This window comes from Streptomyces sp. JN8, assembly GCF_055808075.1.
This window is the reverse complement of sequence record NZ_CM147852.1, coordinates 4824507-4881437: the sequence shown is the minus strand read 5'-3', so window position 1 is coordinate 4881437 and position 56931 is coordinate 4824507. Positions and strand designations below refer to the sequence as shown.

48 protein-coding genes and 1 tRNA gene (2 of these 49 running past the window's edge) are annotated in these 56931 nt (G+C 72.8%); 26 read left to right on the top strand and 23 right to left on the bottom strand.

From position 1 onward, the window contains the following. Together glp and galU are read right to left on the bottom strand one after the other, a co-directional pair. A protein-coding gene (gene glp, locus ACY0MR_RS21600; RefSeq protein ID WP_392866341.1) for a molybdotransferase-like divisome protein Glp crosses the window boundary here: on the bottom strand, positions 1-361 show its 5' portion. 899 nt of this gene lie to the left of the window's left edge; the window shows 361 of its 1260 coding nt (coding positions 1-361); it begins with the start codon at positions 359-361; the stop codon falls past the left edge of the window. Between the two features lie 199 nt (positions 362-560). Continuing rightward, positions 561-1472, bottom strand: coding sequence for a UTP--glucose-1-phosphate uridylyltransferase GalU (galU, locus tag ACY0MR_RS21595; protein WP_388806238.1), 912 nt, complete (start codon positions 1470-1472; stop codon positions 561-563). Between the two features lie 104 nt (positions 1473-1576). Between galU and ACY0MR_RS21590 the strand changes: the two genes are divergently transcribed. Continuing rightward, complete coding sequence (locus tag ACY0MR_RS21590) at positions 1577-2182, top strand: 5-formyltetrahydrofolate cyclo-ligase (protein WP_473554768.1); 606 nt, start codon at positions 1577-1579, stop codon at positions 2180-2182. Here ACY0MR_RS21590 and ACY0MR_RS21585 read toward each other — a convergent pair. Next, positions 2172-4919, bottom strand: a complete 2748-nt coding sequence (locus ACY0MR_RS21585) for a penicillin acylase family protein (protein WP_404085209.1) — start codon at positions 4917-4919, stop codon at positions 2172-2174. The two genes, ACY0MR_RS21590 and ACY0MR_RS21585, sit on opposite strands and share 11 nt — an antisense overlap. A gap of 292 nt (positions 4920-5211) precedes the next feature. On the opposite strand from ACY0MR_RS21585, the gene ACY0MR_RS21580 reads away from it, so the two are divergent. From ACY0MR_RS21580 to mscL, 6 genes are all read left to right on the top strand, one after another. Beyond that, positions 5212-6732 (top strand): potassium/proton antiporter, encoded by a 1521-nt coding sequence (locus tag ACY0MR_RS21580; RefSeq protein ID WP_361848616.1) that lies wholly within the window; start codon positions 5212-5214, stop codon positions 6730-6732. Between the two features lie 251 nt (positions 6733-6983). Next, complete coding sequence (locus tag ACY0MR_RS21575; RefSeq protein WP_388806243.1) at positions 6984-8255, top strand: MFS transporter; 1272 nt, start codon at positions 6984-6986, stop codon at positions 8253-8255. Between the two features lie 68 nt (positions 8256-8323). Continuing rightward, positions 8324-8653 (top strand): FmdB family zinc ribbon protein, encoded by a 330-nt coding sequence (locus tag ACY0MR_RS21570; RefSeq protein WP_388806245.1) that lies wholly within the window; start codon positions 8324-8326, stop codon positions 8651-8653. A 108-nt stretch (positions 8654-8761) separates the two neighbouring features. Further along, entirely contained in the window at positions 8762-9607 is an 846-nt protein-coding gene (locus ACY0MR_RS21565) for an S-methyl-5'-thioadenosine phosphorylase (protein WP_388806247.1), read from the top strand. 146 nt (positions 9608-9753) lie between these two features. Beyond that, positions 9754-10287 (top strand): hypothetical protein, encoded by a 534-nt coding sequence (locus tag ACY0MR_RS21560; protein ID WP_388806249.1) that lies wholly within the window; start codon positions 9754-9756, stop codon positions 10285-10287. Positions 10288-10401: 114 nt separating this feature from the next. Further along, the gene (mscL, locus tag ACY0MR_RS21555) at positions 10402-10932 is read left to right on the top strand and encodes a large conductance mechanosensitive channel protein MscL (RefSeq protein WP_361857172.1); all 531 of its coding nucleotides are present in this window, start codon (positions 10402-10404) and stop codon (positions 10930-10932) included. Positions 10933-10951: 19 nt separating this feature from the next. Here mscL and ACY0MR_RS21550 read toward each other — a convergent pair whose 3' ends face one another. From ACY0MR_RS21550 to nirB, 10 genes are all read right to left on the bottom strand, one after another. Further along, positions 10952-11170, bottom strand: a complete 219-nt coding sequence (locus ACY0MR_RS21550) for a hypothetical protein (protein WP_392866186.1) — start codon at positions 11168-11170, stop codon at positions 10952-10954. A 78-nt stretch (positions 11171-11248) separates the two neighbouring features. Continuing rightward, complete coding sequence (locus tag ACY0MR_RS21545) at positions 11249-11689, bottom strand: hypothetical protein (protein ID WP_388806255.1); 441 nt, start codon at positions 11687-11689, stop codon at positions 11249-11251. Then, positions 11686-12345, bottom strand: coding sequence for a QcrA and Rieske domain-containing protein (locus ACY0MR_RS21540; RefSeq protein WP_361857163.1), 660 nt, complete (start codon positions 12343-12345; stop codon positions 11686-11688). Before ACY0MR_RS21540 ends, ACY0MR_RS21545 begins: the two co-directional genes overlap by 4 nt. Next, a complete protein-coding gene (locus ACY0MR_RS21535) occupies positions 12342-12941 on the bottom strand; it encodes a 4Fe-4S dicluster domain-containing protein (RefSeq protein ID WP_361857161.1) in 600 nt (199 codons plus the stop codon). The genes ACY0MR_RS21540 and ACY0MR_RS21535 overlap by 4 nt, the downstream gene beginning before the upstream one ends. 7 nt (positions 12942-12948) lie before the next feature. Beyond that, positions 12949-15261, bottom strand: a complete 2313-nt coding sequence (locus ACY0MR_RS21530; protein WP_388806258.1) for a molybdopterin oxidoreductase family protein — start codon at positions 15259-15261, stop codon at positions 12949-12951. Then, positions 15258-16406 carry an MFS transporter gene (locus ACY0MR_RS21525; protein ID WP_392866183.1) on the bottom strand — a complete coding sequence of 383 codons (1149 nt, stop codon included), beginning with the start codon at positions 16404-16406 and terminating at the stop codon, positions 15258-15260. The genes ACY0MR_RS21530 and ACY0MR_RS21525 overlap by 4 nt, the downstream gene beginning before the upstream one ends. 100 nt (positions 16407-16506) lie before the next feature. Beyond that, positions 16507-17325 carry a pyruvate formate-lyase-activating protein gene (gene pflA / locus ACY0MR_RS21520; protein WP_473554761.1) on the bottom strand — a complete coding sequence of 273 codons (819 nt, stop codon included), beginning with the start codon at positions 17323-17325 and terminating at the stop codon, positions 16507-16509. Positions 17326-17424: 99 nt separating this feature from the next. After that, a complete protein-coding gene (pflB, locus tag ACY0MR_RS21515; protein WP_473554758.1) occupies positions 17425-19695 on the bottom strand; it encodes a formate C-acetyltransferase in 2271 nt (756 codons plus the stop codon). Positions 19696-19861: 166 nt separating this feature from the next. After that, positions 19862-21286, bottom strand: a complete 1425-nt coding sequence (locus tag ACY0MR_RS21510; RefSeq protein ID WP_392866179.1) for a NarK family nitrate/nitrite MFS transporter — start codon at positions 21284-21286, stop codon at positions 19862-19864. 149 nt (positions 21287-21435) lie between these two features. Next, positions 21436-24213, bottom strand: coding sequence for a nitrite reductase large subunit NirB (gene nirB, locus ACY0MR_RS21505; RefSeq protein ID WP_473554756.1), 2778 nt, complete (start codon positions 24211-24213; stop codon positions 21436-21438). Positions 24214-24833: 620 nt separating this feature from the next. On the opposite strand from nirB, the gene ACY0MR_RS21500 reads away from it, so the two are divergent. The 4 genes from ACY0MR_RS21500 to ACY0MR_RS21485 all read left to right on the top strand — a co-directional run bounded on the left by ACY0MR_RS21500 (position 24834) and on the right by ACY0MR_RS21485 (position 28809). Then, the gene (locus ACY0MR_RS21500; RefSeq protein ID WP_473554753.1) at positions 24834-25553 is read left to right on the top strand and encodes a sirohydrochlorin chelatase; all 720 of its coding nucleotides are present in this window, start codon (positions 24834-24836) and stop codon (positions 25551-25553) included. Positions 25554-25565: 12 nt separating this feature from the next. Beyond that, a complete protein-coding gene (locus tag ACY0MR_RS21495; protein WP_388806540.1) occupies positions 25566-26771 on the top strand; it encodes a low temperature requirement protein A in 1206 nt (401 codons plus the stop codon). A 26-nt stretch (positions 26772-26797) separates the two neighbouring features. Beyond that, positions 26798-27883, top strand: a complete 1086-nt coding sequence (locus ACY0MR_RS21490; protein ID WP_473554751.1) for a P1 family peptidase — start codon at positions 26798-26800, stop codon at positions 27881-27883. Between the two features lie 83 nt (positions 27884-27966). Continuing rightward, positions 27967-28809, top strand: coding sequence for a DUF6227 family protein (locus ACY0MR_RS21485; RefSeq protein WP_388806544.1), 843 nt, complete (start codon positions 27967-27969; stop codon positions 28807-28809). 89 nt (positions 28810-28898) lie between these two features. On the opposite strand, the gene ACY0MR_RS21480 is transcribed toward ACY0MR_RS21485, so the two are convergent. After that, on the bottom strand, positions 28899-30431 hold the full coding sequence (locus ACY0MR_RS21480) for an MFS transporter (RefSeq protein WP_403315903.1): 1533 nt from the start codon (positions 30429-30431) through the stop codon (positions 28899-28901). Between the two features lie 62 nt (positions 30432-30493). Between ACY0MR_RS21480 and ACY0MR_RS21475 the strand changes: the two genes are divergently transcribed. Beyond that, positions 30494-31453 carry a helix-turn-helix transcriptional regulator gene (locus tag ACY0MR_RS21475; protein ID WP_388806786.1) on the top strand — a complete coding sequence of 320 codons (960 nt, stop codon included), beginning with the start codon at positions 30494-30496 and terminating at the stop codon, positions 31451-31453. A 218-nt stretch (positions 31454-31671) separates the two neighbouring features. Here the strand turns inward: ACY0MR_RS21475 and ACY0MR_RS21470 are convergent, their stop codons facing one another. After that, the gene (locus tag ACY0MR_RS21470) at positions 31672-32673 is read right to left on the bottom strand and encodes a sigma-70 family RNA polymerase sigma factor (protein ID WP_148003791.1); all 1002 of its coding nucleotides are present in this window, start codon (positions 32671-32673) and stop codon (positions 31672-31674) included. A gap of 484 nt (positions 32674-33157) precedes the next feature. Between ACY0MR_RS21470 and ACY0MR_RS21465 the strand changes: the two genes are divergently transcribed. Next, positions 33158-34201, top strand: coding sequence for a questin oxidase family protein (locus ACY0MR_RS21465; RefSeq protein WP_473554747.1), 1044 nt, complete (start codon positions 33158-33160; stop codon positions 34199-34201). Positions 34202-34256: 55 nt separating this feature from the next. On the opposite strand, the gene ACY0MR_RS21460 is transcribed toward ACY0MR_RS21465, so the two are convergent. Continuing rightward, on the bottom strand, positions 34257-35063 hold the full coding sequence (locus tag ACY0MR_RS21460) for a dioxygenase family protein (protein WP_361854854.1): 807 nt from the start codon (positions 35061-35063) through the stop codon (positions 34257-34259). Between the two features lie 124 nt (positions 35064-35187). On the opposite strand from ACY0MR_RS21460, the gene ACY0MR_RS21455 reads away from it, so the two are divergent. Further along, complete coding sequence (locus tag ACY0MR_RS21455; RefSeq protein WP_388806553.1) at positions 35188-35676, top strand: MarR family winged helix-turn-helix transcriptional regulator; 489 nt, start codon at positions 35188-35190, stop codon at positions 35674-35676. Positions 35677-35902: 226 nt separating this feature from the next. Here the strand turns inward: ACY0MR_RS21455 and ACY0MR_RS21450 are convergent, their stop codons facing one another. Further along, a complete protein-coding gene (locus ACY0MR_RS21450; RefSeq protein ID WP_388806555.1) occupies positions 35903-37432 on the bottom strand; it encodes an MFS transporter in 1530 nt (509 codons plus the stop codon). A gap of 125 nt (positions 37433-37557) precedes the next feature. After that, the gene (locus ACY0MR_RS21445; RefSeq protein WP_388806557.1) at positions 37558-38220 is read right to left on the bottom strand and encodes a TetR/AcrR family transcriptional regulator; all 663 of its coding nucleotides are present in this window, start codon (positions 38218-38220) and stop codon (positions 37558-37560) included. Between the two features lie 267 nt (positions 38221-38487). On the opposite strand from ACY0MR_RS21445, the gene ACY0MR_RS21440 reads away from it, so the two are divergent. After that, the gene (locus ACY0MR_RS21440; protein WP_473554743.1) at positions 38488-39759 is read left to right on the top strand and encodes a M6 family metalloprotease domain-containing protein; all 1272 of its coding nucleotides are present in this window, start codon (positions 38488-38490) and stop codon (positions 39757-39759) included. A 262-nt stretch (positions 39760-40021) separates the two neighbouring features. Here the strand turns inward: ACY0MR_RS21440 and ACY0MR_RS21435 are convergent, their stop codons facing one another. Beyond that, complete coding sequence (locus ACY0MR_RS21435) at positions 40022-41848, bottom strand: class I adenylate-forming enzyme family protein (RefSeq protein WP_473554741.1); 1827 nt, start codon at positions 41846-41848, stop codon at positions 40022-40024. A gap of 211 nt (positions 41849-42059) precedes the next feature. Between ACY0MR_RS21435 and ACY0MR_RS21430 the strand changes: the two genes are divergently transcribed. From ACY0MR_RS21430 to ACY0MR_RS21400, 7 genes are all read left to right on the top strand, one after another. Further along, a complete protein-coding gene (locus ACY0MR_RS21430; protein ID WP_403315919.1) occupies positions 42060-42599 on the top strand; it encodes a hypothetical protein in 540 nt (179 codons plus the stop codon). 123 nt (positions 42600-42722) lie between these two features. Further along, the gene (locus ACY0MR_RS21425) at positions 42723-43559 is read left to right on the top strand and encodes a DUF4097 family beta strand repeat-containing protein (protein ID WP_473554739.1); all 837 of its coding nucleotides are present in this window, start codon (positions 42723-42725) and stop codon (positions 43557-43559) included. Between the two features lie 68 nt (positions 43560-43627). Then, complete coding sequence (locus ACY0MR_RS21420) at positions 43628-44419, top strand: GtrA domain-containing protein (protein WP_473554736.1); 792 nt, start codon at positions 43628-43630, stop codon at positions 44417-44419. Between the two features lie 348 nt (positions 44420-44767). Beyond that, complete coding sequence (locus ACY0MR_RS21415) at positions 44768-45799, top strand: ATP-binding cassette domain-containing protein (protein WP_404085236.1); 1032 nt, start codon at positions 44768-44770, stop codon at positions 45797-45799. After that, on the top strand, positions 45796-46611 hold the full coding sequence (locus ACY0MR_RS21410) for an ABC transporter permease (protein ID WP_473554734.1): 816 nt from the start codon (positions 45796-45798) through the stop codon (positions 46609-46611). Before ACY0MR_RS21415 ends, ACY0MR_RS21410 begins: the two co-directional genes overlap by 4 nt. 114 nt (positions 46612-46725) lie before the next feature. After that, a tRNA-Arg gene (locus ACY0MR_RS21405) sits at positions 46726-46801 on the top strand. 129 nt (positions 46802-46930) lie between these two features. Then, positions 46931-47368: a hypothetical protein gene (locus ACY0MR_RS21400; protein ID WP_388806606.1), complete on the top strand. Its 438-nt coding sequence runs from the start codon at positions 46931-46933 to the stop codon at positions 47366-47368. An 84-nt stretch (positions 47369-47452) separates the two neighbouring features. Here ACY0MR_RS21400 and ACY0MR_RS21395 read toward each other — a convergent pair whose 3' ends face one another. Both ACY0MR_RS21395 and ACY0MR_RS21390 read right to left on the bottom strand, forming a co-directional pair. Beyond that, entirely contained in the window at positions 47453-49216 is a 1764-nt protein-coding gene (locus ACY0MR_RS21395) for an MFS transporter (RefSeq protein ID WP_473554731.1), read from the bottom strand. A gap of 491 nt (positions 49217-49707) precedes the next feature. After that, entirely contained in the window at positions 49708-52125 is a 2418-nt protein-coding gene (locus tag ACY0MR_RS21390) for a D-alanyl-D-alanine carboxypeptidase family protein (RefSeq protein ID WP_473554729.1), read from the bottom strand. Positions 52126-52479: 354 nt separating this feature from the next. On the opposite strand from ACY0MR_RS21390, the gene ACY0MR_RS21385 reads away from it, so the two are divergent. The 3 genes from ACY0MR_RS21385 to ACY0MR_RS21375 all read left to right on the top strand — a co-directional run bounded on the left by ACY0MR_RS21385 (position 52480) and on the right by ACY0MR_RS21375 (position 54725). Beyond that, on the top strand, positions 52480-53178 hold the full coding sequence (locus tag ACY0MR_RS21385; protein ID WP_148003783.1) for a GOLPH3/VPS74 family protein: 699 nt from the start codon (positions 52480-52482) through the stop codon (positions 53176-53178). Positions 53179-53418: 240 nt separating this feature from the next. Then, positions 53419-54279, top strand: coding sequence for a helix-turn-helix domain-containing protein (locus tag ACY0MR_RS21380; RefSeq protein WP_073916242.1), 861 nt, complete (start codon positions 53419-53421; stop codon positions 54277-54279). A 245-nt stretch (positions 54280-54524) separates the two neighbouring features. Beyond that, complete coding sequence (locus ACY0MR_RS21375; RefSeq protein ID WP_015034281.1) at positions 54525-54725, top strand: DUF397 domain-containing protein; 201 nt, start codon at positions 54525-54527, stop codon at positions 54723-54725. 105 nt (positions 54726-54830) lie between these two features. On the opposite strand, the gene ACY0MR_RS21370 is transcribed toward ACY0MR_RS21375, so the two are convergent. Next, positions 54831-55664 carry a hypothetical protein gene (locus ACY0MR_RS21370; protein ID WP_392866147.1) on the bottom strand — a complete coding sequence of 278 codons (834 nt, stop codon included), beginning with the start codon at positions 55662-55664 and terminating at the stop codon, positions 54831-54833. 94 nt (positions 55665-55758) lie between these two features. On the opposite strand from ACY0MR_RS21370, the gene ACY0MR_RS21365 reads away from it, so the two are divergent. Then, positions 55759-56541, top strand: coding sequence for an SDR family oxidoreductase (locus ACY0MR_RS21365; RefSeq protein ID WP_388806615.1), 783 nt, complete (start codon positions 55759-55761; stop codon positions 56539-56541). A gap of 83 nt (positions 56542-56624) precedes the next feature. On the opposite strand, the gene ACY0MR_RS21360 is transcribed toward ACY0MR_RS21365, so the two are convergent. Next, positions 56625-56931, bottom strand: partial view of an ADP-ribosylglycohydrolase family protein gene (locus ACY0MR_RS21360; RefSeq protein ID WP_388806617.1) — the 3' portion only. Its footprint extends 812 nt past the window's final position; 307 of the gene's 1119 nt are visible here — the last part of the coding sequence; the start codon falls outside the window, past its right edge; the stop codon is at positions 56625-56627.

Below are 56931 nucleotides of genomic sequence, written 5' to 3'. Positions count from 1 at the left end.
CCGCGCCCCCGCCCGTACCGCCGTCGGTCCACTCGACCGGGACGACGGCCTCGGCGCCGGGCGGCAGCGGGGCGCCGGTCATGATCCGGGCGGCCTGGCCGGGGCCGACCTCGGGCAGTCCGCCGGCGCCCGCCGCGACGTCGCCGACGACGGTGAGGACGGCGGGGAACTCCTCGGTGGCGCCCGCGACATCGGCGACCCGGACCGCGTACCCGTCCATCGAGCTGTTGTCGAAGGGCGGCAGCGCGACGGGCACCGTCACGTCCTCGACGAGGACGCAGCCCTGCGCGTCCAGGAGCTGCAGCTCGATGGGTTCGAGCGGGCCGACCGTCGCGAGGATGTCGGCGAGGTGCTCGTCCACCGACCAGAGACCGCGCGCGGGCCCCGCGCAGGGGTCCGCGGCGCCCGTCTCCCCGCCGTGCTCGTGCCCGCCGTGCGCCTCGGCGCCGGACGCACGGCCGGAGGGCCCGTGGTCGCCGTGCTCGTGAGCGTGGTCTCCGCGATCGTGGTCGTCGTGGTCGTCGTGGGACGGCGACGGGGTCGCGCTGCTGCTCAAGGTGCTACATCTCCTCGCTGACGTATCTCCGGAGCCAGGCCCGGAAGTCCGGTCCCAGATCTTCACGTTCGCACGCGAGTCTGACAATGGCACGCAGATAGTCGCCGCGGTCGCCGGTGTCATAGCGGCGGCCCTTGAAGACGACTCCGTGCACCGGGCCGCCGATCTTCTCGTCCGAGGCGAGGGTCTGCAGGGCGTCCGTCAGCTGGATCTCCCCGCCGCGGCCCGGCTCGGTCTCCCGCAGGGTCCCGAAGACGGCCGGATCCAGCACGTACCGGCCGATGATCGCGTAGTTGCTGGGGGCCTCGTCCGGGTCCGGCTTCTCGACCAGGTCCGTCACCTTCACGACGTCCGCGTCGCCGGTGGCCTCGACCGCCGCGCAGCCGTACAGGTGGATCTGCGAGGGGTCGACCTCCATGAGGGCGATCACACTGCCGCCCTCCCGCTCCTGGACCTCCACCATCCGCGCCAGCAGCGGGTCGCGCGGATCGATCAAGTCGTCGCCGAGGAGCACCGCGAAGGGCTGGTCGCCGACGTGCGGGGCGGCGCAGAGCACCGCGTGGCCGAGGCCGCGCGGGGCGCCCTGGCGCACGTAGTGCATGGTGGCGAGGTCACTGGACTCCTGGACCTTGGAGAGGCGCTCGGCGTCGCCCTTGCGCGCCAGGGCCTCCTCCAGCTCGTAGTTCCGGTCGAAGTGGTCCTCCAGGGGACGCTTGTTCCGGCCGGTGATCATCAGCACGTCGGAGAGGCCGGCCGCGACGGCCTCCTCGACGACGTACTGGATGGCCGGCTTGTCGACGACCGGCAGCATCTCCTTCGGCGTCGCCTTGGTCGCCGGGAGGAAGCGGGTGCCGAGGCCGGCGGCCGGGATGACAGCCTTGCTGATCCGGCCCAACCTGGGGAGCGAGTGATTCATGCCGAGCACTTTAGTCGTTCGGAATGAGAGAAAGATGGTGCTCCGATTAACTTCCTCCACATAAAGCCAGTTTCGAGACTTTAGTGAATTCACCGGGAACCGCCATGACACCTGAGATGTCCGAAAAGACCGTGCTGCGCAGCCGACTTCTCGGCGCCCGCGCCGCGCTGGACGCCGACTCCCTGGCCCGCACGGCCGCGTCCCTCGCCCGCCGGGGACTCGAACTCCCCGAACTCGCGGAGGCGTCCACCGTCGCCGCGTACGTGTCCGTGGGCCGCGAACCGGGCACCCGCGCCCTGCTCGACGCGCTCCACGCGCGCGGGGTGCGGGTCCTGCTCCCGGTGCTGCTCCCGGACAACGACCTAGACTGGGCGGCGTACGAGGGCCCCGAGCGGCTCGTGAGGGCCGGGCGCGGTCTGCTCGAACCCGCGGGACCCCGGCTGGGCCCCGAGGCCGTGTGCGGCGCCGACGCCGTCCTGCTGCCGGGCCTCGCGGTCGACGGCCGCGGGATGCGGCTGGGACGGGGCGGCGGCTCGTACGACCGGGTGCTCGCCCGGCTGGGGCGCGCGGGCGCCGATCCGTCGCTGGTGGTGCTCCTCTACGCGGACGAGGTGGTCGCGCGGGTCCCGAAGGAACCGCACGACCACCCCGTGCACGCGGTGGTGACCCCTGAGGGGATCACCCGCTTCCCGGCAGGCGCTACGGCCTGAGCTTGAGCGTGTCCTTCGTCGCCGCGTCGACGGCCGCCCTGCCGTAGGCCCAGTCGTACAGGTCGCCCCTCGCCCACGCGTCCGTCTGGTCGGTGTAGTGCGAGTTGAAGGCGTGGCCGGAGGCGCCGGTGAGGTTGATCCACCGGGACTTGTCCCAGTCGCCGACGTTGACGACCATCCGCATCGACGGGACCCAGATGACCTCGTAGCCGCCCGCGGCGTTCCAGCCGGTGGCGTCGACGGCCGCCTCGCCGCCGCCCAGGTTCCACGGGCCGCGGTTGAGGAGCCGCTGGACGACGCCGGGACCGGCGGTGCCGAGGGTCTGGTTCTTCAGGGTCAGCTGGTGCAGCCGGCCCCAGCTCCAGGTGGAGACGTCCTTGCCGAGCTTCGCGGTCAGCTCCCAGCGCGCGTCCTTCATGGCGCGGGCGAGCAGCTGGTCACGGGTCTCGGTGGCCTGGTCGGTGCGGTTGCCCGGGGTGACCCACCACTCGCTCTTCTCCTGCTTGAGGAGCGGGCGGACCACCTCGTACCAGCGGTCGCCGCCGTCCGGCTGCGCGGAGTCGGGGTCGCGCTGGCCGCACTCGCGGACGAGCTTGTTCTGCTCGTCGACCGGGCCGTTGGCGTCGGCGGGGAGCACGTTGATGCAGTCGCCCTCGGCGCGGAGCTCCTTGGGGAGCTTGTTGCCGAAGGCCAGCTTGAGGACGTTGCGCCAGACCGCGTTGAAGTAGGCGGCGGCGGCCGAGTCGGGCTCCTGGGTGTAGTCCCAGCCCTCCAGCAGCTTCTGCGCCTCGCGGACGTGCGGGTCCGAGATGTCGATCTTCAGCAGGAGCGGGTTGAGCAGCGTGGCGATCTCGCTGCGGTTGTCCGTCTGCATGGTCCGCATGTCGTCCGGCGAGATCTTCCCGCCGTCCTTGGTCTTCGACTCGATGAGGTCGTTGATCCGCTGGCTGCGGGAGCCGTAGCCCCAGTCCTTGGTGAGCAGGTCGGGGTAGCCCTCGGGGTCGATCACGGCCTGGTTGGCGGTGACGATGTAGCCGCGCTCCGGGTCGTACTCGTAGGGCAGCTGCTCGAAGGGGATGTAGCCCTTCCAGCGGTACGAGGAGTCCCAGCCGGGCGCGGGCAGGGTGCCGTCGCCCTTGGCGCGCTGCGGGATCTTGCCCGGGGACTGGTAGCCGATGTGGCCCTCGGTGTCGGCGTAGACCAGGTTCTGCGAGGGGACCTCGAAGTTCTTCGCGGCGGCGCGGAACTGGTCGAAGTCCTTGGCGCGGTCGAGGGCGAAGATCGCGTCCATCGAGCGGCCCGGCTGGAGCGCGGTCCACTGGAGGGAGACGCCGTAGCCGGTGCCGCGGTCGGGGGCGGCGTTGCCGACGGGGGCCTTCTGGCCGACCTTCTCCAGTTCGGAGGAGCGGTCCGAGACGAGCGGGCCGCGGTCGGTGGAGCGGACGGTGATCGTCCGGTCGCTGCCGCCGGCGACCTTGATGGTCTCCTCGCGGACGGTGAAGGGCTTGACCTTGCCGTCGACGAGGTAGCCGTCGGGGCCGATCTTCTCCAGGTAGAGGTCGGTGACGTCGGCACCGAGGTTGGTGAGACCCCAGGCGATCTTGTCATTGTGTCCGATGATCACACCGGGCATGCCGGAGAAGGTGTAGCCGGACACGTCGTAGCGGCAGGTCGCCGAGACCGAGCGGCAGTGCAGGCCCATCTGGTACCAGAGGGACGGCAGCTGGGGCGCGAGGTGCGGGTCGTTGGCGAGCAGCGGCTTGCCGGAGGTCGTGTACTGCCCCGAGACGACCCAGGAGTTCGAGCCGATGCCGTTGCCGTTGGGGCCGAGGAGGGCGGGGATGCCGTCCAGGACCTCGGAGAGCGCGCCGAGCTGGGTGCCGATCCCCTGCGAGGAGCCGGAGGAGCCGGGAGAGTCGGAGGCCGGGGTCTCGCCGGTGGTCAGGTCGTCGTCCTCGCCGGCCTTCGCCTTCGGGTCGAACTTCCCGCTGGACCCGTCCACCGCGCCCTGCCCGACGATCGGCTGGTGGAGCGCGTACGGGTACTCCGGGTAGAGCTGCTTGATCTGGCTCGCGCTCATCCGGCTCGTCATCAGCGAGCGGTCGATCTCGTCCTGCATGTTGCCGCGCAGGTCCCAGGCCATCGCCTTGAGCCAGGCCACCGAGTCGACCGGCGTCCACGGCTCGATCGCGTAGTCGTTGGTGAGGGCCAGGGCCGCGTACTCGACGGAGACGTCGGCGGGGTCCCGGTCCTTCAGATAGGCGTTGACGCCCTCCGCGTACGCCTGGAGGTACTTCTTCGTCTCCGGCGACAGGACCTTGTCGTACTCCTGCTGCGCGACCCGGCGCCAGCCGAGGGTGCGCAGGAAGGAGTCCGTCTCGACCTGGCTCTCGCCGAACATCTCGGAGAGCCGTCCCGCGGTCACGTGCCGCCGGACGTCCATCTCGTAGAAGCGGTCCTGCGCCTGGACGTAGCCCTGGGCGCGGAAGAGGTCCGCCTCGTTGTCGGCGTAGATCTGCGGGACGCCGTTCGCGTCGCGCTTCACCTCGACCTCGCCGGACAGACTGTCGAGCCGGATCTCGCCCGTGGTCTGCGGGAACGAGGCCCGGACGGTGCTCACACCCCAGTACCCGCCGTATCCGACGCCCGCGACCAGGGCGAGGACCAGGACGAGGAGGATCAGGCGGGCGCGCCGCCCTTTCTTCTTGGCGGGAGGCGCGGTCGTGTTGGAGGGCATCGCTGTCCTTCGAGGGGCAGGGTGGTCCTGGAGTACGGGAGCAACCTTAGGCGCAGCGTCCGGAGGCCCCGGACGCGGTGTCCGGAACAGAACCGTACGGGCGAGCGAGGAGGTGCAAAGGAGGCGTCAAGAAAACGTTAAAGATTAGGTAAGGTAACGAAGTGTCGGCCGCTGGAGGAACGATCCAGCCGCACGCGACGGCCGCTGGAAGACCGCTCCAGCCGCCTGTGAGGGGAAGGAACGGCCACTGACTGTCCACGAGCTCAACGAACTCCTGCTCATCAGCTCCCTCGTGCTGCTGATCGCGGTCGCGGCCGTACGGATCTCGTCCCGGAGCGGGCTCCCCAGCCTGCTGCTCTACCTCGGCATCGGCATCGCCATCGGCCAGGACGGCATCGGCAACGTCGCCTTCGACAACGCGGAACTGACGCAGGTCATCGGCTACGCGGCCCTCGTCGTGATCCTCGCCGAGGGCGGCCTCGGCACGAAGTGGAAGGAGATCAAGCCGGCCCTGCCCGCCGCGGTCGTCCTCTCCACCGTCGGCGTCGCGGTGAGCGTGGGCATCACGGCCGCCGCCGCCCACTACCTCGTGGGCCTCGACTGGCGGCAGGCCCTGATCATCGGCGCCGTCGTCTCCTCGACCGACGCCGCCGCGGTCTTCTCCGTCCTGCGCAAGGTGCCCCTGCCGTCACGGGTCACCGGCGTCCTGGAGGCCGAGTCCGGCTTCAACGACGCCCCCGTCGTCATCCTCGTCGTCGCCTTCTCCACCGCGGGACCGGTCGACGACTGGTACGTCCTCGTCGGCACGATCATCCTCGAACTCGCCATCGGCGTCGCCGTGGGCCTCGCCGTCGGCTTCCTCGGCGCGTACGGGCTGCGGCACGTCGCCCTGCCCGCCTCCGGCCTCTACCCGATCGCCGTCATGGCCATCGCCGTCGTCGCGTACGCGGCCGGCGCCATGGCCCACGGCTCCGGCTTCCTCGCCGTCTACCTGGCCTCGATGGTCCTCGGCAACGCCAAGCTGCCCCACGCGCCCGCGAACCGCGGCTTCGCCGAGGGCCTCGGCTGGATCGCCCAGATCGGCATGTTCGTCCTGCTCGGCCTGCTCGTCACCCCGCACGAGCTCGTCCACGACTTCTGGCCCGCCGTCGTCATCGGCCTGGTCCTGACCGTGGTCGCCCGCCCCATGGAGGTGCTGGTCAGCCTGCTGCCCTTCCGCATCCCCTGGCAGGAGCAGGCCCTGATGTCCTGGGCGGGGCTGCGCGGAGCCGTCCCCATCATCCTGGCCACCATCCCGATGGTGTCCGACATCGCCGGCAGCGAGCGGATCTTCAACATCGTCTTCGTGCTCGTCGTCGTCTACACCCTCGTCCAGGGCCCGACCCTGCCCTGGCTGGCGAAGGCCCTCAAGCTCGGCGACTCCGGGGAGGCCGCCGACCTCGGCGTCGAGTCCGCACCCCTGGAGCGGCTCCGCGGCCACCTGCTCTCCGTCACCATCCCGGAGCACTCCCGGATGCACGGCGTCGAGGTCGCCGAACTGCGGCTGCCGGCCGGAGCGGCCGTCACCCTCGTCGTACGGGAGGAGTCCAGCTTCGTCCCGGGGCCGGCGACCGTCCTGCGGCGCGGCGACGAGCTCCTCGTCGTCGCGACCGACCCGGTGCGGGACGCCACCGAACGACGGCTGCGCGCCGTCGGCCAGGGCGGCAAGCTCGCCGGCTGGCTCGGCACCGGAGGCGCCACGGCGGTCAGCCGGCCGCACGGCACCGAGATGCGCTTCCACCGACCGGAGCACCACAAGCGAACATCCGGTTAATCCCAGGCATTATTTCGGGGTCGGGGGCGTTTTCCCAGGCGGGAGGACGCTCCTCCCTGTACCATGAAGGCACACCTGATCGAACCAACTCTGCCTGACGCAGAGCTGGCGCGACCGTATGGCGGCCGTGGCGCCCCTCCGCAGTGGGGCCGGCCCGGTATCTACCGCAGTGACGCGCATGAGGACAGCTCTCGGCGACACCCGCACCACCGTGCCGGGACGCGCTACCAGGCGGCAGAAAGGCCAGGACCGTGGCGTCCACGGTCATCTCGGACAAGCGGCCCGGCTACGGGCAGCTGCTGCGCACCCCCGGTGCGCTGTCCTTCCTGCTCCCCGGCTTCGCCGCCCGGCAGCCCTTCGCGATGCTGACCATCGGCATCGTCCTGCTCGTCCAGCACACCACCGGCTCCTTCGGCAGCGCCGGCGCGGTCGCCGCCGTCACCGGCGTCTCGATGGCGCTGTTCGCCCCGCAGAGCGGCAAGCTCGCCGACCGCTTCGGCCAGCGCGCCGTCCTGATCCCCGGCGTCCTCGTCCACACCGCGTCCGTCTCCCTGCTCGTGGTGCTCGCGCTGAGCGGCGCCCCGCTGTGGGCGCTGTTCCTGGCCGCCGTGCCCGCCGGCGCCTCCGTGCCGCAGGTCGGGCCGATGGTCCGGGCCCGCTGGGCCGCCAAGCTCGACGGCACCCCGCTGATGCCGACGGCCGCGGCCTTCGAGTCCGTCACCGACGAGTTCACCTTCGTCGTCGGCCCCGTCCTCGCGACCGCCCTCTGCACCGGCGTCCACCCCGCCGCCGGCCTGATCGCCGAGGCCGCCCTCACCCTCGTCGGCGGACTCTTCTTCGCCGCCCAGCGCGCCACCCAGCCCGCGTTCGGCATCTCCGCGGCCGCCGCCTCCGAGCCCCACCGCTCGGCACTCTCCATCCCCGGCGTCCGCGTCCTCGTCGTCGCCTTCCTCGGCATCGGCTCCGTCTTCGGCGGCATGCAGGTCTCGCTCACCGCCTTCACCGAGGAGATCGGCAACCCCGGCGCCAACGGCCTGCTGTACGGCGTCTTCGCCGCCGGCAACATGCTCGCGGGCATCGCCATGGGCGCCGTCGCCTGGAAGACCGGCCCGCGCCGCCGCATGATCCTGGGCTACGCCGGCCTCACCGTCGCCGCCTCCCTGCTGTGGACCACCCACTCGGTGCTGCTCCTCGGCGCCCTCGGCCTGGTCGTCGGTCTGTTCATCGCCCCGGCCCTGATCACCGGCTACACCATCGTCGAGACCCTGATCCCGGCCTCCGCCCGCACCGAGGCCTTCACCTGGCTCACCGGCGCCGTCGCGCTCGGCCAGGCCGCGGCCGTCACGGTCGCCGGCCGACTCGCCGACGCCCACGGCGCGAGCACCGGATTCCTGGTCCCGATGGTGGGCACCGCGCTCGCCCTGGCCACGCTCCTCGCCCTGCGCTCGCGCCTCAAGCCGCGCGAGGCGAGCCGCGTCGCGGCGCGTGGCATCGGTCACCGCGTCGCGGTGGCGGTGGACTGAACCGGCGGAATACGTCAGTATGGATTGTCGTTAGCACTCGATGAGTGTGAGTGCCAGGAGGAAGACAAGTGCCGACCTACCAGTACCAGTGCACCGAGTGCGGCGAAGGCCTCGAGGCGGTGCAGAAGTTCACCGATGACGCGCTGACCGAGTGCCCCCAGTGCAAGGGCCGCCTGAAGAAGGTGTTCTCGGCCGTCGGCATCGTCTTCAAGGGATCCGGCTTCTACCGGAACGACAGCCGCGGCTCGTCGTCCAGCAGCTCGCCGGCCGCGTCGAAGTCCTCGACCCCGTCGACCCCCGCCGCCTCCTCGTCGTCCTCGACGTCGGACGCCAAGCCGGCCGCGTCGACCTCCTCCGCCTCGACGTCCTCGTCGAGCACCGGAAGCTCGGCCGCCTGACCCCTGCGCCCGCCCCGTCTCCGGGCGCGGTCCGCACGTTCCTCGCCAGGGCCCCGTCGTACGACGGGGCCCTCGGCGTTCCCCGGAACCCCGCATAGGGTGACCGGCATGGCGAACCCACACGCGTACGCGGACATCGGCGTGATCGGCGGCTCCGGCTTCTACTCCTTCCTGGAGGACGTCACGGAGGTCACCGTCGACACCCCGTACGGCAGCCCCAGCGACTCCCTCTTCCTCGGCGAGATCGCCGGCCGGCAGGTCGCCTTCCTCCCCCGCCACGGCCGGAGCCACAGCGTCCCGCCGCACCGCATCAACTACCGCGCCAACCTCTGGGCCCTGCGCTCCGTCGGCGTCCGGCAGATCCTCGGACCCTGCGCCGTCGGCGGACTCCGCGAGGAGTACGGACCGGGCACCCTCGTCGTCCCCGACCAGCTCGTCGACCGTACGAAGGCCCGCGCGCAGACCTACTTCGACGGGGAGCGGCGGGCCGACGGAGCCGTGCCCCGCGTCGTCCACGTGACCTTCGCCGACCCGTACTGCCCCGACGGGCGGCGGGTCGCGGTCAAGGCCGCCCGCGGGCAGGGCTGGGAGCCGGTCGACGGCGGCACCATGGTCGTGATCGAGGGGCCCCGCTTCTCCACCCGGGCCGAGTCCCGCTGGCACGCCGCGGCCGGCTGGTCGGTCGTCGGCATGACGGGCCACCCCGAGGCCGTCCTCGCCCGGGAACTGGGCCTCTGCTACACCTCGCTCGCGCTCGTCACCGACCTCGACGCGGGCGCCGAGACCGGCGAGGGCGTCTCCCACACCGAGGTGCTGCGGGTGTTCGGCGAGAACGTCGGCCGCCTGCGGGAGGTGCTGTTCGACGCGGTGGCCGCGCTGCCCGCGACCGTCGACCGGGACTGCCTGTGCACCCACGCCCACGACGGCTGGAACCTGGGGATCGAACTGCCCTGACCCGGCCCTCGGAGGAACGCAACCCCCCGGGAGGGTGAGGGAGTCGTCCACAGGCGGTGGGCGGTCCCCAGGCCGGAGCGGGGAAGCGGAGCGGGCCGGAGAGTGGGAGCCGATCCCTTTCCCGACCAGGACGGCGGCACCCTCCCATGACCCGCACCCTCCCTTCCCCCGTTCCGGCTCCGTGCGCGGTGCCGCCCTTCGAGCCCCTGCGGGTGCACGGCCCCCGCCTCCGGCTGCGCAGGGCACTGCGCCGCGGCCGGTGGGCCCCCGCCACCGTCCTCGCCCTCGTGGCGGCCGCCCTCGCCGTGACGGGCGGCGGCCCGCCGTCCGGCGCCGCCGCGGCACCCCCGGGCGACCGGACCGCCTCCGGCACCGCGCCCGTGCGGCCGTCCGTCGCCGTCCGGCTGGTGTCCGCGCCGGTGCGGATCGCCGACGCCGCGACCGTACGGCTGCTCCGCCCCGGCGACCGGGTCGACGTGATCGCCGCGCCCGGCCCGCACCTCGGCGGCGACGGCCGGGCCCGGGTCGTGGCCGCGGGCGCCCGGGTCGCCGAGGTCCCCCGGCCGGACGCGACCGGCGCCGACGGAGGGGCGCTCGTCGTCCTATCCGTGCCGCGCGCCGCGGCCACCGCGCTGGCAGGTGCCGGTGTCACCTCGCAACTCGCGGTGGCATGGTGCTGATTCGCACTGACACCCTGTCACTTCACCGTTCCGTGTGTACGGATTGGACGATTCTGTTCCGTTCGCGGCCTAATGGCACGGCACACAGCAGCACGAGCGACGAAAGGCACCTTGGTGGCCGAGAAGAAGGAAAGTTTGCTGGCGGGCTTCAAGGCCTTCCTGATGCGTGGCAACGTGATCGACCTGGCCGTGGCCGTCGTGATCGGTGCCGCCTTCACCAACATCGTGAACTCGGTGGTCAAGGGCATCATCAACCCGATCGTCGGTGCCTTCGGCACCAAGGACCTGGAGAGCTACTCGACCTGCATCAAGGACACCTGCGCCGTCGTCAACGGCGAGGTGCAGGGCATCCAGCTCCAGTGGGGCCTGGTCCTCAGCGCGATCCTCAGCTTCCTGATCACCGCGGCCGTCGTCTACTTCCTCATGGTCCTGCCGATGGCGAAGATCCTCGCGAAGCGCGCGGCGCACGACAAGGCCAAGGAGGGCGTCGCCGAGACCATGGAGATCAGCGAGCTGGAGGTCCTCAAGGAGATCCGCGACCACCTGGTCGCCCAGCGCGGCCCCGTCGCGGGCCCCGGGACGGGCACGGGCACGGGTCCTGGCGGTGCGGGTTCCGGCGGTACGGGGACGCACCCCACCTCCTGACCGGCACCCCGTGCCGGAGTCAGAGGTGGTGCGGCGGCTTCTCGTCGAGGAAGCGCGCGAGGTCGGCGGCGCTGTCGCCGCCGGGAGGCCGCTCGCCCCATCCACGGTCCGTGTCGTCCGCGGACTGCTGGTCCAGCGGATCGTCGAAGACGAGTGCCGGCTTCGGACTGTTCTCGGGGCTGGGACGTACACCGGGCCGCTTCGCGTCTCGCGGTCCATGGGCGGGGGCGGTGCTCATACCCCCAGGGTACGCCCGGCCTCCCGCCCCGAACCCCGCTGATCCGCGGTCCCTCCGCCCCGCACGGCCCCGTCCCGCTCAGCGGTCCTTCGGGTCGAGCATCCAGAGCCCCAGCACCACCAGGAACGACAGGCAGAGGAAGCCCGCGCCCCACCACGCGGTCCCGGTGTCCCCCGCCATCCACTCGTCCACCACGATCGTCAGCCCCCAGAGCTGGCCGATGACGACCGTCAGCGCCAGCGTGAGGCGGGCCGTCAGCTTCGAGGAGCGCTCCGGCTCCTGCTCCGTGCCGGCTCCCGGCCCCGGCCCGGTGCGGGTGATCCGGGGATCTCCGTACCCGCTGGTGGGACGGATCTGCGGATACCGCTCGCGCACCGGGCGGTTCAGCCGCGGCTGCGCACTGCCCGGGGTGTACGCCGGCGGCCGCGGGCCGTCCGGCGCGGTCGGGGAGCCGGGGGCGGCGGGGCGCTTCGGCGGCTCCGGGGCCTCCGGGTCGCGGGGGAAGGCCTCCTCGGTCATGTGCGCTCACTCCTCTGCGGCGCCGTGCCCCGCGCCGAGGCGCCGGGACAGCCCAGCCGGTCGGCCAGTTCGGGACGGTCGTCGGCCAGCTGACGGCAGAGGCCCTCGCGGGCGCTCTCGCCCGAGCGGGCCGTGCCGATCGCCCAGACGCTCCCGTCGGTCTCCTCCACCAGCACCACCTTGGGCAGGCCCCGCGGCGGCGGACCGGCCGTGACCTCCCCCGTACGGGCGTCGAACACGCCCTCGTGGCAGGGGCAGTACAGCTCGCCCTCGCTCCCGCGCTCCTTGCGCCAGAGCACGGCGCAGGCCAGGTGGGTGCAGACCGCGGAGTAGCCGGCGAGCGTGCCGTCCTCCAGGCGGACAGCGACCGCGCGGTCCTCGGAGCCGGGGTAGCGGAAGGCGAGGGACTCCCCGGGCAGGAGCCCGTCCGCGATCTTCTTGGGCTCGGGGGCCCCGTCACCGTCGCCGTGCCGGTGCAGGATGCCGGCGGCGACGGCGACACCGCCGACGGCGAGGCCGCCGGAGACGGTGGCGACGATCCGCAGGTAGTCGCGGCGGGTGGTGAGGGAGTCGGCGGCGATCCGGTCGTGGAGCGCTTCCTGGGCCGCGTCGGAGTGGGGGTCCGACGCGGGCCGCTCGGGGTCGGTGACGCTCAACGGACATCCCTTCCATTGATCTCGACGACGGGGAGGCCGCCGGGGACCGGCCACTGGACCTTGTCCGCGGGAACGACCATCGCCACGCCGGTGGAGACGGTCGTGGAGCCGAAGGTGAAGGAGTCGGCGACCTGGACGCCGGGGCGCTCGGCCCGCAGCTCTTCGAGCGTTCCGTAGAAGAGGGCGCCGGTGGGGCAGACGGTGGCGCACATCGGGGCGAGGCCGTAGGCGGTGCGGTCGTAGCAGAGGTTGCACTTCATCTGGAGCTTCGCCTGGAGGTCGATCTTGGGGACGCCGAAGGGGCAGGCGTTGACGCAGTTGGCGCAGCCGATGCAGCGGGTGGTGTCGGCCTGCTGCACGACGCCGTCGGCGGTGACGAGGATCGCGTCGGCGGGGCACACCTCGGCGCAGGGGGCGACGGGGTCCTCGCAGTGCATGCAGACGGTGGGGAGGGAGGCGACGGAGTGGCCCTCGTCGGGGTAGTCGAGGTGGATCATCGACTTGCCGCGGTGGGAGTCGCATTCGCGGCAGGCGGAGACGCAGGCCTGGCAGCCGATGCAGCGGCCCGGGTCGATGAAGATCGTGCGGCCCATCATGTGCGGGTCAGCTCCTCTCCGCGGTGCCGCGCCCCTGGGGGGAGGTGGGGGGCAGCGGGTCGGTACGGGACACCTGGGTCTCGGGGTAGGCCTGGTGGCCGGGTGCGGTGGGGGGTGCGGGCACCTCGTCGATCCGCGGGGCGGCCTCGATGCGGGCGGCGCAGACCTTGTACTCCGGGATCTTGGAGCGGGGGTCGAGGGCGTCGATGGTGAGGGCGTTGGCCGCGGTGGGGACCGGCCAGTGGTACGGGACGAAGACGGTGTCGGGGCGGATGGCCTCGGTGACGAGGGCGGGGAAGACCTCGCTGCCGCGGCGGGTGACGACCCGGACGGGGTCTCCGTTGCGGAAGCCGTGGGAGGGGTGGACCTCGACCCAGGGGCGGGGGGTCTGCTCGACGAGGGCGCCCAGGCGGCGGGTCTGGTTGCCGGAGAGGAAGTGGGCGACGGTGCGGCCGGTGGTCAGCGAGAGCGGGAACTCCTCGCTGTACGGGTCCATGGGCGGGTGCCATTCGACGACCTGCAGGTGGATCTTGCCGTCGGGGTGGTAGGTGCGGCCGTTCTCGAAGAGGCGGGGGGTGCCGGGGTGGTCGGTGCCGGGGCAGGGCCAGGCGATGCCGCCGGTCTCCTCCAGGCGCTCGTAGGTGATGCCGTAGTAGTCGTTGACGGTGCCGGCGGAGGCGATGCGGAGTTCCTCGAAGACGGAGCGGGAGTCGGGGAAGTCGAACTTGTCCCCCGCGCCGAGCCGCCGGGCGAGTTCGCAGATCACCCAGGTGTCGGTGCGGACCCCGGCCGGGGGCTCCTGCGCCTTGTTGTGCTTGACGACCCGGGCCTCGGCGTTGGCCATGACGCCGTCGTCCTCGGCCCACACGGTGACGGGGAAGACCACGTGCGCGTTGGCGGCGGTCTCGGAGAGGAAGAAGTCGAACTGGGCGTGGAATTCGAGGGTGTCGTAGCCGTCCTTGACGGTGGCGTAGTTCGGGAGGGAGACGAAGGGGTTGTTGCAGATCCCGATCAGTCCGCGGATCTCCTTGCGCTGCATCTGCCAGACCATCTCCATCATGGAGGTGCCGGCGAGCGGGAGATCGGCCTCGTCGATGCCCCAGATCTCGCAGATCTGGCGGCGGTGCTCGGGGTTGGTGATCGAGCGGCCGCCGGGGAGGAGGTCGGACTTCTGGCCGTGCTCGCGGCCGCCCTGGCCGTTGCCCTGGCCGGTGATGGTGCCGTAGCCGGCGCCGGGCCGGCCGATGTGCCCGGCGGCGACGCACAGGTTGATGATGCTGAGGCAGTTCTCGACGCCCTGGGAGTGGTGCTCGACGCCGCGGGCGTGCCAGGCCATGGCCCGGTCCGCGCCGGCGAACATCCGGGCGACCTGGACGATCTGCTCCGCGGGGACGCCGCAGATCTCGGCGGACCGGGCCGGCGGGTACGCGGCGACGGTCTCCTTGACCGCCTCCCAGCCGGTGGCGTGGGCGGCGAGGTAGGCCTCGTCGGCGAGGCCCTCGGCGACGACGACGTGGAGGACCGCGTTGAAGAAGGCGGAGTCGGTGCCCGGCTTGAGGGCGACGTGGACGTCGGCGGTGCGGGCGATCGCGGTCTCGCGCGGGTCGACGACGATGAGGGTGGCGCCCCGGTCGCGGGCTCCCCACAGGTACTGGGTCATGACGGGGAAGCACTCGCCGACGTTGGACCCGGCGATGAGGAGGCACTCGGTGAGGAGGATGTCGGAGAAGGGGTTGCCGGCCCGGTCGATGCCGAAGGCGAGCTTGTTGGCACCGGCGGCGGAGACCATGCAGAGGCGGCCGTTGTAGTCGACGTGCCGGGTCCGGAGCGCGGTCCTGGCGAACTTGCCGACGAGATAGGTCTTCTCGGAGAAGAGGCTCGCGCCGCCGAGGAGCCCGAAGGCGTCGTTGCCGTACTCGCCCTGGATGCGGCGGATCTCGGCGACGGTGTGGTCGAGCGCCTCGTCCCAGCTGACCTCGCGGAACTCCTCGTCGCGGTTGCGGCGCATGAGGGGCGCGGTGAGCCGGTCGGGGTGGTTGACCTGCTGGTAGGCGTTGATGCCCTTGGGGCAGAGCCGCATCCGGTTGATGTCGTGGTTGCGGGGTTCGACGCCGAAGACCTTGCCGGCGTGATCGACGCGGAGGTACATGCCGCACTGGACGCCGCAGAAGCAGCAGTGCGTGGGGACGAGGGTCTCGCCGTTCTGGTCGGCGTGCCAGCGGTCTGCGGGGATGCCGCCGGCGTCACGGAAGTTACGGGTGCCGGGCGGGGCGAGGGAGGGATCGAGCGGCAGCTCCCGGCGGGGGTCGGTCGCGGTCACTTGAACCCCTTCTTCACGTGGTCGAGGTAGGCGTTGCCGCGCAGGACGCGCTTGCAGCGGGGGCAGTACTCGGCCCAGTCGTCGAAGCCGAGGTCGAGGTCGCGCATGGTGCCCTTGAGGTTCTCGACGTACGGGGCGGTGTCGATGGGCTCGTGGCAGCGGCGGCAGGCGAGCACCTCCTCGTCCTTGCGGCGGGCGGTGTACTTGAAGAGCTGCATGCCGACGGCGGCGGGCCGCTGGACGATGTGGAAGAACTTCCCGAAGGGGATGTAGATGAGGGTGAAGACGACCGACACCATGTGGAGGATCGCGAGGAACTCGTAGCCTCCGCCGTGCAGGAAGATCGACGAGAAGGTGAGCAGCAGCCCGGTCACCGAGATGACGATGAGGGCGAGCAGCGGGACGAGGTCGTAGGCGAAGCGCTGGCCGGTGATGGCGCCGCGGTCCTTCATGCGGCGCCAGAGGAAGTAGCCGGCGCCGGGGATGACCAGGACGGCGGCGATGTCGAGGCCGTGGAACATGAGCCAGCCGACGACGCTGAGGGCGTCGAAGCCGATGATCTTGAATCCCCAGATCCGCATCTCGTAGCCGGGGCCCGCGCCGGTGGCGGAGGTGAAGGTGAACCAGCCCCAGGTGAGGGGGAAGGTGATCGCGGCGGCGAGCAGGCAGCCCCAGAAGATGAGCTGGTGGGCGGCCCAGCGGGCGTGTGAGCGGGCGCCGAGGAACTTCTGGAAGCCGAGGTAGGTGGCGATCATCTTCGGCACCGCGGTGGGTGCCCGGCGGAAGTTGGCGACGGAGAAGAAGGAGCCCCAGCCCTTGTGGAAGAGGCGGCGGGCGCCGGGGGCCGAGATCCAGACGGTGTAGCGGTAGGCGACGCCGAAGGCGAGGAAGACGGTGGCGACGGCGTAGGGCAGCAGGGCCGAGTCGAAGTCGCGGAGCAGGCGGCTGCCGAAGACGATCGCGAGGATCAGCAGGACGGAGACGACGGCGCCCGCGAGGGAGGCCCGGCGGCGCACGGCGGCCGGGGTCTGCGGGGGGAGGCCGTCGGCCGGGTCTCCCGGTGCGGGGCCGCCGGGGACGGGGGCGCCCGGTGTGGGATCGCCCGGAGGTGGTGTCGGCTCGGCGGTCTGCGGTGGCTCGGTCACGCGGCCACGGTAAGGCCCTATGTGTCGTTCTGCCCTGTTTTGCACGGCCCTGGAGTGAGGGCGTCGCCCGGACGGGTCGGGCCGGTGGGGTCCGGTCGCCTCAGACGGCGTTCAGGCCGTGGGCGCGGAAGACCTCGCGCACCTCGGCGACCCGCTCGGGGGTCGGGGACGGCGTGTCGTGCAGGGTGAACGGCATGGCGAGTGCCTGCCATTTCGCTTCGCCGAGCTTGTGGAAGGGGAGGACGTCGACGCGGGAGACGTTGCCGAGACCCCCGGCGAAGGCGGCGACGCCCTCCACGTCGGCCGGGTCGTCGGTGAGGCCCGGGACGAGGACGAAGCGGACGTGGACGTCCTGGCCGAGGTCGGCGAGACGCCTGGCGAAGTCGAGGGTCGGCGCGAGCGGCCGGCCGGTGACCTTGCGGTACGTGTCGGGGTCCCAGGCCTTGATGTCGAGCAGCACCAGGTCGGTGTCGCGCAGCAGCGCGTCGGTGGCGCGGACGCCCAGGAAGCCCGAGGTGTCGAGGGCGGTGTGCAGGCCGAGCTCGTGCTTGAGCCGGTGCAGCAGCTCGCCGGTGAAGACGGGCTGGAGGAGGGGTTCGCCGCCGGAGACGGTGGCGCCGCCTCCGGAGGCGGAGATGAAGCGGACGTACTTGCCCGCCTCGGCGATCACGGCGTCGGCGGAGGTGCGCCGGCCGTTGCGCATCCGCCAGGTGTCGGGGTTGTGGCAGTAGAGGCAGGTGAGGGGGCAGCCCGAGAGGAAGGTGACGAAGCGGGTGCCGGGTCCGTCGACGCCGGTGGACAGGTCCCAGGAGTGGACCGAGCCCTCGGAGGGGCGCTGGGTCGCGGCGGCGGCCGGGGTGGCCGCCGGGGACCCCGGGGCGGCCGCCGGGGTCGTGGGGGCGAGGGCGAGGCTTGTCATGGCGGGGCCTCCTTCGGAGGGGCCTTCGGGCGGTGCGGAGGGGTGCGGCCCCGGGGCCGGCGGTGAGGGCCACCGGCCCCGGGCGCGGGGAGGGGCCGCCTACAGCGAGCCGTGGAAGGTGCGGTTCAGGACGTCGAGCTGCTGCTCGCGGGTGAGCCGTACGAAGTTGACCGCGTAGCCGGAGACCCGGATGGTCAGCTGCGGGTAGTCCTCCGGGTGCTCCATGGCGTCCATGAGCGTGTCCCGGTTGAGGACGTTCACGTTCATGTGGAAGCCGTCGCTGGCCATGTAGCCGTCGAGGATGCCCGCGAGGTTCCCGATCCGCTCCTCGGGGGTGCGGCCCAGGCCGTCGGGGGTGACGGTGTTGGTCAGCGAGATGCCGTCCTCGGCGTCCTCGTAGGGGAGCTTGGCGACCGACAGGGCCGAGGCCACGTAGCCGTGGGTGTCGCGGCCGTTCATCGGGTTGGCGCCCGGGGCGAAGGGCTCTCCGGCGCGGCGCCCGTCGGGGGTGTTGCCGGTCTTCCTGCCGTAGACGACGTTGGAGGTGATGGTCAGGACGGACTGGGTGTGCTCGGCGTCGCGGTAGGTGGGGTGCTTGCGCACCTTCCGCATGAACTCCTCGACCAGCCAGACCGCGATCTCGTCCGCCCGGTCGTCGTTGTTGCCGTAGGCCGGGTAGTCGCCCTCGACGGTGTAGTCGGTGGCGAGGCCGGTCTCGTCGCGGTGGACCGTGACCCTGGCGTACTTGATGGCGGCCAGCGAGTCGACGGCGACCGAGAGGCCGGCGATGCCGAAGGCCATGGTGCGGCGCACGTCGCGGTCGTGGAGCGCCATCTCGATGCGCTCGTAGGCGTACTTGTCGTGCATGAAGTGGATGACGTTCAGCGAGTGGACGTAGACCCGCGCGAGCCACTCCATCTGCTCGTCGAACCTGGCCATGACCTCGTCGTGGTCGAGGACGTCGGAGGTGAGGGCGCCGGTGTCGGGGCCGACCTGGGCGCCGGACTTCTCGTCCCGGCCGCCGTTGATCGCGTACAGGAGGGTCTTGGCGAGGTTCACACGGGCGCCGAAGAACTGCATCTGCTTGCCGACCGGCATCGCGGAGACGCAGCAGGCGATGGCGGTGTCGTCGCCGAAGCGGGGGCGCATCAGCTCGTCCGACTCGTACTGGACGGAGGAGGTGTCGATGGAGACCCTCGCGCAGAACTCCTTGAAGCCCCGCGGGAGGCGCGGCGACCAGAAGACGGTCATGTTCGGCTCGGGCGCCGGGCCGAGGTTGTAGAGGGTCTGGAGGTACCGGAAGGAGGTCCGGGTGACGAGCGGGCGGCCGTCCTCGCCCATGCCGGCGAGGGACTCGGTGACCCAGGTCGGGTCGCCGGAGAAGCCCTGGTCGTACTCCGGGGTCCGCAGGAAGCGGACGATGCGGAGCTTGACGATGAAGTCGTCGACGAGTTCCTGCGCCTGCTCCTCGGTGAGGAGGCCGGCCTCGATGTCGCGCTGGAGGTAGACGTCGAGGAAGGTGGAGGTGCGGCCGAGGGACATCGCGGCGCCGTTCTGCTCCTTCACGGCGGCGAGGTAGGCGAAGTAGAGCCACTGGACGGCCTCGTGGCCGGTGGTGGCGGGGCCGGAGACGTCGTGGCCGTAGGAGGCGGCCATCGCCTTGAGTTCGCCCAGGGCGCGGATCTGCTCGGCGAGTTCCTCGCGCAGCCGGATCGTCTCCTCGATCGAGCGGCGCCCGGCGGGGAGCGCGTCGAGTTCCGCCTTCTCCTCCCGCTTGACCTCGACGAGCCGGTCGACGCCGTAGAGGGCGACGCGACGGTAGTCGCCGATGATGCGGCCGCGTCCGTAGGCGTCGGGGAGTCCCGTGACGACGCCGGCCTTGCGGGCGGCGCGGATCTCCGGGGTGTAGGCGTCGAAGACGCCGGCGTTGTGGGTCTTGCGGTACTCGGTGAAGATCTTCTCGAGGTCCTCGGAGACCGGGTAGCCGTAGGTCTCCAGGGCTCCGGCGACCATGCGCCAGCCGCCGTAGGGCATGATCGCGCGCTTGAGCGGGGCGTCGGTCTGGAGGCCGACGATCAGCTCCCGGTCCCGGTCGATGTATCCGGGGGCGTGGGCGGTGATGGTCGAGGGGACGTCGTACGAGACGTCGTAGACGCCCTTGGCGCGCTCCTCGGGGAACCGGTCGGTGATGGCCTTCCACACGGCGGTGGTCCGCTCGGTGGGTCCGGCCAGGAAGGAGTCGTCGCCCTCGTACGGCGTGTAGTTCTGCTGGATGAAGTCGCGGACGTCGACGGCGTCGCGCCACAGTCCGCCCTTGAAGCCCTTCCAGGCCCGCTCGTTCACCGTTGCTTCAGCAGGGGTCGCAGTCACTGCCCGCACCGCCTTCTTCGATTCATTCGGTCGCGTTTCTGCCTGTCTCCATTGCACCTCTTCTGATCGATCATTTCGGTCGGCAATGGTCACCTCCGGACGGCCTTAGGTCCTGTTCCGGGTACGTAAAAAGACCCCGCCGGGCGGGGTCTTTCTGCGGGGTGCCTCAGCTGGGGGCCTCGGCGCTCTTCCGGGCGTAGAACCACCAGGTCACGACCATGCAGCTGATGTAGAAGGCGACGAATCCCCACATCGCGCTGGTCACGGCCACCGAGCCGAACAGGGCCGGGATGAAGAAGAAGCCGTAGGCCGCGATGGCCGAGGTGAATCCGGTGACGGCGCCGGACTCCATCTCCGCCTGCTTCAGCGCCCTGTCGTATTCCGGGGTGCCTTCCTCAAGGCCCTTGAGGTGGGTTCCCCGGAAGATGACCGGGATCTGGCGGAAGGTCGAGCCGTTGCCGATTCCGGAGAAGAAGAAGGCGGCGAGGAAGCAGAGGAAGAAGCCGTAGAACGAGCCGCCGTCACTGCCCGAGGGCAGGAACTCGATCACGCCGATGATCGCCGCGGCCATGCCCACGAAGGACAAGATGGTGACCCGGGCGCCGCCCCACCGGTCGGCGATCCAGCCGCCGCCCCAGCGGGCGAGCGCGCCCACGGCGGGGCCCATCCAGGCGTAGGTGGCGATCGAGTAGTCCGGGAAGGTGGTCTTGATCAGCATCGGCAGGGCGGCGGCGAAGCCGATGAAGGAGCCGAAGGTGCCGACGTACAGCCAGGTCATCAACCAGTTGTGCTTCCGCCTGAAGATGACCTTCTGCTGCTTGAACGGGGTCGAGGCGACCTTCAGGTCGTTCTGCCCGAACCAGGCGACGGCCGCGAGGACCAGCAGGACCGGGACCCAGAGGAAGGCGGCGTTCTGCAGGTACACGGGGGTGCCGTCGGCCTTGTGCTGGGCCGAGCCGATCGCGATGGTCGACCAGGTGATGACGATCGGGGTCAGCAGCTGCACCACGGAGACGCCGAGGTTGCCCAGGCCGCCGTTGATGCCGGTCGCGCTGCCCTTCTTCGCCTTGGGGAAGAAGAAGCCGATGTTGGCGAGGGAGGAGGCGAAGTTCGCGCCGCCGATGCCGCAGAGGGCGGCGATGGCGACCATCACGGAGTACGGGGTCGTCGGGTCCTGGATGGCGACGCCGAGCCAGATCAGCGGCACGATCAGCACGACCGTCGACAGGGCGGTGAAGCGGCGCTGCCCGACCATCGGGCCGAGGAAGGTGTAGAGGATCCGGGCCGTGCCGCCGGTCAGACCGGGGATGGCCGTCAGCCAGAACAGCTGGGAGGTGGAGAAGCCGAAGCCGACGTCCTTCAGGTTCGTCGCGGTGACCGACCAGACCTGCCAGACGACGAACGCCACCAGCAGCGCCGGCACGGCGATCCACAGGTTGCGGTTCGCGACCTTCCGTCCGATCGACTTCCAGAAGAGCTCGTTCTCCGGCTCCCAGTCCGTGATCGGCCTGCCGGGACGGTACTGCTCCGTGTCGTACGAGACGGCGGTGTCGCCGTCCGTCCTTCTGCTGTCCTGGACTACGGAACTCATGGCGCTTCCCTGACTTCCCTGGCGTTCGGGGACTTCCTTGCCCTTCCAGGCTGCGCCGCGCCCCCCGGGCCGGGTCAGTGCCGATGGTCGCCGGACCGGAGGGCCAAGGTCGGGCCGCGCACGGGCCCTACGACAGGGCCCGGGGCCCGTCAGGGCCGGGTCGTGGGCAGCGGAAGGACCGGGAGGGCCACCGCCGGATCGTCGAGGCAGGCACCGGTCCGCAGGTCGAACTCCTGCTTGTGCAGGGGCGACGCCACCACCGGCACCCCGTCCCGGCTGCCCATGATCCCGTCCGCGATGACGTCGGCACCCGAGAACGGGTCCCGGTTGCCCACCGCGTACACCGTCCCGTCCCCGTCCCGGAACAGCGCGGCCTCCGTGCCGTCCGCGAGGACCGCGGCCCGGCCGCGGCCGGGCTCCAGGAACTCCACCCCGGCCACGTGCGGCTCGAAGCGCGCCAGGGCCGCCGGGTCGTCGAGGACGGCCCGCCACTCGTCGCGATAGGCCGCCACGTGCCGGTCCATCTGCGCCTCCAGCTCCGCGCAGATCCCGAGCGAGTCCTCGACCAGGACCTCCCGGAGGTGCCCCGGACCGTCGCCCCCGCCGGCGATCCGCTCCAGCCACGCCGAGGTGCGCTCCAGGCGCTCCCCGGTCCGTACGTAGTACATGAGGAACCGGTCGACCAGCGTGAAGAGCGCGGCGGCCGTCAGGTCGGAGGCGAGGAGGTCGGCGTGCCGGGGGCGGGTGCCGCCGTTGCCGCAGACGTACAGGTTCCAGCCGCCGGCGGTGGCGATCACGCCGATGTCCTTGCCGCGCGCCTCCGCGCACTCGCGCAGGCAGCCGGAGACCCCGCCCTTGATCTTGTGCGGGGCCCGCAGGCCCCGGTAACGGAGCTCCAGGTCGATCGCGAGCTGCACCGAGTCGCCCTGCCCGAAGCGGCAGAACCGGGACCCGACACAGGACTTGACCGTGCGCAGGGACTTCCCGTAGGCCTGCCCGGACTCGAAGCCCGCCGCGAGCAGCCGGCGCCAGATGACGGGGAGCTCCTCCTTCCGGGCGCCGAAGAGGTCGATCCGCTGCCCTCCGGTGATCTTGCTGTAGAGGCCGTGGTCGCGGGCCACCTCGCCGATCGCGATGAGCTGGCCGGCGGTGATCTCGCCGCCCGGGACGCGCGGCACGACCGAATAGGTGCCGTCCTTCTGCAGGTTGGCGAGGAAGAGGTCGTTGGAGTCCTGGAGCGCGGCCTGCTCGCCGTCGAGGACGTGCCGCAGGCCCAGTTCGGGGGCGAGGGTGCCGAGGACGTTGGCGACGACGGGCTTGCAGACGGCGCAGCCCGCGCCTCCGGAGCCGTACCGCTCCGCCAGCTCGGTGTACGAGCGGATGTGCTCGGCGCGGATCAGTGCGTAGATCTCGGGGCGGGACAGCTCGGGGAAGTGCTCGCACAGGCCGCGGGACCGCGCCACGCCCGAGGCGTCGAGGACGGCCTGGAGGGTGTTCACGCAGCCGCCGCAGCCCGTGCCGGCCCTGGTGCAGCGCTTGACGCCGCCGACGTCGGTCAGCCCGTGCTCGGCGATCGCCTCGGCCACCGCTCCCTTGGTCACGTTGTGGCAGGAGCAGACGACGGCGTCGTCGGGCAGCGCCTCGGCGCCGGGCGGCTCCGCGCCCGCCGCGCCGGCGGGGAGCAGGAACGCCTCGGGCGGGCCGGGCAGTCGGCGGCCGGCGTGCGGCTTGAGGGAGCCGTACGCCTCGGCGTCGCCGACGAGGATGCCGCCGAGGAGCTGTCCGTCGGGGCCGAGCAGCAGCTTCTTGTAGACGCCCTCGCGCCCGTCCGAGAACACGATCTCGGTGGCCCGCGGCCCGCCGTCCCGGCCGTCGGCGAAGGGGTCGCCGAAGGAGGCCACGTCCGCGCCGAGCAGTTTCAGCTTGGTGGAGGTGTCGGCGCCGGTGAAGAGCGTCGCGCCGGAGCCCGCGAGCTGGTCGGCGACCGTCTCCGCCATCTGGTAGCCGGGGGCGACCAGGCCGTACACCCGGCCGTCGGAGGTCTGCGCGCACTCGCCGATCGCGTACACGTACGGGTCGGTGGTCCGGCAGCGTTCGTCCACGGCCACTCCCCCGCGGTCGCCGACCGCGAGTCCCGCCTCGCGGGCGAGCCGGTCGCGCGGCCGCACCCCGGCGGAGAAGACGACCACGTCGGCGGGGAGCCGTGCGCCGTCCGACAGCCTCAGCCGACGGGCCCGTCCGTCGGCGTCCGTCTCGACCTCGGCGGCTCCGACGCCGGTGTGCACGGACACCCCCAGGGACTCGATGGTCGCGCGCAGGGCCGCCGCGCCTCCGTCGTCGACCTGGAGCGGCATGAGCCGGGGGGCGAACTCGACGACGTGCGTGGCGAGTCCGAGGGTGCGCAGCGCCCCGGCGGCCTCCAGGCCGAGGAGGCCGCCGCCGATGACGACACCGGTCCGGGCCTGCTCGGCGTACCGGCTGAGGGCGTCGACGTCGTACAGCGTGCGGTACGTGAAGCAGCCGTGGGCGTCGGCGCCGGGGATCGGCGGCACGAAGGGGTACGAGCCGGTCGCCAGGACCAGGGCGTCGTAGGGGACGACCGCGCCGGAGGTGGTGGCGACCGTGCGGGCGGCCGGGTCGATGTGCTCGGCGGGGTCGCCGAGCCGCAGGTCGATGCCGTGGCCGGTGAGGAACTCGGGGGTGGAGAGGCCGAGTCGGCCGGGGTCGGTGCCGGTGAAGACGGAGGACAGGTGGACCCGGTCGTAGGCGGGCACGTCCTCCTCCGCGAGCACCGTGACCCGCCAACCGGGACCGCCGGGGGCGGCCGGGTCGGCGAGCGCGCCGCGCTCGGCCAGCGCCTCCAGGAGACGGTGGCCGACCATGCCGTGGCCGATGAGCACGAGGTTCTGCGTCCGCTGGGCGGCCATGGCGGTCTCCGGGGGGGGTTCGGGTGGGTGGGTGGGTGGGTGCGCGGGCGGGCGGGGCGGTACGGGGACGGGCGGGGGGGCGGCTGCCCGGGGGCGGGCGGTCGGCTCGCGTGCGGGCGGCTGCCCGGCGGGCCGACGGTCGGCTCGCGGGCGGCTGCCCGGGGGCGGGGCCGGGCGCGTCCGGGCGACCGGTGCGCGTACGGGTCCCTCCCGAGGCGGGCGACCGGTGCGCGTACGGGTCCCTCCCGAGACGGGCGACCGCCTCGCGTACGGGTCCCTCCCGAGGCGGGCGACCGCCTCGCTCACTGGTCTCCTTCCGGGCGCGACCGGCTCGCGACCGGCTCGTGACCGGGTGTGTTCTTCTCCGACCGTAGGGGCGGCGGGTGGGCATGTCGGGCCGTGAAGGGCCCGAGAATCCGGGACTTGGGACCCTGCGGCCGGGGCCGAACGGCGCGGCCGCAGGGCTGCGGCGCGGGCTTAGCGTGAACGGGTGGGGCCGCGCCGACGCACGACACCGTCGCGCGGCCCCCGACGGACACGGAACACCCCGAACCGTCGCACGGCCCCGACGGACACGGGAGACTCACCGACCGCACGACCGGGGGCGGGTGGAGGCACGTATGACGGCACGCGACCTGGTCCTCGCGGTGCACGGGAGCACCGTTCCGGCGGCGGGCGCGACGATCGCCCGGCTCGCCGAGGCCGTGCGCGGACTGACCGGCGGACCCGTCGCCGTCGGGCACCTCGACCACCAGGCGCCCTCCCTCGCGTGCGTCCTCGCGGAGCGGCCGGGTGCGGTGGTCGTGCCGCTGCTCCTCGGCGACGGCTACCACCGCACCGTCGACATCCCGACCGTCGCCCGCCCCCTCGACTGCACGGTGACGCGCGGGCTGAGCGGCGAGCCCGCGGTCGCGCTCGCCCTGTACGACCGGCTGCGGGCCGCCGAACGGGCGACCGGGGGCGCGGCGGACGCGGTGGTCGTCGCCGGCGCGGGGTCGTCGCGGCCGGGCGGGGACGGCGGCACCCTGACGGCGGTCCGGCAGCTGGGCCTGCTCCTTCCGGTGCCGGTGACGGCCGCGTACTGCTCGGCGCGCACCCCGGCACCGGCGGAGGCGGTCGCGCTGCTGCGCGCTCGCGGCTTCCGCCGGGTCGCGGTGGTCGCCCACCTCCTCGCGCCGGGCCGGTTCACGCGCGCGCTGGCCGCGGTCCCCGGCACGTGGACGGTCGCCGACCCGATCGCCGACCACGCGCGCGTGGCGCGGCTCGTGGCCGGGCGGTACGCGGAGGCGGCGCGGGTCCCGATGCGCGTGGCATGCGGGCCGGAGGCCCTTCCGCTCTGATGTGCTGGGGGCATGACACAACCGTTCCTCCCCCTCACCGCGCGCTCCCGCAAGGAGTCGCACCGGGCGGCCACGCCGCTGGAGTTGTTCTTCGACCTGTGTTTCGTCGTCGCCGTCGCGCAGGCGGGCGCGGAGCTCGTGCACGCGGTCGCCGAGGGCCACGCGGGCGAGGGGATCCTCAACTACGCGATGATCTTCTTCGCGATCTGGTGGGCGTGGATGAACTTCACGTGGTTCGCCTCGGCCTACGACAACGACGACGTGCTGTACCGGGTCGTCACCCTCATCCAGATCGCCGGCGTCCTCGTCCTCGCGGCCGGGGTCACGCGCGCCTTCGCCGACCACGACTTCCTCGTGGTCTACATCGGCTACGTCGTGATGCGGCTCGCGCTCGCCACGCAGTGGCTGCGGGCGGCGCACCACGCCACCGACCCCGCCGAGCGGAGCATGTGCCGCCGGTACGCGGGCGGGGTCGTCGCCGTGCAGATCGGCTGGATCGCCCTGCTGGTGGTGCCGGAGGCGGCCCGCCCGTGGGTCTTCCTCGTGATGGCGCTGGCCGAGATGTCCGTCCCCCTGTTCGCGGAGCGGAACGCGCCGAGCACCTGGCACCCGCACCACATCGCCGAGCGGTACGGGCTGTTCACCATCATCGTGCTGGGCGAGACGGTCGCCGCGGCGACCGTGGCGGTGAAGACCGGCATCGCCGAGAACGACGCCCTCGGCGAGGTCCTGCCGATCGCCGCGGGCGGGCTGCTGCTCGTCTTCGCCGCCTGGTGGATCTACTTCGTCGTCCCCGCCCACGACCGGCTGACCTCCAGCCGCGCGGCGTTCCGGTGGGGGTACGGCCACTACGTGATCTTCGCGGCCGCGGCGGCCGTCGGCGCGGGCCTGGAGATCGCGGTGGAGCAGGCCGTGGGCAAGGCCCACATCTCCACCCTCGCCGCCTCGTCGGCGGTCACGATCCCGTCCGCCGTGTTCCTGCTGTCCGTGTGGCTCCTGCACGCCCGCTACTTCAAGGTCGGCATCGCGCAGCAGCTCGTCCTGCCGGTCTCGGCGCTCGCGATCCTGATGTGCTCCTTCGCGGGCCACTGGGCGGTCCTCGCCGCCGGAGTCGTCGCCGCGGCGACGGTCGCGGTCGGCGTGACCCTGACGGCACGGAACCCGGCGACCCGCGCGGGGGCCGGCCCGGGGACGGGGCCGGGCACCGCGGCCGGCTGAACCGGTCCACGTGGTAGGCAGGGGTCATGACACAGCCCCAACAGCACGGGACGACGGACTCGATCACGGATGTGCGCGGTCTGCGCGTGGGCCACGCGCGCGTGGCCGGGGAGGGGGCGCTGAGCGGTACGACGGTGGTGCTCGCCCCGGCCGGCGGGGCGGTCGCGGCCGTGGACGTACGGGGAGGCGGGCCGGGTACGCGGGAGACCGACGCGCTCGACCCGCGCAACGTCGTCCAGCGCATCGACGCCGTCGTCCTCACCGGCGGCAGCGCCTACGGCCTGGACGCCGCGGCCGGGGTGATGGCCTGGCTGGAGGAGCGGCGGCGGGGCGTGCGGGTCGGTCCCGACCCCGCGCACGTGGTGCCGGTCGTGCCCGCCGCGTGCGTCTTCGACCTGGGCCGGGGCGGCGACTTCGGCGCCCGGCCCGGACCGGCGACGGGACGGGCCGCGGTGGAGGCGGCCGAGGCGAGCGGGGACCACGCGCGCGTCGAGACGGGCGCGGTCGGCGCGGGCACGGGCGCGGTCGTCGGCGGCCTCCGGGGCGGGGTGGGCACGGCGAGCACCGTCCTGGGGTCCGGGATCACGGTCGGCGCGCTCGTGGTGGTGAACGCGGTGGGTTCCGCCGTCGACCCGGCCACGGGTGCGCTGTACGGGGCGTACGGAGAGCCCGGCGGCCCGCCCATGTTCCCGGAACGGGCGGTGCACGAGGCCGCGGTGCGGCGCCTCGCCGAGGCGCGGGAGGCGGCCGCCCCGCCCCCGCTGAACACCACGCTGGCCGTCGTCGCGACCGACGCCGCGCTGACCCGCGCGCAGGCGCAGAAGGTCGCGGGCACGGCGCACGACGGGATCGCGCGCGCCCTGCGTCCGGTGCACCTGATGAACGACGGCGACACCGTCTTCACGCTCGCCACCGGGGACCGCGAACTGCCCAGCGAGCCGGGTCCGCTGGCCCTGAACGAGGTCCTGGCGGCCGGCGCGGAGCTGGTGACGCGGGCGATCGTCCGGGCGGTGCTGGCGGCCCCCGGCGGCCTCCGCGGGCCGGGCGGGGACTTCCCCTCGTACCGCGAGCTCTACGGCGGGACGCCGGCCGTGGATCCGTACTCCCGGTAACGGCAGGGGAGTTGGGCGGGACGCCCTCGGGCGGGTCGGGAACTTCTCGCCGGCGCCCTTCGTTTTCCCGAACCCCGGACGCGATGTCGGACCCAGGGACTACGTTAAGCAAGCACCAAGTGACATGCGGCGACGGCCTGGAGACCCTCTTGAACGATCCGCAGGATCCTCACGATCCGTACGAGACGACCGAGACGCAGCTTGAGCGGCTCCTCGGCCGGGCGCTCAACTCCTTCGACCTGCCCGACTCGACCGTCGAGCGCCTCGGTACGGCGCTCGCCCACTCCAGCGCGCTGCACTCCTCGCACCACAGCGCGTCGCTGCACCGATCCACCCACCGCCACACGTACCTGCTGAGCGACGGCTCCGCGCTCAGTCTCTGGGAGCTCACGCACAACGCCGGGCGGGACGGCACCGAGCACCACGAGCTGTACGCCGAGGAGTCGGAGGCGCGGCTCGCCGCCTCCCGCCTCCCCGCCGGCCCCCTGCCGGGCTGGACGGCCGAGCACGCCGACGGCCGCGCCTTCGACGAGGACGACGACCTGGCGCTGCTGAGCGCGCTGCTCGCCCGCCCGATACCCGCCCAGCCCCGGATGTACGTGCCGGACAACTCCGCCGACCACGCGCGCCGCGTCCTGCGCCGCGCGGAGAACGCGGACCGGCCGGGCGAGGCGACGGCCCGCCGGCTCCGGCTGGCCTTCGCCCACCACATCACCCAGGCCTTCGGGCGTCACGGCGCGCTGGAGGGGGGCCGGGACGCCGGCTTCACCCTCTACGAGCACCAGTTCCTGCTGCTCGACGGCAGCGAGGCCAGCCTCTGGGAGGTCGAGCACACGGCGACTCCGGACGGACGCCACATGTGCGAGGTCTACGAGGACGAACGCGCGGCCCGGGACGCGATGGAGTCCCGCTCCAGGGTCCGCTGACACCCGGGCTCCAGGGCCCGCCGACCCAGGGGGAAGGGCCCCGCTCCGGAACGATGTCCGGGGCGGGGCCCTCCGTCACGACCGGCGGCTCAGTGCGTGAGCACCGGCTCCTTCCCGACGGGCTCCGGCTCCTCGCCGCCGCCCTCCAGGTGCTGCTTCGGCTTCGCGGGGAGCGCGAACATCACCAGGAAGATCACGGCCAGCACGACCGCGACCCAGCCCATGGCGTTCTGGAAGGCGTCCGCGAACGCGAGTCCCGCCTCGGTCGGGGACTTCGGGGCGGGCTTCCCGTCGATCACGCCGAAGAAGACCACCGACACCAGGCCGAGCCCGAGCGCGTTGCCCATCTGCGTGGTCGTGTTGATGAGGCCCGAGGCCGAACCGGCGTGCTCGCGCGGCACCTCGGAGAGGACCGCGTCCGTCAGCGGGGCCACGATCAGGCCCATGCCGAGCCCCATGACGACCAGCGGCGGGATCATCTGCCAGGACGCGATGCCCGTCCCGTACCGGCCCGCCTCGACGATGTAGAGCAGGACGCCCGCCGTCATCGTCAGGGCGCCCGCCTGGAGCACCTTGCGGCCGAAGCGCGGCACCAGCTTCTGCACCGAGAGGCCGGCGGCCACCGAGACCGCGATCGAGAACGGCACCCCGGTGAGGCCCGCCCGCAGCGGGGTCCAGCCGAGCCCGATCTGCATGTAGAGCGTCCAGACCAGGAAGAAGATGCCCATCACGACGCCGAAGGTGAGCTGGACCGCGATGCCGGCCGCGAAGCTCTTCACCCGGAACAGCGACAGCTCGACGAGCGGCGAACCGTCCTTGCGGGTCTTGTACTTCTCGTACGCGACGAGGACGCCGAAGACGGGCAGGCTGCCGGCCATCATCAGGTAGCCCCACAGCGGCCAGTCCAGCTCGCGGCCGCGCGTCAGCGGGTAGATCAGCATGAGCAGCGCGGTCGTCACCAGGAGCACGCCGACCAGGTCGAGGCGGAGCGCCTTCGGCGCCTTGGACTCGGTGATGAACTTCCGGCCCAGGAGCAGGCCCGCGATGCCGACCGGCAGGTTGATGAGGAAGATCGGACGCCACTCCAGGCCGGCGATGTTCCACTGGGTGAGCAGCGCGCCGAGCAGCGGTCCGGAGACCGCGCCCAGGCCGACGATCGCGCCGAACAGACCGAAGACCTTGCCGCGCTCGTGCGCCGGGAAGGTGGCGTGGACGATCGACAGGACCTGCGGCACCATCATCGCGGCCGCCACGCCCTGGAGGAGGCGGGAGGCGATCAGCATCTCCTGGTTGGCCGCGAACCCGCAGAGCGCCGAGGCGAGCGTGAAGCCGGCGGTGCCGAGGAGGAAGAGCCGCTTGCGGCCGTAGATGTCGCCGAGACGGCCACCAGTGATCAGACCGGCGGCGAACGCGAGCGCGTACCCGGCGGTGATCCACTGGATGGCCCCGATGCTGGCGCCGAGGTCCCGCTCGATGCTGGGGATCGCGATGTTGACGATCGTGGCGTCGACCAGATCCATGAAGGCGGCCGTCATGACGATGGCGAGGGCTATCCAGCGCCGCTTGTCACCGGTGTCCGTGGGGGCCGCGTCCGTGGCGGCGTCGAGGTCGTGTGCACTCATACGAAGAAGATAAAGGCCATCTAGGTCAGTACATGTCCTAGATCGCCCGCATCCTGGACGACATGACGGACACCCCGGCACGACTCCTGAATCTGCTCTCGCTCCTCCAGACCCCGCGCGAGTGGCCCGGAAGCGAACTCGCCGAACGGCTCGCGGTCTCCCCCCGCACCATCCGCAGGGACATCGACCGGCTCCGGGACCTCGGGTACCCGGTGGAGGCGACGCTCGGCGCCGTCGGCGGCTACCGGCTCGTCGCCGGCACGGCCATGCCGCCGCTGCTCCTCGACGACGAGGAGGCGGTCGCCATCGCGGTCGGCCTGCGGGCGGGGGCGGGACACGCCATCGAAGGCGTGGAGGAGGCCTCCGTACGGGCCCTGGCGAAGCTGGAGCAGGTCCTGCCCGCCCGGCTCCGGCACCGGGTCTCCACCCTCCAGAACGCGACGATCCCGCTGACCCGGGGAGACGGCGCGACGGTCACCCCCGCCACCCTGACGGCCCTGGCGGGCACGGTCACCGGCCGGGAACGGCTCCGCTTCGGCTACCGGGCGGGCGACGGAGCCGAGTCGAAGCGCCTGGTCGAGCCCTACCGGCTGGTCTCCACCGGGCACCGGTGGTACCTGGTGGCGTACGACCTGGGGCGCGAGGACTGGCGCACGTTCCGGGTGGACCGGGTGACCGACCCGCTCGCCACGGGGGCGCGCTTCACCCCGCGGGAGCTTCCCGCGGGCGACGCGGCGCAGCTCCTGGCCCGCTCGATGTCGCGGGCGCAGCCGGAACTCGACCTGGACGTCACCTTCGAGGCGCCGGCCGACTTCGTCACGGCCCGGCTCCCCTCGCACCTGGTCCCGACCCCGACGGGACCGACGACCTGCCGCCTCCGCGCGCGGTCGGCGGACTCGGTCGAATGGCTGGCCATCCGCCTGGCCCTGGTGGACGCCCCCTTCACGATCGAGAGCCCCCCGGTCCTCCGCACCTACACGGAGGACCTGGCGACCCGCCTGACGGCGGCGACGCGTACGTGACCGGAGGACCGTGACCGGCCGGGGCCCACCGGCTCCGGGCCGGCCACGGCCGGGCGGGAGGGGCCCACCGGCTCCCGGCCGGACGGCGGCCGTCCGCGGGGCGACGCGACCCGCACGCCGGGGCGAGCCCCGGACCAGGGGCCGAGGCCCCGGGGACACGGCTCTGCGGGCCGGGGGTGATCCCCCGGCCCGCAGAGCCGGCCCGGTCGCCGGCCGCTCTAGGCCACCGCGTCGAAGCCCGTGTCGTGCGCCATCTTCTTCAGTTCCAGCAGGGCGTGCTTCTCGATCTGACGGATCCGCTCGCGCGTCAGACCGTGCTGCTTGCCGACCTCCGTCAGCGTCCGCTCGCGCCCGTCCTCGATCCCGTACCGCATGCGGATGATGGAGGCGGTCCGGTGGTCGAGCTTGTCGATGAGGTCGTCGAGCTCCTCGCTGCGCAGCAGCGTGAGCACCGACTGCTCCGGGGAGATCGCCGACGTGTCCTCCAGGAGGTCGCCGAACTGCGTCTCGCCCTCGTCGTCCACCGACATGTTCAGCGAGACCGGGTCACGCGCCCAGTCGAGCACGTCCACGACGCGCTCGGGCTTCGTGTCCAGCTCGGCCGCGATCTCCGCGGGCTCCGGCTCGCGGCCGTGCTCCCGGTTGAACTCGCGCTGCACCCGGCGGATCCGGCCGAGCTCCTCCACCAGGTGGACGGGGAGCCGGATCGTGCGGGACTGGTCGGCGATGGACCGGGTGATGGCCTGGCGGATCCACCACGTGGCGTACGTGGAGAACTTGAAGCCCTTCGCGTAGTCGAACTTCTCGACCGCGCGCACCAGGCCCGCGTTCCCTTCCTGGATCAGGTCGAGCAGCGGCAGGCCGCTGCGCGGGTAGCGCCGGGCGACGGCCACGACGAGCCGCAGGTTGGACTTGATGAAGAGGTCCTTGGCACGCTCGCCCGCCTCGTAGAGCGCTTCGAGCTCCTCGCGGGACGCGCCTCCCGCCTCGGACTCCACCTCACCGTCGAGTATCTGCCGGGCGTACACGCCCGCCTCGATCGTCTGCGAGAGCTCGACCTCCTTGGCGGCGTCGAGCAGGGGCGTGCGCGCGATCTCGTCGAGGTACATGCCGACCAGGTCGCGGTCGGCGATCTCCCCGCCCACGGCGCGAACGCTGCTTGCCCGTGCGGCCCCGCTCTGGGCGGAGGTCTGACGACGGGCGACGGCACGGGTTGCCATGCGTGCTCCCTTGCTGAGTAGGTCGCGACACCTTTTCGGGTGCCCTGCATCCGACGGAAACAACGACTGGAATCAGGACAGAATTCCCACCCGGCTCATGGATTTTCGCGATCATGCAGTATCCTGCGCGGCCGCCGCCCCTGCGGGCATGCTTCCGAAACCCACGGAGGTGCAGGTCAGACCGGGCACGGGGGGTGGTCCGACGTCGCTCGCGGGGTCTCCGACCACACCGTCGGTGAGACCGCGATCACACGCGGCGTCACCCCTCAAGACGCACGCGCGGGCCATCGGGTTGCGCACGCCGTGACACCGGGTGACACCGGACGGCGACGAGCGGCGGTGAGCGGCTGCGAGCGGCGGCGAGGGGGCTGGAAGAGACCGCCGACCGGACCGGACGGACTGCCGGGGACGGAGTCCCGGTCGGCCTCCCGGACTAGGTCCCGGGGCCGTTCCGCCGCGCCCTCCCCCGCCCTAGCGTCGCCTCATGAGCGACGCATCCGGCACCGACGCATCCGGCACCCTCGACGAAGCCCTCGAACGCCTCCACACCACGGGCCCCGAGCGCAACGGCTGGCTCACCAACCACGCCCCGATGGCCGTCGAGGCCCTGGTCCGCAACGGCCAGGCCCCGACCGTGCACCGCTGGCTGGACCACTACGCGCCCAAGCTGGAGGAGCTCCCCCCGCCGTCCCGGCCGGTGACGGCCGCCGACTGGCGCGAGGCGCTCGGCGACCCGGCCCGGATCACCGACTGGACCCGCTTCTTCGGCCGCGAGCTCGACGAGCATCCCTGGCGGGAGGTCCTGGCCGGCTGGTGGCCCCGCCTGCTGCCGGGGATCTCGGCCTCGGCGACGCATCCCGTGATCCGCACCGGTCATGCCGTCCGCACCCTCCTGGAGTCCGAGGAGGCGTCCGGGGCCGGCGGGGCGACCGCGCCCCGCGTCGCCGAGCTCGCCCACGCCCTCGGCTACTGGGCGGCCCGCAGCGCACCACTGCCCCCGCTCGGCGCGCTGGCCCCGGCGCCGTCGGCGGCCGCCGCGCTCGACGCCGTACCGCCGGTGCCGGTGCAGAAGGGCGGGATCCGCGACCGGCTCCCGCAGCTGACGGCGCTCCCCGTCTGGGGTGCGGCCCCGGATCCCGACACGGCGAGGGACCGGCTCGTCGAGCTGGTCACGGCGGCCACGCACCGGTACGCGACCCACGGCCACGGCGAGCCGGTCATGCTGGTCCACGCGGCGACCGCGCCCAACGCGGTGCTGCGCACCCTGCCCGCGCTCCCCCGCGAGCTGTGGGCGCCGAGCCTGGCGGCGGCCTGGGCGGCGGCGGCCGCGGTGACGGCGGCGTACACCCCGCGGGAGGCCACCGCGTGGACGCCGACCCGCCTCACTCCCGAGGAGGTCTTCGAGCGGGCCGCGGCCCACGGCGACGACCACACGATCAAGTTCACCGACACGGCCCTGGACGTCGGCGACCCGCTCGCGCTGGCCGCCGCCGCCCGCTCGATCGAACTGAACCCGCCGGCGTTCTAGCCCGGACCCGCCCCGTCGGCCGGCCGGCCGAGCAGGCGACCGCCCGGCCGGCCGACTAGCCGAACTGCACGGACCGCTTGGCGAGCCCCATCCAGAACCCGTCGATCACCGACCGCTCGGCGTCGAGGTCCCCCGCCGCGTCCGCCGCGCCCATCGTGACGAAGAGGGGGGCGAAGTGCTCCGTACGCGGGTGGGCGAGCCGGCCGGCCGGCGACTTGTGCTCGAAGTCGAGGAGCGCGTCCACGTCCCGCGCGGCCAGGGCCTCGTGCCCCCAGGCGTCGAACTCGGCCGACCAGCCCGGCACCCCGCCGCCGGTGTGGCGGAGGGCGGCCAGGTTGTGGGTGAAGAATCCGCTGCCCACGATCAGGACGCCCTCGTCGCGCAGCGGGGCGAGCCTGCGGCCGATGTCCATGAGGCGGCGCGGATCGAGGGTGGGCATGGAGATCTGGAGCACGGGGATGTCGGCGCCGGGGAACATCTCGACGAGCGGCACGTACGCGCCGTGGTCGAGGCCCCGGTCGGGGATGTCCTGGACGGGCGTGCCGGGCGCGCGGAGCAGCTTGCGGACGGCCTCGGCGAGCCGCGGCGCACCGGGGGCCGCGTACTGGACCCGGTAGTAGTGCTCGGGGAAGCCCCAGAAGTCGTAGACGAGCGGGACGCTCTCGGTGGCGCCGAGGGCCAGGGGGGCCTCCTCCCAGTGGGCGGAGACCATGAGGATGGCCGTGGGGCGCGGAAGGTCCGCGGACCAGGCGGCGAGTTCACCGGGCCAGACCGGGTCGTCGGCGAGCGGCGGGGCGCCGTGGGAGAGGTAGAGGGCGGGCATCCGCGCGCGCGTGGCCCCTGTTTCCAGCGTGGTGTCCATGGCGGCCACCTCCGGTTTCTCGATCGCAGCAGGTCCTTGAAACTTCAAGCGTTCTGCCGTACACCGTAGACCTATGTAGTTCAACTTTCAAGAACGAGTCGTACGATTGGGCACCATGGGAGACATGACCGAACCCCGCTGGCTCACCGACGAGGAACAGCACGTCTGGCGCGCGTACCTGCACGCCACCACGCTCCTCGAGGACCACCTCGACCGCCAGCTGCAGCGCGACGCCGGGATGCCGCACATCTACTACGGGCTCCTGGTCCAGCTCTCCCAGGCCCCGCGCCGCCGGCTGCGGATGACCGAACTGGCCAAGAGCGCCAAGATCACCCGCTCCCGCCTCTCCCACGCGATCGCGCGCCTGGAGAAGAGCGGGTGGGTGCGGCGCGAGAACTGCCCCTCCGACAAGCGGGGCCAGTTCGCCCGGCTCACGGACGAGGGCATGGAGGTCCTCCGGCGGACCGCCCCCGGCCACGTGGCGGCCGTACGCCAGGCCCTCTTCGACCGTCTGTCCCCCGATCAGGTGAAGCAGCTCGGCGCGATCATGCGCGTCATGGCCGAGGGCCTCGAACCCGCCGGCGCGGACGCCGACCTGCCCTGGCTCCGCTGACGGACGACGGAGACACCCGCCGGCGACCCGCCGGAAGGGCGCACGCCCACCCCGGTCCCGCTGACGACCCACACGACCCGCCGGGGCACCCCGTAAGCCTTCCGGGGGCTTCCGGGGGGTCCCCGGGCACGCCCCGGAAGCCCCCGGACACGCCCCTGCCCCGGCCCGCCGGCGAACGGCGGGACCGGGGCAGGGTGCGCACAGCACGGCGTGCGGCCTCGGCGGGTCAGTGCGCGATGACCGGAACCTTCAGCTCGTCCTCCGCGCCCTCGCCGGAGCCGGCGACGATCCCGGTGTCCGGCTTCCCCGTGTTGATCAGGGTGAAGGCGATCACGGCCGAGGCGACCAGGATGCCGACGGCCCACCAGATGGCCGCGGTGTAGCCCTCGACCATGCCCTGGAGCTGGAGCAGCTTCTGCGCGGCCGGAGTGGTCGCGCCCGCCGCGTTGTCCGTGAGGTACGCGGTGGTGGCCGAGGCGGCGATCGTGTTCAGCAGGGCCGTACCGATGGCGCCGCCCACCTGCTGCGAGGTGTTGACCATCGCGGAGGCGACACCGGCGTCGCGCGGGTCGACGCCGTGCGTGGCGAGCGACATGGCCGGCATGAACGCCGTGCCCATGCCCAGGCCGAGCAGCAGCTGCGCGGGCAGGATCAGACCGGCGTACGAGGTGCCGATCTCCAGCTGGGTGAGCAGCAGCATGCCGACGCCGGCGGTCAGGAAGCCCGGGGCCATCAGCAGCCGCGGCGGGACACGGGTCATCAGCCGGGTGCCGATCTGCGTCGAGCCGATGATCATGCCGGCGATCATCGGGAGGAACGCGAAGCCCGTCATGACCGGGGAGTAGCCCTTCACGACCTGCAGGTAGTAGGTCAGGAAGAGGAACAGGCCGAACATCGCGATGACGGCGAGACCGAGCGACAGGTAGACACCGCCGCGGTTGCGGTCGGTCAGGACGCGCAGCGGCAGCAGCGGGGACTTGACCCGCGCCTCGGTGAACACGAAGGCGGCGAGCAGCACGGCGGAGCCGACGAACATGCCGATCGTGCCGGCGTCGCTCCAGCCCTCGGACTCGGCGCGCGTGAAGCCGTACACGAGCGCCACCAGGCCCAGGGTGGAGAGGATCACGCCGGGGATGTCGAGCGTGGAGCGGTTGCGGCTGCCGGCGGGCTCGCGGATGACGAGGTACGCGCCGACGGCGGCGACGATCGCGAACGGGATGTTGACGAAGAAGGTCCAGCGCCAGTTCAGGTACTCGGTGAGGAAGCCGCCCAGGATCAGGCCCACGGCGCCGCCGCCACCGGCGATCGCACCGTAGATGCCGAAGGCCTTGGCGCGCTCCTTGGCGTCGGTGAAGGTCACGGCGAGCAGCGAGAGCGCGGCGGGCGCGAGGAGCGCGCCGAAGGCGCCCTGGAGCGCTCGGGCACCGAGCATCATGGCCTCGCCGGTCGCGGCGCCGCCGAGGGCGGACGCGAGCGCGAAGCCGATCAGGCCGACGACGAAGGTGCGCTTGCGGCCCCACAGGTCGGCGATGCGGCCGCCGAAGAGGAGCAGGCCGCCGAAGGCGAGGGCGTAGGCGGTGATGACCCACTGCCGGTTGCCGTCCGAGATCCCCAGGTCCTGCTGGGCGGAGGGCAGCGCGATGTTCACGATCGTCGCGTCGAGCACGACCATCAGCTGGGCGAGCGCGATGAAGACGAGTGCCTTCCAGCGGCCCGGGTCGGGCGGGGTCAGGGTGTTGTCGGGGACTTTCGGCATGGGGGTAGCCACCTCTTGGCGCGTACTGGTGAAAAGTGGGACGGACGGGGGTGCGTGCCGGTCAGGCACGGACGGCAGGTCGTGGGGCCGGGCGGGAGGCCCGGGGGAGGCTCAGGGCCTCGGGGTCAGGAGGAGCAGGAGTCGCGTCGCAGGTCCTCCAGGGTCGCGGCCTTCCCGGGCAGCTCGGAGCGGGCGGGCGCCTCCAGGCCGTCGAGGAACAGCAGCAGGTGACGGCGGACGAACTGGTCGAAGGCCGCGCAGCCCGATCCGGGCAGCGGGCGGGTCAGCTGGGAGAGCGCCACCATCAGGTCCCCGACGCCCACGTCGGTGCGCAGCCGGCCGGCCTGCTGCGCCCGGTGGACGAGGCCCTGGACGGCCTCCTCCAGGCGGTCGCGCTCGGCGATCAGGTCGGGGTGGTCCTTGTCGAAGGCGCCGTCGAGCATCGGGCACAGGGCGCCGACCCGCTCGTCGGCGGCGCCGAGGGTGAACCGGCGGAGGGCGGCGAAGGTGTCGTCCTCCTCCTCGGCGGCCCGTTCGGCGACCTCGGTGACGCGGGCCATGAGCGAGAGGACGACCTCGTGGACGAGGTCGGTGCGCTCGGGGAAGTTGCGGTAGAGGGTGGCGTTCCCGACGCCGGCCCGGCGCGCGATCTCGTCGTAGGGCACCTGGGACCCGAACTCGACGAACATCTCGCGGGCCGCCGTCACGATCCGCTCGCGGTTGCGCAGCGCGTCGGCCCGCGGGCGGGGCACGCGACGGGCGGGCGCGGTGGCGGGGGTGCTGGTCACGCCACGACCTCCTCACAGTCATCCGGGGATCGAGTCCCCACTTCGTCGAACACAGTCGTAAACGGGGACACCGTCCCCGTTTATTTCCCGGCCCTCGTGTGACCCCGGTCACGCACGGCGGGATCGCCCCCCGCCCTCGCGGAATCCCACGATCGGGCCACCCGACGCGCGTACCAGGACCTCTCGTCACAGGCTGATCGCACAGCGCGACCCCGTGCCGACGGGAGGGCCGCGCCGCCGACCTGCCCCCACCGGAGAGGCGACCGTATGCAGCACCCCCGACGACGGATACGCAGACCCGTCGCCCTGGCCGCGACCACGGCGCTCTCCCTCACGCTCCTCGCCTCCGCGAGCAGCACGCTGCCCGGTCCCGCCCCCGCGTCGGCGGGACCCGTCGCCGCCGCGCCCGACGGCGCGCAGCTGGGGCCCTGCCGCATCGCCACGACGATGGGCGTGCAGATGTCGGAGGGACTCCCCACGGCCCCCGGGTACGTGCGCTCCACGGGCCTGGTCCGGGCCCTGAACCTGATGATCGACTTCCCCGACGCGAACGGGGACGGCACCGCGTTGGGCCGCTTCCGCGAGTTCTTCCCGCAGACCGCCGAATGGTTCCGCGTCAGCTCGTACGGCCGGCTGCACTACCAGGCCGAGGCCCCGATACCCGACTGGCTGCGGATGCCGAAGGCCTTCTCGGCGTACGGGATCGAGCGCGGCTCCCCGTACGAGCCGGGCTACCGCACCCTCGTCGAGGACATCATCAAGGCGGCCGACCAGAGGGTGGACTTCAGCGCCTACGACCTGGTCAACGTCCTGGTCACGCCGAACGCCGGCCCGTCCGCCCTCGACACCGTCCTGTCCGTCACCTTCTCCGGGAACGACGACGCCCCCTACGCGGACGGCGTGCCGCTGGCCAACACGTCCTTCGTCTACAGCCGCCAGGACGACGGGTCCGGCAGCTTCGCCGAGACCGGCTACCGCGTCCTGCCCCACGAGAACGGGCACGTCTTCGGCCTGCCCGACCTGTACACCTCGGACGGCGGCGGGACCGTCGGGCACTGGGACATCATGTCCGAGGACTGGGGTGCCAACAACGACCTGCTCGGCTGGCACAAGTGGAAGCTGGGCTGGCTCGACAACGACCAGATCGGCTGCGCCTCGGCCCCGGGAACCGGCGACTACACCCTCACCCCGCTGGCCGTCGCCGGCGGCCCCAAGCTCGCGTTCGTCCCGCTCTCCGAGACGTCGGGGTACGCGCTGGAGGTCCGCAGCAAGGACGGCAACGACGAGGCCGTGTGCGAACACGGCGTCCTGGTCTACCGGGTGGAGGCCGACGTGGACACCGGCCACGGACCGGTGACCGTCTCCGACAGCGAGCACGCGAGCGGCGGCTGCACCCGCCGCGCCAACGTCCACGCGGAACTGTCGGACGCGCCGTACCAGCCCGGGGAGACGTTCACGGACCGGGCCAACGGCATACGGATCAGCGTGCTGGACGAGGACGAGAACGGAACGTACCGGGTACGGATCACCCGGAGCTGAGCGCGCGGGAGGGGCTCTCGGGGGTCGGCGGGGGGGGGGCCGGCGGGGGGCTCAGGCGCCCCGCACTCCGAGGGTCTGCGCGGCGGCGGCCCCGACGGTGCGGGGCCCTACGACGTGCGGGTCCAGAAGACGGTGCGGGGGCCTGCGACGTGCGGGGCCCGACGACGGTGCCGGTCCCTACGACGTGCGAATCCCTACGACGTGCGAATCACGACGACGATGCCGGTCCCCATGGCGCCGGCCCCTTCGATGCCGGCGCGGGTCACCCGCCGACGGTCAGGGACTCCCGCAGCTCCCGCTTGAGGAGCTTCCCGGTCGGGTTCCGCGGCAACTCCTCCTCCCGTACGAGGACATGGGCGGGCACCTTGAAGGCGGCGAGCCGGCCGCCCACGTGCGCGCGCAGCTCGTCGGCGCCGACCGCGGCACCGGGCCGCAGCCGGACGACGGCCGCGACCTCCTCGCCGAGCAGCGGGTGCGGGACGCCGAGGACGGCGGCGTCCACGACGTCCGGGTGCTGCTGGAGCACGTCCTCGACCTCGACGCAGTACACGTTCTCCCCGCCGCGGACCACCATGTCGGTGAGCCGGTCGACGATGCTGACCCGCCCGTCCGCGTCCACGCGCGCGAGGTCGCCGGTCCGGAACCACCCGTCCTCGGCGAAGGCCGCGCGGGTCGCCTCCTCGTCGCGCCAGTAGCCCCGGACGAGGGACTGCCCGCGGAGCCACAGCTCGCCCACGCCCTCGGCGTCGGGCCGGTCGATCCGCACCTCGGTGACGGGTGTCGGGCGGCCGACGCTGCCCGGGTGGGCGCGGTACTCGGCGCCGACGTTGGCGAGGACACCGCCGCTGGTCTCGGTGAGCCCGTAGCCGTTGCGGGGCTCCAGCCGCTCCCCGTACGCGGCGGTGATCCCGCCGACGATGCCGGGCGGGGCGGCGGCGCCCCCGGTGCTCAGCAGGGTGAGGCTGTCGAGCGGGTCGCCGGTGGCGCGGGCCAGGTCGAGCAGCTGGAGGGCGGTGGTGGGGACGCCCGCGTAGTGGGTGACGCGGTGCTCCCGGATCAGCTCCAGGGCCCGGGCGGCGTCCCACTTCCGCATCATGACGAGGGTGCCGCCGGCCGCCATCACCCCGTAGAAGGACGTGAACGCGGCCACGTGGAAGAACGGGAACGTGGTCAGCGACACCGGGACGGGCCCGGCGCCGGGCATGTCCCCGCGGGCGAGCGCGGCCGCGGCGGCGAAGAACCGCGGGTTCATGGCGGCACCGGCCTGCGCGAGGTGGGTGGCGACGGCGCCCTTGGGGCGGCCGGTGGTGCCGGAGGTGTAGACGATGGTGGCGTCGTGCTCGGGCAGGACGTCGACGAGCGGCGGCCCGAGGTACGGATCGGTGTCGGGGACGTACGGCACGAAGGCGGGGACGCCGGGGGACGCGGGAGCGGGGACGCCGTGAGACGCGGGGGCGCCGTCGGACACGGGGGCGCCGTGAGACGCGCGGGCGCCGTCGGACACGGGCGCGCCGTCGGACACGGGGGCGCCGTGAGACGCGGGGGCGCCGTGAGACGCGGGGGCGCCGTCGGACGCGGGCCGCGCGGAGTCCGTGCCGGGAGCGCCGGCGTCCTCCCCCTCCCCGTGGAAGACGATCCCGGGCACGCGGTTCCGGGCGGCCCACTCCCGCACCCGCCCGACCCGCTCCCCGTCGACGAGCAGCACGCCGGGAGCGCAGTCGTCGAGGGCGTACGTGAACTCGTCCTCGGTCCACCAGGCGTTGAGCGGTACGGCGACGAGCCCGGCGAGCTGGGCGGCCCAGAAGGCGACGTGCCACTCGGGGTGGTTCCGCATGGCGACCACGGCCCGGTCCCCCGGCCGCAGCCCGTACTCCCCGACGAGCCGCCGGGCGAGCCCGCAGGCGGCGTCGAAGAACTCGCGGTAGGTCGTCCGCCCGTCCTCGGACACGAGGAAGACCTGGTCGCCGTAGCCCCAGACGACCTCGACGAACTCCCTCAGCGTGCGCGGACCGGAGGCGTACACCCCGCCGTCGACGGCGAAGGGGGCCCCGTCCGCGGTGAGCCGCTCGTATCCGTCTGGCACCGCCACCGCACAACCCCCTGAGCATCCGCTCGTCGTCCCAGCGCGGCGACGCTATGCGCACCCCCGAACCGGGTCAAGCGGCGGGTCATCGGCCACCGGGCCACCGCGTGCCCCGCCACGGCACCGGATGGCGCAACGCGGCACACGATGGCGCACCGTGGCACAGCATGGCGCCAGATGACTTGCAATGGCGCCACCATGGTGCCACTATTGCGTCATGGACCTCACCCCGTACGTGGACAATCTCCGCCATGAGCTCGGTGTGGCCGCCCAGGCGGGCGGCGACGAAGCCCGCGCCCTGGCGGACCGACTCACCGGGCAGCTGGAGTCGGCCGCCCGACTGACCCTGCTCAACGCCCTGTCCGACGCGATGGACGAGATCACCCGTGACCTCGCCCCCGGCTCGGTCGACCTGCGGCTGCGCGGCCTGAACCCCGAGTTCGTGGTCACGGCGCCGCCGACCGCCGAGCCCTTCGGCTTCGACGAGGCCGAGGCCGCACTGCCGGCCCCGCCGCCGGTCGCGCCCCCCGTGGAGGGCGAGGACGGCGCCACCTCCCGCATCAACTTCCGGCCGCCGGCCCAGCTCAAGATCCGGGTCGAGGAGGCCGCGAGCCGCGAGGGGCTCTCGGTCAACGCCTGGCTGGTACGGGCCGTGGCCGCGGCCCTCGAACCGGGCGCCGCCCCGGGCCGGACCCGCAAGGGCACGACGAGCACGGGCCCCTCCGTCGGCCAGGGCTTCACCGGCTGGGTCCGCTAGCCCGCCCGCACGGCCCGGGGGCCCGCCATGGCTCCCGGGGGACCGGCCCCTCCCTCCCTGCCGCACCGAGGCACGTCAGTCAGCCCGGCACTCACCTCTCCTCAGTCAAAGGACGGCACAGCCATGCCTACGTTCGACACTCCCGAACCCCTCTCCGCCACCGTCGAGATCGAGATCGGCCGGGCCCGGATCGTCGCGGGCAAGCGCACCGACACCGTCGTGGAGGTGACCCCGAGCGACCCGGGCGACAAGCTCGACGTCCAGGCGGCCGCGGAGACCAACGTCACCTGCACGGGCGGAAAGCTGCTGGTCAAGGGCCCCAAGAAGCGTTCACTCTTCGGCAAGACCGGCTCGGTCGACGTCACCGTCGAGCTCCCCGCCGGCTCGGAGGTGATCGGCCGGACGGGCCTCGGCGAACTGATCGGCGAGGGCGTCTTCGGGAACTGCCGGCTCACCACCGCCGCCGGCGACATCCAGCTGGACGAGGCCGCGTCCGTACGGCTCAAGACCTCCCACGGCGACATCCTCGTCGACAGCACGCGCGGCGAGACCGAGATCCACGGCTCCGGCCGGGTCCGGATCGGCCGGATCGACGGTTCGGCGACGATCCGGAACCTGAACGGCGAGACCACGGTCGGCGAGATCACTGGCGAGCTGAAGGTGAACTCGTCCAACGGACCCATCGGGGTGGGGCGTACGGAGGCCTCGGTCACGGCGAAGACCGCCAGTGGCGCCATCCGCCTCGGCGAGGTCGTACGCGGCCGCATCACACTCGAATCCGCCGCCGGCGGCCTCGAAGTCGGCATCGCGGAGGGAACCGCGGCCTGGCTCGACGTGCGGTCCACGGCCGGCCGCGTACGCAACGAGCTGGGCGCGGCGGAGGGTCCGGGCCAGTCCGAGGAGACGGTCGAGGTCCGCGGCCGCACGAGCGTCGGCGACATCGTCGTCCGCCGCGCGTAGCCACCGGCCGGGCGGGGCCGGGCGGCGACCGGTCCGAGCCGACGACGCGAGAGGGGGACGGAAGCCCGATGAGACGCAGCCCACGGCCCGGCACCACGGACGGCCCCGGCACCGCCCCAGACGCCACCACGGACGGCCCCGGCACCGCCCCAGACGCCACCACGGGCGGGGCGGGCACCGCCCGGCCCGCACCGGGCGCACCAGAGGTGCCACTGGCGCCACCCGCACGCGCACCCGCACCCGCACCCGGCGACGCCCCGGACGTCTCGGACGCTCACGCCCCGCCCCGGGGCACCGCCCCCGACGCCCCGGCCCCTCAAGCCCCCACCCCGGGTGCCCTGGCCTCCTTCCTCCGCTTCGTCGGGATCGGGGGCGGGGTAGGGCTCGCGTCCGGCGCGGCCGTCGCCCTGCTCTCCGCCGCCCTGCCGTTCGCCCTCGCCAACGCGCTGGTCAGCGTGGTCTCGACGGTCCTCGCGACCGAGCTGCACGCCCGCTTCACCTTCGGTTCGGGGCTCCGGCCGGCCACCGGGCGCGGCCTGCTGCGCTGCGGCCTCCGCCCTCACCTGCAGTCCGCCGGAACGGCCGCAGCGGCCTACTCCGTGACCACCCTCGCGGTGCTCGTCCTGCACCTGGTCGCGCGCACGCCCGGTCTCGCCGTCGAGCAGACCGTGTACCTCGCGGCCTCGGGCCTGGCGGGAATCGGCCGCTTCCTGGCGCTGCGGCTGTACGTCTTCACCACGACCCGCAGGCGACCCGCGCCCCCGGTCGCGCTCGCGCCCGCCGCAGACCTCGACCTCGGCATCGGCATCGACCTCCAGGGCACCCGGACCCGCCGCGAATCCCTCACCACGGCGTCCTGACGGAGCCGGGCCCTCAGCGACGAGGGCCGAAGACCGGCGCCTCGTGGCAGCACCCCCGGAGGCCTGGCACCACGAGGCGCCACATTCCTTCCCCCAGCAGAAGCCCAGTTCACCGACCCTAAAGACCGCGCAACTCCCACACCGAACCACCCATGGCGCCACAATGACTCGTCATGGCGCCACTTCTGTGCCACAATGATGGCGCAAGCACGGCACGGAGTGGCGCCAAGCAGGGCCACTCCAGCGCCAGACAGTCGGACGCACCGCCCATGAGCCCCGCTCACCGCCCCGCCCCGCCCCGTCCGCCGCTCTCCCCGATCCGTCCCAGAAGAGAAAGGCCCGCAGACCATGAGCACCACGAACCACCCCACGCACACGGCGACCACAGCGGCCGCCGACCAGCGCGCCACGGCCATCTCCGCGACCGGCCTGCGCAAGTCGTACGGCGACAAGGTGGTGCTCGACGGCATCGACCTGCGGATCCCCGAGGGCACGATCTTCGCCCTGCTCGGCCCCAACGGCGCCGGCAAGACGACGACCGTCGAGATCCTCTCCACCCTGATCACGGCCGACGGCGGGGAGGCCCGGATCGCGGGCCACGACGTGCGGGCCGACGCCGGCTCCGTACGCACCCTGATCGGCGTCACCGGACAGTTCGCCGCCGTCGACGGCCTGCTGACCGCCGAGGAGAACCTGCTCCTGATGGCGGACCTCTACCACCTGGACCGGAGCGAGGGCCGGCGCCGCACCGCCGAGCTCCTGGAGCGGTTCGACCTGACCGAGGCGGCCCGCAAGAACGTCGCCACCTTCTCCGGCGGCATGCGCCGCAAGCTCGACCTGGCGATGACGCTGGTCGGCCGGCCGCGGATCATCTTCCTCGACGAGCCCACCACCGGCCTCGACCCGCGCAGCCGCCGCGACATGTGGGAGCTGATCCGGGACCTGGTCACCGACGAGGGCGTCACGATCTTCCTCACCACGCAGTACCTGGAGGAGGCCGACCACCTCGCGGACCGCATCGCGGTCCTCGACCACGGCAGGCTCGTCGCCGAAGGCACGGCGGAGGAGCTGAAGCGGCTGATCCCCGGCGGCCACGTGCGCGTCCGGTTCGCCGGCGAGGCCGACCTCGCCGCGGCGGCCGCGGTCTTCGGCGTCGCGACCAGGGACGACGAGGCGCTCGCGCTGCAGATCCCCAGCGACGGATCCGTCGCCAACCTCCGCGCCGTCCTCGACGCCCTGGACGGCACCGGGGTCCGGGCGGAGTCGCTCACCGTGCACACCCCCGACCTGGACGACGTCTTCCTCACCCTCACCGGCAAGCAGAACGCCCCGACCGTCCCCGCCCCCGCCACCACCACGCAGAAGGAGTCCGCCCGATGAGCACCGCGACCCTCACCCCGGCCAAGCCCACCCGCTCGTACGCCCTGCGCGACTCCCTGACGATGCTGCGCCGCAACATCAAGCACATGCAGCGCTACCCGTCGATGACGATCTCGATCCTCGTCATGCCGCTCCTGATGCTGCTGCTGTTCGTGTACGTCTTCGGCGGCGCGCTCGGCGCCGGCATCGGAGCGGGCGGCGACCGCGGCGACTACGTCGACTACCTGGTGCCCGGCATCATCCTGATGGCCGCGACCTCGGGGGCCGTGGCGACGGCCGTGTCGGTCTGCACCGACATGACGGAGGGCATCGTCAACCGCTTCCGCACCATGTCGATCTCCCGCGGCTCCATCCTGACCGGCCACGTCATGGGCAGCGTCCTCCAGGTCGCGGCGGTCCTGGTCCTGGTCACCGGCGTCTCCCTCGCGATCGGCTTCCGCCCGAACGCCTCGGTCGTGGAGTGGGCGGCCGCCGCGGGCCTCCTCCTCTTCCTCTCCTTCGGCATGGCCTGGCTGTCCGCCGCGATGGGCATGGGCGCCAAGACCGTCGAGTCCGCGAGCAACGCCCCGCTGCCGCTGACCTTCCTCCCCTTCCTCGGCAGCGCGGTCGTCCCGCCGGAGTCCATGCCGACGGCCCTGCGCTGGTTCGCCGAGTACCAGCCCTTCACCCCGATCAACGAGACCCTGCGCGGCCTGCTGCTCGGCACGGACATCGGCAACGCCGGCTGGATCGCCCTGGCCTGGTGCACGGGCCTCTCGGCCCTGGGCTACTTCTGGTCCCGCTCGGTCTTCAACCGCGAGGTGACCCGCTGACCCCACGGACGGACCACGAGCGGCGGGCGGGCCCGGCAAACTCCGGGCCCGCCCACCGCAACGCCCCATCACCGCAGCAAGCCCCCACACCCGTCCGCTACGCTGTCCCCGTCCGCCTTCGTAGCTCAGGGGATAGAGCACCGCTCTCCTAAAGCGGGTGTCGCAGGTTCGAATCCTGCCGGGGGCACCAGTTCAGAAGGGGCCCACCTCCGGATTCCGGAGGTGGGCCCCTTCCGCCGTCCGCATCCGCCCCGCCCCGCGTCCGGTCCGGCGTACGCTCCTTGCGCCGATGTCCCTCGGTCCACCGGAGGCGAGTGCCGTGAGTCTGCTGCCGTTCGTCGATGAGCACGTCGTCGTCGTGGACGCCGGGGGCGAGGAGACCTGGCGGCGGTTGCTCGTCCGCGTCGAGCGGTCCCTCTCCACGCCCGGCGGCGCCCTGTACGCGCGGCTCGTGCGGGCCGTTCCCCGTCGGAGCGGCGGCGTCCGGCCGCTCGGCGACGGGTCCGAGTTCCCCGGGTTCCGGGTCGCCCGGCTCGTGCCGGGGCAGGAGCTCGCGCTGGAGGGGCGGCACCGGTTCTCCTCGTACAGCCTCGTCCTCCGGGTCGAGGAGCGGCCCGACGGGCGCTGCCGGCTCCGTGCCGAGACCCGCGCCGTCTTTCCCGGGGCGGCCGGGCGGGTCTACCGGGCGCTCGTCATCGGCAGCGGCGGGCACGCCGTCGCCATGCGGCGGATGCTGGCCGGCTACCGGCGTCCGTGACGGTCGCACCCGCCCCTGGCGCTCGTCGAACCGGATGCCTCGCCGTACCCGCCCCGGACCGCGCTCGACCCCGGCCTCATCCGCTCAGCGGAGTTCCTCCGGGCACGGCGTGCCCCGGGAGAGCTTGTACGGGGCCGCCAGGCGGTAGACGCCCGCCTTCGGGGCGACCAGCTGCGTCCACTCGTCGCCCTCCGCGTCCGCCTCCGTCTTGAAGAGGCAGCCCTCCTCGTTCGCGAAGACCTTCGGGATCTCGGTCTCCGCGTCCTCGCGGGCCAGCTTCGACGCCTCCGTCTCCTGCGGGGGCTCGATCTTGCCGCCCTGCTCGTCCACCAGCGCCAGCCACGGGGAGTACGGGACGCGGATGAGGACCCGGCCCGGGGTCTCGACGCGGATCACGACCTCGTTCTCCTCCGCGCTCTGCACCACCGCCGGCGGGTTCGCGAGGGGCGTCGGGTTCGCGACCTCGTACAGGCGCCAGTTCTCGTCCGACCAGACCTGCTCCAGGTACGGCAGGCCGTCCCCGACCAGCTCCGCCTCCTGCTCCGCGCCCGAGTCCGGCGCGCCCGTCGGCAGCACCACGTAGTGGACGGCCCAGCGGTGCAGCCACTCCTCGTAGTTCACCGCGTTCAGCGTGTCGTCGTAGAAGAGCGGGTTGCGCTCCATGTCCGCCTGGCGGTTCCAGCCCCGCGCCAGGTTGATGTACGGGCTCAGCGCCGAGGACTCCCGGTGGCTCGACGCCGGTACGACCTCGACCCGCGCCTTGCGCGCGTCGCGCACCTGGAGCTGGTTGATCAGCGGCGCCAGCTCCCGCGCCCAGGAGGCGTCCGGGGCGGTGCGGATCACGTCGTCGACGCCCTTGAAGCCGATCCAGAAGTTCAGGCCGGCGAAGGCCAGCACCAGCGCGTACCAGCGGCGGGAGCGCGGCGCCGTGTACGGCAGGGCCGCCAGCAGCACGACGCCCGCGAACAGCATCGGGAGCCGCGAGATGTTCGAGCCGATCTGCGAGTCGATCAGCCAGGTCAGCAGCGTGCCGACGGTGTAGACGGCGGCGGCGACCCGCACCGTCCGCCAGTCCCTCGGCACGAGGACGAGGACCAGCGCGCCGAACAGCAGCGGCAGCGCCGTCGAGCCGAACGCCATCGGCTGCGTCCCGGAGAAGGGGAACAGCCAGGAGGACAGGGCGACGACCGCCACGGGCGCCAGGCCGAGGGCGTACGCACCCGGACGGCGGCGGTTCAGGAACAGCGCCGCCGCCGCGACCCCCAGGAACAGGCCCGCCACCGGGCTGCACGCCGTCGCCAGGCCGGCGAGCGGCGCCGCGACCGCGGCCTTCGCCCAGCGCTTGCGGCGCCAGCGGTGCGGCCAGCAGAACACCGCCGCGACCGCGCCGAGCGCGAACATCATGCCGAGGCCGAAGGTCACCCGCCCCGACAGCGCGTTGCAGAGGAAGGCGAAGACGCCCGCGACCGAGCAGGCGAGCGGATTGCGGACCGCCCGCACCCGCACCAGGATCAGCGCGGTCAGCCCCGCCGACAGCGTCCCCGCGACCATCATCGTGCTGCGCACGCCCAGCATCGACATCAGGTACGGGGACACCACGCTGTACGAGACGGGGTGCATCCCGCCGTACCAGGCGAGGTTGTACGCCGAATCCGGGTGCCGGCCGACGAACTCGGCCCACGCGTCCTGCGCGGCCAGGTCGCCGCCGCTGTTCGCGAAGAAGAAGAACCACAGGATGTGGGTGACGGCCGCGAGGCCGGTGGCCGCCAGGACCGTGTAGCGGCGCTTCCGCCGCGGGGCCCGGGCCGGCGCGGTGGGGGCCGGGGCGGGCCGCTGCGCCGGGAGCACTATTCGCGGGAGCGAATCAAGGGACGCGTCATCGGCGTCGGCAGCGGCTTTCGCGGGGTCGGTCCGGGCATCGCTGCGGCCTCCGGTTCGGCCGTCGGTACGGCCCTCGGTGCGGCCGTCGTCGTGGGGGGAGTCGAGGAGGGGGTCGGGGGCTGGGTCGGGGGCTGAGTCCGCGCGGTCGGCGCGTGTCGGCTCGGCGGTGGTCAACTGCGGCCCTTTCCCGTGCTGCCCGTCTCGCTGCTCTCGCGTGTGTCACGCGTCGTACTCGTCCCCGGGAAAACGCTAACAGCTGGGCCCTCGGGAGAACCCGGGGAGCCCAGCCGAGCGGGTGGCGAGGCCGGTCCCGACGGGGGCGGTGAACCGGCCCCGACGGGGCGGGGCCGGTCCCGAGCGGCGCGGCGGCCGGACCGCGGGGCCGGTCCCGACGGGGCGGGGCCGGACCGCGGGGCCCGAGCCGCGAGGCGGCCCCCACCACCGGCCGGTCCGCGCGGTCAGCCCACGCGGGTCAGCTTCTTGTCGAAGCCCGGCTCCGCCAGGTCCGCCTGGAGCGCGACGGGCGAGCTGACCCTGCCGGCGCCGGTGCCGATCGACACCTGGCCGACGACGTCGCCCGCCTTGCCGGCGTGCGGGACGGCCTTGCCGCCGTCCGTCAGCGCCAGCTTCACCTGGAGGCCCGGCCAGCCGATCGCCTTGAGCTCCTTCGTCGCCACCACCGGCGTCCGTCCGCCGAGGCCGTCGTCGACGTAGCCGATGACCTGACCCTTCCGGATGACGGCCGCGGAGGTGACGTCCTTCTGGGCCTGCTGGATGATCTTGAGGCTGTTGTCGATGGCGAGCTGGAGCTTCTGGCCGAGCTGGTCCGCGTCCTTCGCGCCCATCACGATGCCGAGGATGCGCCGGTTCTGGCCGTCGACGATCGTGTTCGCCGACCACAGGAGGTTGCCGCCCGCCGGGGTCGACGAGCCGGTCTTGATGCCGCTCACACCCGGTTCGAGCAGGATGTTGTTGTTGTTCTCGATCCGGCCGGGGATGCCGTCCACCGTCACGTTCGGCATGTTCACGATCTCGCGGAACACGTCGTACTGCATGACCGCCTTCGCCAGCTTCAGCTGGTCCTGCGGGGTCGACACCGTGCTGTCGAGCAGACCGGACGGGTCCGTGTACGTGGACCGCGTCATGCCCAGGTCCTTCGCGGCGGCGTTCATCTTCTCGACGAACGCGGCCTCCGAACCGGCGTCCCAGCGCGCGAGCAGCCGGGCCACGTTGTTCGCGGAGGGGATCATGAGGAGCTCCAGAAGCTCCTTCTCCGAGTACGTCTGGCCCTTCTGGACCGCCGCCGTCGACTCGTGCTCGGCCTTGCCCTGATCGGCCGCCTTCTGGTCGATCTCGATCTCGGGGCCCTTCTGGCTCCCCTTGAGCGGGTGGTCGCGGAGGATCACGTACGCCGTCATCGTCTTCGTGACGCTGGCGATCGGGGCGGGCTTCTGGGCGCCGTACGTGCCCATGGACCCGACGCCCTCGACCTCGACGGCGCCCTGTCCCTCGGCCGGGAACGGCAGCTTCAGCTCGCCGCCCTGGAAGCTGAAGGTCGGGGCGGCCGAGAGGGTCAGCTGGGGCGCGGGCAGCGGGCGGACCATCTGCACGATCGCAAAGACGATCAGCACCAGCAGGATCAGCGGCGTCCAGATCCGCACCCGGCGGACGGTCGTCCGCAGCGGGGTCGGCGGCGGGGGCGGGGTGTTCGTCAGCTCGGCCAGCAGGTCGAGCGGGGGCAGCGGCGGGAGCGGCTGCTGCCGCGTCCGCTCGGGCTCGGTCAGCGCGGGCGCCGGCGCGGGCGAAGCCGCGGCCGCGGTGGGCGCCTTCGGCGGTACGGGCGCGGCGCCGGCCGGCTTCGGGGCCTCGGGCGCCTTGGGGGGCGCCGCGGCCGCGCGGGCGGCCTGCTCGGCCTTCTGGTCGGCCGGGATGTCCGCGCGCAGCGGCAGGAAGGTGCTGGTGCGCTCGCTGTCCGCGTCGGCGGCGGAGCGGCCGGAGCCGCCCTTGCCGGTGAGCGAGGACGGGAGCTTCAGCGCGGTCGTGGGCTGGTCGACGGGCGGCCGGACGGCCTTGAACATCGTCGTCGGCTGGTCGACCGGCTTGTCCTCGACGTCGTCGGCGGCGCGGTCGGCGGCGTCCACGGCGCCGTCGGCGGCGCGGTCGTCGCCACCGGTGCCGTCGTCGCCACCGGTGCTGCCGTCGCGGTCGGCGCCGTCCGCGTCGGCGACGGCGGGGACGGCGGCGTCGGCCGGCTTCGCGCCCGCCGGCTTCGCGTCCGCGGCCGGCTTCCGCGCCGCGAACCAGGACTCCGCGGCGGGCTTCTCCGCCGCGGCTGCCTTCTCCGCGACCGGCTCGTCGTCCGCCGCCTCGGAGCCGGAGCCCGAGTCGGCGGAGCCGGCATCCACATCGGCGCCGGCACCGGAGTCGGCGCGGGCATCGGAGTCGGCGTCAGAACCGTCCGTCTCCCCGTCGTTCGCGTCCGCCCGGGCCGCGTCCGCGTCGCCCGCGTCCTTGGCTCCCGCCTCGTCGGCGGCGACGTCCGCGTCCGCCACGTCCCCGTCGGCCCCGTCGGATGCCCTCGCGGACGCCTCGGCCCCGTCTCCGGCCCGCTCCGCCGCGGCTGCCTTCTCCGGCTCCTCCGCCGTCGCCACCCACGCCGCCACGGCGGCCTTCAGGCGGTCGCTCCCGGGCTCCGGCGCCTTCTCCGCGCCGGACTCGGCCTCGGAGGCCTCGGCGGCCTCCGCGGCCTTCCCGGCGGGCTCGGTCGTCTCCGGCTCCCGGGGCTCCTCCTGACGCTCCGGGCGCTCCTGCGCCGGAGCGTCGTCCTCGGGGGTCCGCGGCGTCAGGGTCTTGAAGACGGCCGTCGGCTGGTCCACCTGAACCGCCGACGCCCGCGACGGCGCAACCGAAGCCGCCGGCGAGGCGTCCGAATCATGGAGAACGGAAAGCCGAGGATCCCTGCCGCCGCCGCCCGAGGCCGCCGTCTCCTGAGACGACCCCTGCTGCTCCGCCTTGTCGGGGGACTCGCCCGCCACCGTGCCTCCTCCATGCGTCGTGCGTACGTACGGACCGTGTACCGGTCCGTGTACCAGTGTCCTGTGTGGACCCCTTGGCCCCCGTGCTAGACGAGAACGACATACCTACTGGTTCCCGGATGAACCACCCAGGCACTCTCGACAGATGAATGTGAGAGGGGTCACCCTGTCATTCATCCACGCGGGGAGGCATGGATGGGCAGGAGCCGCAGAACCATTCCGGAGGAGCTTCTGCTGCTCGCTCTGGACCCGACCACGGGTACCACAGCGCAGCCGCAGTCGCTCGACCTCGGCCTGGCCGGAGCACAGCTAGTGGAGCTGGCGATGGCAGGCCGGATAGCCCCTGACGGGGATCGTATCGCCGTGGTGATGCCACGGCCGACCGGAGATCCGACCTTGGACTCCGCACTGGAGCTGCTGCGCAGGCGTGGCAGTCCGGTTCGGGCCGTCCACTGGATCGGCGGACCCCGACTGGGGCTCCGTCAGACGTATCTCTCGCATCTGGAGCGATGCGGCATGGTGCATGCCGTGGAGGGCCAGATGTGCGGGGTGTTGCCGACGACTCGCTACCAGGCGACGGACACGGCGATCAGTCGGGAGATCCGTTCCCGGCTGGACAGTGCGATCCGCACCGGCGTACCGCCGGACCCGCGGACCGCGGCGCTTGCCGCGCTGGCCCACGCGGTCGGTCTCGGCAAGCACCTCTACCCCGGCAACGAAGGACGGTCGTCGCGGTCCCGGCTGCGCGATCTGATCCGGCACGACCCCATGGGCGGACTCGTGGCGCACGCCGTGATGGACGTCCAGAACGGCGCGGCGGCACAGCCGCGCCGGAGCGCCGCGGGTGTCCCGGCGCAGCCTCGCGGCAGCATGGCCCGCGCGGCGGCGCACTAGCACCCCGGGCACAGCACAGAACCAACCCGGGAGCCGCACAGGTGTGCGGGGCGGTCTGGACGGCCGCCCCGCACACGCGCGCTTGCCGCGCTTCCCCCGGGGGGTCCGGTGGTCCGCCGCGCAAACGGCGTGGTCGCGGGCGGTGTGGTCGTTTCCCAGCGCACACCCGGCTTTTGGTGGCAGTCTGCCAAGCGGTAGATACCCACAGCTACGCAGCAGACAGCCGGAGGTGCAGTTTCCGTGGCGTCCAACGTCAACCCCACCGTCAGGCGACGCCGATTGGGCCAGGAGCTGCGCAAGCTCCGGGAAGCGAAGAACATGACGGCGGAGCAGGTCGCCGAACGTCTCCTCGTCTCCCAGTCCAAGATCAGCCGGCTGGAGAACGGCCGTCGCTCCATCAGCCAGCGCGATGTGCGCGACCTCTGCGGCGTGTACGAGGTCGAGGACGAGCGCATGGTCGACTCGCTCATGCAGATGGCCAAGGACTCGCGCCAGCAGGGCTGGTGGCACGCCTTCGGCGACATCCCGTACAGCGTCTACATCGGTCTGGAGACGGACGCGGAGAGCCTGCGGATGTACGAGCCGCAGATCATCCCCGGGCTGCTCCAGACCCACGCGTACGCGGAGGCGGTCATCACCGGCGCGCTGCCGGAGTCGACGCCAGCGGACATCGAGAAGCGGGTCACGGTCCGCACCCGCCGCCAGGAGCGCATCCGGGACGAGGAGCGTCCGCTGCGCCTGTGGGCGGTCATCGACGAGGGTGCGCTGCACCGGATCGTGGGCAGCCGGCAGTTGATGGTGGAGCAGTTGGAGCACCTCATCGAGCAGTCGCACCTGCCGCACGTCACGGTGCAGGTGATCCCGTTCGAGATGGGCGCGCACCCGGGGATCAGCGGGCAGTACTCGATCCTGGAGTTCCCGGACACGTCCGACTCCAGCGTGGTCTACATCGAGGGCGTGACGAGCGACCTGTACCTGGAGAAGGCGCAGGACGTCGGCAAGTACAGCGTCATGTACGAGCACCTGCGGGCGCAGGCGCTGAACGTCGAGCAGACCCGCGACTTCATCTCGGAGATGGTGAAGAAGCACGCCAGGGGCTGATCCGGGGTGTTCGGGGCCGGGTCGCGGGGCCCGTGTCCCGGGCCCGGAAAGCGCTGCTCCGGGGGTCCGGAATGCGGCGGGGCGGGTACGGTACACGGCGTACTCGCTCCCACGGAAGCCCCGTTGGAATATGCCACTCGGACGTGTGAACGCCGGTCACGGTGGACGGGACCGACGAGTAGCGTCGATCACGCCGGCAAGACGTTGGCGCGACACATCCACTGGCAGAACCGGAGCTGAGCAGCATGGCGATTATTCAGGGTGGCACCGACACCTGGACGAAGTCCTCGTACTCCGGAGGGAACGGGGCCTGCGTCGAAGTGAAGTCCCCCCTCGTGACCGCGATCGCGGTGCGCGACTCCAAGGCCCCCGAGGGCCCCTCCCTCTCTTTCGGACCGGGATCGTGGAACGCCTTCGTCGGCGAGGTCAGCAACGGGGCCCTCTGAGCCCCGCCGCTCGACGTCCTCCGCAGTGCGCAAGAGCCCTCTCGACCGGTCCGCCGTCCTGGCCGAGGGGGCTCGGCCTTTCCCTCCGTGCGGGCGGTCGGCCCGCTACCGCAGCCGATCCACGTAGAGGTCGGTTCCCGGCACCGTGGGGATGAAGGGGGCCACCAGTTCCACCCGGGCCGTTCCGCCGCCCAGGGTCTCCAGGTCCGCGAAGTGGTCCGTCCAGCATTCCGCGGGGTTCCGTTCCAGGAACCACAGCAGGGTGAGGCGGGTGTCGACGCCCTCGACCTGCTTCACGTACGTCATGCGGTCGCCGGGCAGCGGGGTCGGACGGAAGACGGTGACCATCGCCGCCGGGGAGCCGGCGAGGCGGCGGGGGAGCTCCCGGTTCCTGAGGTGTGCGAGGAGGGTCGCGCGCTCCTCGGGGCCCTCCGCGTCGACGACCTGGAGGATCAGCCCCGCGTAGGGGTGGTCGAGGGCGTGGAAGTCGCGCGGGCCGGCCGCCCCGTCCCGGTAGACGGTCGCCTCGTGGTCCTGGAACGCCGTGAAGACGTGGGTGCGTTCCTGGTGGACGCGGGCGTCGCGGTTGAGGCGCTTGTTGATGCCGACGGTCCACTTCATGTGGTCGTCGTAGCGGCCCTCGGTGATCCAGTACGTGGAGAGGTAGCAGCCGGCGGTGACGGGCCGGGCGACGGCGGACTTCTCCGGGACGCGGAGCTCCTGGAGTTCGCGGGTGGCGACCCAGCGGCGGCCCGCGTACATCCAGGGCATCGCCATGGCGCCGGCGTAGTAGTGGTCGTCCTCGTACCAGCGGTTGTAGGCGTACTCGTGGCCCGGGTGCGGCTCGACCATGGTGATCAGGGCGTGGCCGGGGCGCACCCCGTACGGGCCGACGGACGCCAGCTCCGCGTACGTGTCGCTGCGGGTCTCCTCGCTCACACTCGCACCTCTTCCCAAGTCGGTGACGGGGACCTAACCTGACCACCACTCTGACGGACCGTCAGATACTTGGCCAGGCTTGAGAGGGGTCCGGATGCTGCTCCAGGGGAAGACGGTCGTCGTGTCGGGAGTCGGCGCGGGGCTCGGCCACCGCGTCGCCGAGGCGGTCGTGCGGGACGGCGGGAACGCGGTCCTCGGTGCCCGGACCGAGGCCAATCTCGCCAAGTCCGCCGCCGCGTTGGACCCCGAGGGCCGGCGCACGGCCTACCGGGTCACGGACATCACCGACGAGGGGCAGTGCGAGGCCCTCGCGGCCCTCGCCACCGAGCGCTTCGGCGGGATCGACGCGGTGGTGCACGTCGCCGCCTGGGACTCCTACTTCGGCGGCCTGGAGGACGCCGACTTCGCCACCTGGCAGGGGGTCCTGGACGTCAACCTGCTCGGGACCCTGCGGATGACCCGGGCCTGCCTGCCGGCGCTCAAGGTGCGCGGGGGGTCGGTCGTCCTGATCGGCACGCAGTCGTCGGTGGCCGCGCCCTCGCAGGTGCGGCAGGCCGCGTACGGGGCCTCGAAGGGGGCGCTCACCTCGGCGATGTACTCGCTGGCGCACGAGCTGGGGCCGCACCGGATCCGGGTCAACACCGTGCTGCCCGGCTGGATGTGGGGCCCGCCGGTGCAGGCCTTCGTCCAGTTCACCGCGCACACGGAGCAGGTCCCGGAGGAGGAGGTGCTCGCCCGGCTCACCGAGCGGATGGCGCTCCCGGAGCTCGCGACGGACGGGGACGTGGCGGAGGCGGCGGCCTTCCTCGCCTCGGACCGGGCGCGCGCGATCACGGGGCAGTCCCTGCTCGTCAACGCGGGTGAGCTGATGCGCTGACACCGGCGGGGGCCTTCCGGACCGGGGCATCACGCGGGCCGGTCAGCACCTGGAGTGCGGCGCCCGTCGACCGGCGGCTCCCGTCAGCCCCTCGGGTAGCGGGCGAGCCAGCCCGGCGACGACTCCACCGGGCCGTGCAGGGCGGCCCCCTGCGTCATCTCCATCGCGAAGTCGTCCGCGATCTCCAGCACCGTCGCACGGCCCTCCAGCTCGGCCAGCCAGGCCGGCGGGAGGGCCGTCTCGCCGTGCAGGGCGCCGAGCAGCGCGCCCGTCAGCGCCCCGGTCACCGCCGACGGCCCGCCGTGGTTCACCGCGAGCCGCAGCCCGTGCCGGACGTCCTCGCCGACCAGCGCGCAGTACACGGCCGCCGCCAGCTGCCCCTCGGCCCGG

Excerpts from the sequence above, each read along its gene's own strand:
- galU (WP_388806238.1), bottom strand. The coding sequence starts at position 1,472 with ATGAATCACTCGCTCCCCAGGTTGGGCCGGATCAGCAAGGCTGTCATC.
- ACY0MR_RS21590 (WP_473554768.1), top strand. The coding sequence starts at position 1,577 with ATGACACCTGAGATGTCCGAAAAGACCGTGCTGCGCAGCCGACTTCTC.
- ACY0MR_RS21585 (WP_404085209.1), bottom strand. The coding sequence starts at position 4,919 with ATGCCCTCCAACACGACCGCGCCTCCCGCCAAGAAGAAAGGGCGGCGC.
- ACY0MR_RS21565 (WP_388806247.1), top strand. The coding sequence starts at position 8,762 with ATGGCGAACCCACACGCGTACGCGGACATCGGCGTGATCGGCGGCTCC.
- ACY0MR_RS21560 (WP_388806249.1), top strand. The coding sequence starts at position 9,754 with ATGACCCGCACCCTCCCTTCCCCCGTTCCGGCTCCGTGCGCGGTGCCG.
- ACY0MR_RS21550 (WP_392866186.1), bottom strand. The coding sequence starts at position 11,170 with ATGAGCACCGCCCCCGCCCATGGACCGCGAGACGCGAAGCGGCCCGGT.
- ACY0MR_RS21545 (WP_388806255.1), bottom strand. The coding sequence starts at position 11,689 with ATGACCGAGGAGGCCTTCCCCCGCGACCCGGAGGCCCCGGAGCCGCCG.
- ACY0MR_RS21535 (WP_361857161.1), bottom strand. The coding sequence starts at position 12,941 with ATGATGGGCCGCACGATCTTCATCGACCCGGGCCGCTGCATCGGCTGC.
- pflA (WP_473554761.1), bottom strand. The coding sequence starts at position 17,325 with ATGACAAGCCTCGCCCTCGCCCCCACGACCCCGGCGGCCGCCCCGGGG.
- ACY0MR_RS21510 (WP_392866179.1), bottom strand. The coding sequence starts at position 21,286 with ATGAGTTCCGTAGTCCAGGACAGCAGAAGGACGGACGGCGACACCGCC.
- nirB (WP_473554756.1), bottom strand. The coding sequence starts at position 24,213 with ATGGCCGCCCAGCGGACGCAGAACCTCGTGCTCATCGGCCACGGCATG.
- ACY0MR_RS21500 (WP_473554753.1), top strand. The coding sequence starts at position 24,834 with ATGACGGCACGCGACCTGGTCCTCGCGGTGCACGGGAGCACCGTTCCG.
- ACY0MR_RS21495 (WP_388806540.1), top strand. The coding sequence starts at position 25,566 with ATGACACAACCGTTCCTCCCCCTCACCGCGCGCTCCCGCAAGGAGTCG.
- ACY0MR_RS21490 (WP_473554751.1), top strand. The coding sequence starts at position 26,798 with ATGACACAGCCCCAACAGCACGGGACGACGGACTCGATCACGGATGTG.
- ACY0MR_RS21485 (WP_388806544.1), top strand. The coding sequence starts at position 27,967 with ATGTCGGACCCAGGGACTACGTTAAGCAAGCACCAAGTGACATGCGGC.
- ACY0MR_RS21480 (WP_403315903.1), bottom strand. The coding sequence starts at position 30,431 with ATGAGTGCACACGACCTCGACGCCGCCACGGACGCGGCCCCCACGGAC.
- ACY0MR_RS21475 (WP_388806786.1), top strand. The coding sequence starts at position 30,494 with ATGACGGACACCCCGGCACGACTCCTGAATCTGCTCTCGCTCCTCCAG.
- ACY0MR_RS21470 (WP_148003791.1), bottom strand. The coding sequence starts at position 32,673 with ATGGCAACCCGTGCCGTCGCCCGTCGTCAGACCTCCGCCCAGAGCGGG.
- ACY0MR_RS21465 (WP_473554747.1), top strand. The coding sequence starts at position 33,158 with ATGAGCGACGCATCCGGCACCGACGCATCCGGCACCCTCGACGAAGCC.
- ACY0MR_RS21460 (WP_361854854.1), bottom strand. The coding sequence starts at position 35,063 with ATGGACACCACGCTGGAAACAGGGGCCACGCGCGCGCGGATGCCCGCC.
- ACY0MR_RS21455 (WP_388806553.1), top strand. The coding sequence starts at position 35,188 with ATGACCGAACCCCGCTGGCTCACCGACGAGGAACAGCACGTCTGGCGC.
- ACY0MR_RS21450 (WP_388806555.1), bottom strand. The coding sequence starts at position 37,432 with ATGCCGAAAGTCCCCGACAACACCCTGACCCCGCCCGACCCGGGCCGC.
- ACY0MR_RS21440 (WP_473554743.1), top strand. The coding sequence starts at position 38,488 with ATGCAGCACCCCCGACGACGGATACGCAGACCCGTCGCCCTGGCCGCG.
- ACY0MR_RS21430 (WP_403315919.1), top strand. The coding sequence starts at position 42,060 with ATGGACCTCACCCCGTACGTGGACAATCTCCGCCATGAGCTCGGTGTG.
- ACY0MR_RS21425 (WP_473554739.1), top strand. The coding sequence starts at position 42,723 with ATGCCTACGTTCGACACTCCCGAACCCCTCTCCGCCACCGTCGAGATC.
- ACY0MR_RS21420 (WP_473554736.1), top strand. The coding sequence starts at position 43,628 with ATGAGACGCAGCCCACGGCCCGGCACCACGGACGGCCCCGGCACCGCC.
- ACY0MR_RS21415 (WP_404085236.1), top strand. The coding sequence starts at position 44,768 with ATGAGCACCACGAACCACCCCACGCACACGGCGACCACAGCGGCCGCC.
- ACY0MR_RS21410 (WP_473554734.1), top strand. The coding sequence starts at position 45,796 with ATGAGCACCGCGACCCTCACCCCGGCCAAGCCCACCCGCTCGTACGCC.
- ACY0MR_RS21385 (WP_148003783.1), top strand. The coding sequence starts at position 52,480 with ATGGGCAGGAGCCGCAGAACCATTCCGGAGGAGCTTCTGCTGCTCGCT.
- ACY0MR_RS21375 (WP_015034281.1), top strand. The coding sequence starts at position 54,525 with ATGGCGATTATTCAGGGTGGCACCGACACCTGGACGAAGTCCTCGTAC.
- ACY0MR_RS21365 (WP_388806615.1), top strand. The coding sequence starts at position 55,759 with ATGCTGCTCCAGGGGAAGACGGTCGTCGTGTCGGGAGTCGGCGCGGGG.